40 protein-coding genes and 1 other RNA gene are annotated in these 55,045 nt (G+C 71.7%); 24 read left to right on the forward strand and 17 right to left on the reverse strand.

Annotation, left to right across the window (positions count from 1 at the left end):
- The first annotated feature begins 412 nt into the window (after window positions 1–412).
- Window positions 413–2,428, forward strand: coding sequence for a M23 family metallopeptidase (locus MFF06_RS15200; protein WP_238205389.1), 2,016 nt, complete (start codon window positions 413–415; stop codon window positions 2,426–2,428).
- Between the two features lie 130 nt (window positions 2,429–2,558).
- Here the strand turns inward: MFF06_RS15200 and gluQRS are convergent, their stop codons facing one another.
- Entirely contained in the window at window positions 2,559–3,410 is an 852-nt protein-coding gene (gene gluQRS / locus MFF06_RS15205) for a tRNA glutamyl-Q(34) synthetase GluQRS (RefSeq protein ID WP_238205391.1), read from the reverse strand.
- Between the two features lie 10 nt (window positions 3,411–3,420).
- Window positions 3,421–3,693, reverse strand: a complete 273-nt coding sequence (locus tag MFF06_RS15210; RefSeq protein WP_238205393.1) for a hypothetical protein — start codon at window positions 3,691–3,693, stop codon at window positions 3,421–3,423.
- Between the two features lie 439 nt (window positions 3,694–4,132).
- Here MFF06_RS15210 and MFF06_RS15215 point away from each other — a divergent pair, with 439 nt between their 5' ends.
- The 3 genes from MFF06_RS15215 to MFF06_RS15225 all read left to right on the forward strand — a co-directional run bounded on the left by MFF06_RS15215 (window position 4,133) and on the right by MFF06_RS15225 (window position 7,633).
- Window positions 4,133–4,600, forward strand: a complete 468-nt coding sequence (locus MFF06_RS15215) for a Ros/MucR family transcriptional regulator (RefSeq protein ID WP_238205395.1) — start codon at window positions 4,133–4,135, stop codon at window positions 4,598–4,600.
- Between the two features lie 126 nt (window positions 4,601–4,726).
- Window positions 4,727–6,184 carry a DegQ family serine endoprotease gene (locus MFF06_RS15220; protein WP_238205397.1) on the forward strand — a complete coding sequence of 486 codons (1,458 nt, stop codon included), beginning with the start codon at window positions 4,727–4,729 and terminating at the stop codon, window positions 6,182–6,184.
- A 123-nt stretch (window positions 6,185–6,307) separates the two neighbouring features.
- Window positions 6,308–7,633 (forward strand): replication-associated recombination protein A, encoded by a 1,326-nt coding sequence (locus tag MFF06_RS15225; protein ID WP_238205399.1) that lies wholly within the window; start codon window positions 6,308–6,310, stop codon window positions 7,631–7,633.
- 237 nt (window positions 7,634–7,870) lie between these two features.
- On the opposite strand, the gene MFF06_RS15230 is transcribed toward MFF06_RS15225, so the two are convergent.
- From MFF06_RS15230 to uvrA, 7 genes are all read right to left on the reverse strand, one after another.
- Window positions 7,871–8,008: a hypothetical protein gene (locus MFF06_RS15230; RefSeq protein WP_238205401.1), complete on the reverse strand. Its 138-nt coding sequence runs from the start codon at window positions 8,006–8,008 to the stop codon at window positions 7,871–7,873.
- A 68-nt stretch (window positions 8,009–8,076) separates the two neighbouring features.
- Window positions 8,077–9,492, reverse strand: coding sequence for a methylenetetrahydrofolate--tRNA-(uracil(54)-C(5))-methyltransferase (FADH(2)-oxidizing) TrmFO (gene trmFO / locus MFF06_RS15235; RefSeq protein ID WP_238205403.1), 1,416 nt, complete (start codon window positions 9,490–9,492; stop codon window positions 8,077–8,079).
- Between the two features lie 78 nt (window positions 9,493–9,570).
- Complete coding sequence (locus MFF06_RS15240) at window positions 9,571–9,717, reverse strand: DUF1127 domain-containing protein (protein WP_238205405.1); 147 nt, start codon at window positions 9,715–9,717, stop codon at window positions 9,571–9,573.
- Between the two features lie 326 nt (window positions 9,718–10,043).
- Window positions 10,044–10,328: a GCG_CRPN prefix-to-repeats domain-containing protein gene (locus MFF06_RS15245; protein WP_238205407.1), complete on the reverse strand. Its 285-nt coding sequence runs from the start codon at window positions 10,326–10,328 to the stop codon at window positions 10,044–10,046.
- 174 nt (window positions 10,329–10,502) lie between these two features.
- Entirely contained in the window at window positions 10,503–11,471 is a 969-nt protein-coding gene (locus MFF06_RS15250; RefSeq protein WP_238205409.1) for a S1C family serine protease, read from the reverse strand.
- A 348-nt stretch (window positions 11,472–11,819) separates the two neighbouring features.
- Window positions 11,820–12,851, reverse strand: a complete 1,032-nt coding sequence (locus tag MFF06_RS15255; RefSeq protein ID WP_238205411.1) for a transporter family protein — start codon at window positions 12,849–12,851, stop codon at window positions 11,820–11,822.
- A 496-nt stretch (window positions 12,852–13,347) separates the two neighbouring features.
- Complete coding sequence (gene uvrA, locus MFF06_RS15260) at window positions 13,348–16,545, reverse strand: excinuclease ABC subunit UvrA (RefSeq protein WP_238205421.1); 3,198 nt, start codon at window positions 16,543–16,545, stop codon at window positions 13,348–13,350.
- A gap of 203 nt (window positions 16,546–16,748) precedes the next feature.
- Between uvrA and MFF06_RS15265 the strand changes: the two genes are divergently transcribed.
- The gene (locus MFF06_RS15265) at window positions 16,749–18,002 is read left to right on the forward strand and encodes an MFS transporter (protein WP_238205423.1); all 1,254 of its coding nucleotides are present in this window, start codon (window positions 16,749–16,751) and stop codon (window positions 18,000–18,002) included.
- Between the two features lie 3 nt (window positions 18,003–18,005).
- Here the strand turns inward: MFF06_RS15265 and MFF06_RS15270 are convergent, their stop codons facing one another.
- Window positions 18,006–18,434 (reverse strand): cupin domain-containing protein, encoded by a 429-nt coding sequence (locus MFF06_RS15270; RefSeq protein ID WP_238205425.1) that lies wholly within the window; start codon window positions 18,432–18,434, stop codon window positions 18,006–18,008.
- Between the two features lie 456 nt (window positions 18,435–18,890).
- Between MFF06_RS15270 and MFF06_RS15275 the strand changes: the two genes are divergently transcribed.
- From MFF06_RS15275 to MFF06_RS15285, 3 genes are all read left to right on the forward strand, one after another.
- On the forward strand, window positions 18,891–20,840 hold the full coding sequence (locus tag MFF06_RS15275) for an autotransporter assembly complex protein TamA (protein ID WP_238205427.1): 1,950 nt from the start codon (window positions 18,891–18,893) through the stop codon (window positions 20,838–20,840).
- Window positions 20,841–20,896: 56 nt separating this feature from the next.
- Window positions 20,897–25,285: a translocation/assembly module TamB domain-containing protein gene (locus MFF06_RS15280; RefSeq protein ID WP_238205429.1), complete on the forward strand. Its 4,389-nt coding sequence runs from the start codon at window positions 20,897–20,899 to the stop codon at window positions 25,283–25,285.
- 124 nt (window positions 25,286–25,409) lie between these two features.
- Entirely contained in the window at window positions 25,410–25,727 is a 318-nt protein-coding gene (locus tag MFF06_RS15285; RefSeq protein WP_238205431.1) for an HPr family phosphocarrier protein, read from the forward strand.
- Between the two features lie 188 nt (window positions 25,728–25,915).
- On the opposite strand, the gene MFF06_RS15290 is transcribed toward MFF06_RS15285, so the two are convergent.
- From MFF06_RS15290 to MFF06_RS15305, 4 genes are all read right to left on the reverse strand, one after another.
- Complete coding sequence (locus MFF06_RS15290) at window positions 25,916–26,626, reverse strand: endonuclease III domain-containing protein (RefSeq protein WP_306421666.1); 711 nt, start codon at window positions 26,624–26,626, stop codon at window positions 25,916–25,918.
- A gap of 69 nt (window positions 26,627–26,695) precedes the next feature.
- Window positions 26,696–26,983 carry a hypothetical protein gene (locus MFF06_RS15295; RefSeq protein ID WP_238205433.1) on the reverse strand — a complete coding sequence of 96 codons (288 nt, stop codon included), beginning with the start codon at window positions 26,981–26,983 and terminating at the stop codon, window positions 26,696–26,698.
- 242 nt (window positions 26,984–27,225) lie between these two features.
- A complete protein-coding gene (locus MFF06_RS15300) occupies window positions 27,226–28,317 on the reverse strand; it encodes a CobW family GTP-binding protein (RefSeq protein ID WP_238205435.1) in 1,092 nt (363 codons plus the stop codon).
- 152 nt (window positions 28,318–28,469) lie between these two features.
- The gene (locus MFF06_RS15305) at window positions 28,470–30,008 is read right to left on the reverse strand and encodes a D-alanyl-D-alanine carboxypeptidase family protein (protein WP_238205437.1); all 1,539 of its coding nucleotides are present in this window, start codon (window positions 30,006–30,008) and stop codon (window positions 28,470–28,472) included.
- Between the two features lie 286 nt (window positions 30,009–30,294).
- Between MFF06_RS15305 and queE the strand changes: the two genes are divergently transcribed.
- From queE to rfbA, 5 genes are all read left to right on the forward strand, one after another.
- Window positions 30,295–30,927, forward strand: a complete 633-nt coding sequence (gene queE / locus MFF06_RS15310) for a 7-carboxy-7-deazaguanine synthase (RefSeq protein ID WP_238205439.1) — start codon at window positions 30,295–30,297, stop codon at window positions 30,925–30,927.
- 128 nt (window positions 30,928–31,055) lie between these two features.
- Window positions 31,056–31,607 (forward strand): dTDP-4-dehydrorhamnose 3,5-epimerase, encoded by a 552-nt coding sequence (gene rfbC / locus MFF06_RS15315; RefSeq protein ID WP_238205442.1) that lies wholly within the window; start codon window positions 31,056–31,058, stop codon window positions 31,605–31,607.
- A 172-nt stretch (window positions 31,608–31,779) separates the two neighbouring features.
- A complete protein-coding gene (rfbB, locus tag MFF06_RS15320; protein ID WP_238205444.1) occupies window positions 31,780–32,859 on the forward strand; it encodes a dTDP-glucose 4,6-dehydratase in 1,080 nt (359 codons plus the stop codon).
- Entirely contained in the window at window positions 32,856–33,746 is an 891-nt protein-coding gene (gene rfbD, locus MFF06_RS15325) for a dTDP-4-dehydrorhamnose reductase (protein WP_238205448.1), read from the forward strand. Before rfbB ends, rfbD begins: the two co-directional genes overlap by 4 nt.
- 25 nt (window positions 33,747–33,771) lie before the next feature.
- On the forward strand, window positions 33,772–34,662 hold the full coding sequence (gene rfbA / locus MFF06_RS15330; protein WP_238205451.1) for a glucose-1-phosphate thymidylyltransferase RfbA: 891 nt from the start codon (window positions 33,772–33,774) through the stop codon (window positions 34,660–34,662).
- A gap of 37 nt (window positions 34,663–34,699) precedes the next feature.
- Here rfbA and MFF06_RS15335 read toward each other — a convergent pair whose 3' ends face one another.
- The gene (locus tag MFF06_RS15335; protein WP_238205460.1) at window positions 34,700–34,975 is read right to left on the reverse strand and encodes a hypothetical protein; all 276 of its coding nucleotides are present in this window, start codon (window positions 34,973–34,975) and stop codon (window positions 34,700–34,702) included.
- Window positions 34,976–35,223: 248 nt separating this feature from the next.
- Here MFF06_RS15335 and MFF06_RS15340 point away from each other — a divergent pair, with 248 nt between their 5' ends.
- Window positions 35,224–36,318 (forward strand): OpgC family protein, encoded by a 1,095-nt coding sequence (locus MFF06_RS15340; protein ID WP_238205462.1) that lies wholly within the window; start codon window positions 35,224–35,226, stop codon window positions 36,316–36,318.
- On the forward strand, window positions 36,282–37,118 hold the full coding sequence (locus tag MFF06_RS15345; protein ID WP_238205464.1) for an SGNH/GDSL hydrolase family protein: 837 nt from the start codon (window positions 36,282–36,284) through the stop codon (window positions 37,116–37,118). Before MFF06_RS15340 ends, MFF06_RS15345 begins: the two co-directional genes overlap by 37 nt.
- Window positions 37,119–37,260: 142 nt before the next feature.
- Here the strand turns inward: MFF06_RS15345 and MFF06_RS15350 are convergent, their stop codons facing one another.
- Window positions 37,261–39,600 carry a PAS domain-containing sensor histidine kinase gene (locus tag MFF06_RS15350; RefSeq protein ID WP_238205466.1) on the reverse strand — a complete coding sequence of 780 codons (2,340 nt, stop codon included), beginning with the start codon at window positions 39,598–39,600 and terminating at the stop codon, window positions 37,261–37,263.
- Between the two features lie 176 nt (window positions 39,601–39,776).
- Window positions 39,777–42,386, reverse strand: a complete 2,610-nt coding sequence (pepN, locus tag MFF06_RS15355) for an aminopeptidase N (protein WP_238205468.1) — start codon at window positions 42,384–42,386, stop codon at window positions 39,777–39,779.
- A 162-nt stretch (window positions 42,387–42,548) separates the two neighbouring features.
- Between pepN and MFF06_RS15360 the strand changes: the two genes are divergently transcribed.
- From MFF06_RS15360 to mraY, 9 genes are all read left to right on the forward strand, one after another.
- On the forward strand, window positions 42,549–45,836 hold the full coding sequence (locus MFF06_RS15360) for a DEAD/DEAH box helicase (RefSeq protein WP_238205470.1): 3,288 nt from the start codon (window positions 42,549–42,551) through the stop codon (window positions 45,834–45,836).
- Between the two features lie 434 nt (window positions 45,837–46,270).
- The gene (locus tag MFF06_RS15365) at window positions 46,271–46,711 is read left to right on the forward strand and encodes a VOC family protein (protein ID WP_238205473.1); all 441 of its coding nucleotides are present in this window, start codon (window positions 46,271–46,273) and stop codon (window positions 46,709–46,711) included.
- A gap of 47 nt (window positions 46,712–46,758) precedes the next feature.
- Window positions 46,759–47,155: RNase P RNA component class A (gene rnpB / locus MFF06_RS15370), an RNA gene on the forward strand.
- 400 nt (window positions 47,156–47,555) lie between these two features.
- Window positions 47,556–48,590 (forward strand): 16S rRNA (cytosine(1402)-N(4))-methyltransferase RsmH, encoded by a 1,035-nt coding sequence (gene rsmH, locus MFF06_RS15375; protein WP_238205475.1) that lies wholly within the window; start codon window positions 47,556–47,558, stop codon window positions 48,588–48,590.
- Window positions 48,587–49,009, forward strand: a complete 423-nt coding sequence (ftsL, locus tag MFF06_RS15380) for a cell division protein FtsL (RefSeq protein ID WP_238205477.1) — start codon at window positions 48,587–48,589, stop codon at window positions 49,007–49,009. The genes rsmH and ftsL overlap by 4 nt, the downstream gene beginning before the upstream one ends.
- 134 nt (window positions 49,010–49,143) lie before the next feature.
- Window positions 49,144–50,931 carry a peptidoglycan D,D-transpeptidase FtsI family protein gene (locus MFF06_RS15385; protein WP_370876739.1) on the forward strand — a complete coding sequence of 596 codons (1,788 nt, stop codon included), beginning with the start codon at window positions 49,144–49,146 and terminating at the stop codon, window positions 50,929–50,931.
- Window positions 50,928–52,397: a UDP-N-acetylmuramoyl-L-alanyl-D-glutamate--2,6-diaminopimelate ligase gene (locus tag MFF06_RS15390; RefSeq protein WP_370876737.1), complete on the forward strand. Its 1,470-nt coding sequence runs from the start codon at window positions 50,928–50,930 to the stop codon at window positions 52,395–52,397. The genes MFF06_RS15385 and MFF06_RS15390 overlap by 4 nt, the downstream gene beginning before the upstream one ends.
- 27 nt (window positions 52,398–52,424) lie before the next feature.
- Window positions 52,425–53,891 (forward strand): UDP-N-acetylmuramoylalanyl-D-glutamyl-2,6-diaminopimelate--D-alanyl-D-alanine ligase, encoded by a 1,467-nt coding sequence (locus MFF06_RS15395; protein WP_238205479.1) that lies wholly within the window; start codon window positions 52,425–52,427, stop codon window positions 53,889–53,891.
- 47 nt (window positions 53,892–53,938) lie between these two features.
- The gene (gene mraY / locus MFF06_RS15400; protein WP_238205482.1) at window positions 53,939–55,024 is read left to right on the forward strand and encodes a phospho-N-acetylmuramoyl-pentapeptide-transferase; all 1,086 of its coding nucleotides are present in this window, start codon (window positions 53,939–53,941) and stop codon (window positions 55,022–55,024) included.
- Window positions 55,025–55,045 lie beyond the last annotated feature (21 nt).

Consider the following 55,045-nt stretch of genomic DNA (forward strand, 5'->3'; position numbering starts at 1 on the left):
TCCCACCAAACCCAACGAACTGACACACCAGGCTTAAACCACCGCCAGGCACGTCCCACTCGATTGTCCGGTAGAGCCGCCCGCCTCATCGCCGCCAAAACGACACCAGAGACAGACAAGCCAGCGTCCGGTCCACTTCCGCGGCCGGCGCCGATGAACAGGGGTATACGGACCCCAACCCCACCCGTCAACCGCAAAAATCGAGAAAGTTGGCCGGGGGGCCGGGCGGGGCGCATCGCCGTCGCCCCCACGGTTGCCCTCTTAAGAAGCCCCCCCGTCGTCACGCCTCAATCTCGACATCCTGCCCCATGACATGGTCTCTCGGCGGGGACGGCCTTCCGGTCCGTGCCCGAGCCTCTCTCGACGCCGACGCGATGCCGATGGCGGCGGGTGTTCAGCAGGACCTGCTCTAGTGAAGCGCGAGCGATACAAGATCGGCGGTCCGGCGCCGGCGTCGCACGGCGGACCGGCGCCCCTCGATCTCTTCGCCGCCGATGCGGGGCAGATCGACCGTCGCGCCGTCAATCTGCGATGGCTGTGCGCCAGTTCCCTCACCGGATTGACCGGCGCGGGTCTCATCGCGGCGGCGCTCCACGTCTCCCTCCAGGGCGACGTCTCCTTCGCCGCCGTGTCGGACCGGGCCGTCGTCGTGCAGCGCCTCCAGTCCAGCGAGGGCAGCGCCAACGTCGCACACAAGGGCGACAAGCTCGTCCGCAACCCGATGATCGCCTCCGCGCGCCAGAGCTTCCGCGCCCCGGTGACGGTGCGGCTCGGCGACCGCGAGATCATCAAGGCGAAGCCCTTCGTCCGGATCTCGACGCCGCTCTCCCTCACGGTCGGCACCTACACCACCGACCTGCCCAAATTCGATCCGATGAAGTTCACCTCGGACGAGCCCCTGGAGCGCGCCTCGGACGCGGGCGCCGACGCACCGGGCGCCGAGGTCACGGTGGTGAAGCGCGACCTCCTCGGGACGCCCGTCGGCCCGACCGCCCCGGCCCTCACCGACGACGACGTCATCGCCCAGGTCGAGGAGGAGCGCCGCCTCGCCGCGGAGGCCGGGCGCCGGACCTCGATCCCCGTCGCCCCCCAGATCATGCTGTCGCGGACCCTGCAGCAGGCCGCGGGCGCCCTCGACGGCAGCCCGAAGGAGAACAATCCGTTCAAGGCGATCGAAGTGCTCGTCGTGCCCGAGAACGTGACGAGGCTCGCCAAGACGGAATTGAAGCCGAACGAGGCGCCTCTGGTCGAGGAGCGCGACATCGCCCTGGCCCGCAACGAGACCCTGGAGGGGGTCCTGCGCGGGACGGGCCTCGCGACCGACGAGCAGATCCGGGGCATCGTGGCGGCCCTCGGCGGCAAGGCCCGCGTCGGTGCCCTCGCGGAAGGCCAGCAGATGCGGGTGCAGATCGCCCCCGGTCCCCGGCCCGGCGATCCGCGCCAGGTCACGCGGGTGGTGCTCTACGGCGAGACCGGGATCGAGGGCATCGCGGCGATCACCGATCGGGGCGCCTTCGTCCCGGTGGCGCCGCCCAAGGACGATGCGCCGCCCAAGGCACCGCAGCCCACCGAGGCGTCGGAGGACGAGGACGACGAGGATTCGGGTTCGGGTCCGCGTCTCTACCAGAGCCTCTACGAGACCGCCGGGCGCCACGACATCCCCCGGGCCACCGTCGAGGACATGGTCCGGATCTTCAGCTACGACATCGACTTCCAGCGCCGCGTGTCGAGCGGCGACGGGCTCGATCTCTTCTATACCTACGACGAGGAAGGCTCAGGCGCGGATCGCCCCGACCTGCTCTACGCCGCGCTGACCCTCGGCGGGGAGACCCGCAAGGTCTACCGCTTCCAATCCCCCGACGACGGCTCGATCGACTATCTCGACGAGCAGGGGCGCTCCCTGAAGAAGTTCCTGCTGCGCAAGCCGATCGCCGACGGCATCATGCGCTCGGGGTTCGGCTACCGCCGCCACCCGGTGCTCGGCTATGCCAAGCTCCACACCGGCGTCGATTGGTCGAACCCGATCGGCACGCCGATCATGGCGGCGGGCAACGGCCTCGTGATCCGCGCGGAGATGACCTCCGGCTACGGCCGCCGCGTGGAGTTGCAGCACATCAACGGCTACGTCACCACCTACAACCACATGTCTCGTTTCGGCCGCGGCATCACGGAAGGCGCGCGGGTGCGGCAGGGCCAGATCATCGGCTATGTCGGCTCCACCGGCCTCTCCACCGGCGCGCACCTCCACTACGAGGTGATCATCAACGGCCACTTCGTCGATCCGATGAAGATCCGCGTCCCCCGGGGCAAGGAACTCGACGGTCGCCTGCTCGCCGACTTCAAGCGGCAGCGCGAGCAGATCGAGGGGACGATGGCCAAGGCCAAGACCGCCACGGCCCTGGCCCAGCGGGACGCGGCGGTGCGCTGAGCGGGGCCGCCTTATCCGGTCGTTACGGTCGAACTCGGGTCCAGTCCGCCCCCCTCGTCCTTGCGTGCGCAGCGAAGCAGGGACGAAGAAGCGGGGGGCGATCCGGGCATCCCGGACAGCGCTCTCGCCATCAGAGCCCGAGCCTCGCGCGGATCGCCTCCGGCGTGACGCCGAGGTCGCGGAGCGTCGCGAGGCCCGGCGATTCCCGCGACTTGGCGAGCTTGCGCCCCTCCTCGTCCTGGACGAGGCGGTGGTGGTGGTAGCGCGGCGACGGCAGGCCCAGCAGGCGCTGGAGCAGGACGTGGAGGCTCGTCGCCGCCTCCAGGTCCTTCCCGCGCACGACATGAGTCACGCCCTCGACGGCGTCGTCGTGCACGACGGACAGGTGATAGCTGGTGGGGACGTCCCGGCGGGACACCACGGCGTCGCCCCAGAGGGCGGGCTCGGCCTCGACCCACCGCTCGCCCGCGCCGTCGCCGTCGAAGGCCCAGTAGCCGAAGGGGTCGCGGGTCCGGGCGCGGCCCATGTCCAGCCGCCACGTGTGCGGCTCGCCCCGGGCACACCGCTCCGCCGCCTCGGCGGGATCGAGGCCGCGGCAGGTCCCCGGGTAGAGCGGCGCCCCGTCGGGATCCCGCCCCGGCGCTTCGGCCGCCGCCGCCCGGATCGCGCCCCGGGAGCAGAAGCACGGATAGAGAAGTCCCCGCGCCGCCAAGCCGTCCCGCGCTGACCGATATTCGGCCATATGCCGGGATTGCACGCGGACCGGCTCCGGGTAGCGCAGCCCGAGCCAGGCGAGGTCCGCCACGATGGCCGCCGTGAAGGCGGGCTTCGAGCGGACGGGGTCGATATCCTCGATTCGCAGCCGGCAGAGCCCACCGAGCCGCCCGGCGAGGTCCGCGTTGATCAACGCGGAATAGGCGTGGCCGAGATGCAGGCGCCCGTTCGGACTCGGGGCGAAACGCAGGACGGGCCGACCACCCACGCCGTCGCCCTCACCCCCTCGCGGGACGCAGGCAGCGTTGCGGGCCGGGCTCGCAGGCGATGCCGGGCAGTGAGCAGGCCTGCCCCTCGGGAAGTCGCTGACAGACGCTGCACCCGTCCGACCATTCGAGGCAGGACGGATCGTCGGCCACGGCGCGGGCGCCGTCGGGCGCGCGGTTCGGCAGCAGCACGCCCGCCAGAACGGTGGCCACGACGACGGCCACAATGCCGCCGGCGGCCACGCGCTCGCCGGATGAGGAGGGTCGGTGAGAAGTCTCGGGCATGGGGTCCTGTTCGCGCGCAGGGCTCGCACCTGTCAACGCACGAGACCGATGAAAAGCCTTGGGCCGGGGCGTGACCGGCGCAGCTTGGCCCAAGGCAGCTTGGCCCAAGAGGGGTGCGCGGGTGGCCCGAGGAAGGCGCCCTTGCTGCAATAATAAACTATTTCAATTCTTTTTATATGCCCAAGCCTGGAGCAGCGACATTGATCACACCCCGGAAACCGAATTTAGTACATCCCTGTATTATATGGATTGGGCACAATCCAAAACTCTTGACTTGCTGGAAACTTCACCTTGTAGCAGATCAAAAATACCAAACCGGATAGTAAATTTTAGATTGTAAAGCGGTATAGGACGCATGTATGGATTGAGCGCCCCATAACGTCGTCCTGAACGCTCGTCGAGGGGAGCTTTAGGGATCATTTCGGGATTTCCCGCGCTCATGACAGCACCTTCTCTGCCCGATCCGCGACTTTTGCCCCTCGCGGTGAGAATCACCACGGCCTACGTGAGCCACAATCACGTTCAAGCCAGTGATCTCTCTGAGGTATTATCGGGCACGTTCCGCGCGCTCGTGGACATCACCACGGTGCCGCCGGTTCCCGACGGACCGCCGAAGCCGACCGCGCGCCAGATCGATCAATCGATCACCCACGAGCACATCGTCTCGTTCGAGGACGGCAAGCCCTACAAGACGCTGCGGCGGCATCTGGCGCTGTTCGGCCTGACGCCGGACGAGTACCGGGCCAAATGGGGGCTGCCGGCGAGCTACCCCATGACCGCGCCCTCGTACTCGGAGCGTCGCTCCGCGCTGGCGCGGGCCCTCGGGCTGGGGCTGCGTCATCGGCCGAACTATTCGCCCACGAACCCGTCCCGGCCCAAGCGCCCCCGGAGCACCAAGCCGGAGTGAGGCCGAGGCGACCATGCGGCCTCCGGTGAAGGTGTCGCGCGGTCGCCGCAATCGGCTCCGATAGGCTTGGAGCGAATGGCCCGCTTCCTCTAGGGGAGGGTGGGCCAGACTGTCCCGGAGCCTTGCATGACGACCCGCCTTCCCCTCGCAGCGCTCTTCGCCGCCCTCGCCGCGGCGCCCCTGGCCGCAGGCCCGGCCGCCGCGCAGATGGCGCGGACGGAGCCGCAGGAGCCTCCGGTCAAGCAGGTGCCGACGGCCCGCAGCGAGGTGCAACTCTCCTTCGCCCCGGTGGTGAAGCGCGCCGCGCCCTCGGTGGTGAACGTCTACGCCTCGCACGTCGACAAGCGGTCCAACGCGCGCACCAGCGCGATGGAGGAGTTCATGCGGCGCTTCTTCGGCGAGCCGGACGGAGGCCGCGGCCCCCGGGGCGAGCGGGCCCAGAAGTCCCTCGGGTCGGGCGTGCTGGTGGACGGTACGGGCCTCGTCATCACCAACGCCCACGTCATCGACAACATGAACGAGGTGCGCGTCGCCCTGGCCGACCGCCGGGAGTTCGAAGCCTCGATCGTCCTGCGCGACAGCCGGACGGACCTCGCCGTCATCCGCATCAAGGAGCCGCCCGCCGGCCTGAACCCGATGCCCTTCGGCGATGCCGACCGGCTGGAGGTCGGCGATTTCGTGATGGCGATCGGCAACCCCTTCGGCGTGGGCCAGACGGTGACGCAGGGCATCGTGTCGGCGCTGGCGCGCACGCAGGTCGGCTCGGCCGACTACCAGTACTTCATCCAGACGGATGCCGCGATCAACCCGGGCAACTCAGGCGGCGCCCTCGTCGATCTCCAGGGCCGTCTCGTCGGAATCAACACCGCGATCTACTCGCAATCCGGCGGCAGCCACGGCATCGGATTCGCGATCCCCGTGAGCATGGTCAAGGCGGTGGTGATGGCCGCCAAGGAGGGCCTGAGCGTCGTCCGGCGGCCGTGGCTCGGCGCGCGGATCCAGAATGTCAGCCCGGACATCGCCGACAGCATGGGCCTCGACCATCCGACCGGCGTGCTGGTGGCGAGCCTCCAGCCCAAGAGCCCGGCCGAGGAGGCGGGGCTGAAGCGCGGCGACCTGATTCTCTCCGTCGACGGGCAGCCGGTCGACGATCCCGAGGCTTTCGGCTACCGCTTCGCCCTCAAGGGCATCCAGGGGCAGGCCAAGCTCGGCATCCTCCGGGGCACGGCAAAGCAGACCGTGGCGGTGAAGCTCGCCCAGGCGCCGGAGACCCGGCCCCGCGACACGCTGAAGGTGCGCACGCGCTCGCCTTTCCTCGGCGCGACCCTCGTGAACACCTCGCCCGCCGTCTCCGAGGACATTCAGGTGGATTTCCCCGTCGAGGGCGTGGCGGTGGAGTCCGTCGAGGACAGCTCCTTCGCCGCCCGGGCCGGGCTGCAGAAGGGCGACGTGGTGGTGTCCGTGAACGGGATGCCGATCGCCAACACCAAGGACCTCGCCAAGGTGATCGCGATGGCGCCGACCGCGTGGCAGATCGCCATCAACCGCGGCGGCGAGGTGATGACCTCGCTGTTCAGCGGCTGACCGCGGGTGGCCGGAGGGCGAGCCCTCCGGCGGATGCGGGGCGTCGCCCGCCAAGGGACTTGTCCTTCGGGATCCTCGCTTTCCTCGCTTGCACCGACCGGACCGCGCGGTACTCATGCCCGCATGTCCGATCTCTTCGGCTCGCCCGAGCCCAGCCCCGTTCCCGAGCCTTCCGGCCTCCGGCCGCTGGCCGACCGGCTGCGGCCGCGCAGCCTCGATGAGGTCGTCGGCCAGGAGCACCTGACGGGGGAGGGCGGGGCGCTCACCCGCCTGCTCCGCGGGCGCAGCCTCGGCTCGCTGATCTTCTGGGGGCCTCCCGGCACGGGCAAGACCACCGTGGCGCGGCTGCTCGCCGGGGCCACCGACCTGCATTTCGAGCAGATCTCGGCGATCTTTTCCGGCGTGCCCGATCTGCGCAAGGTGTTCGAGGCCGCCCGCAAGCGCCGGGGCCAGGGACAGGCGACCCTGCTCTTCGTGGACGAGATCCATCGCTTCAACCGGGCGCAGCTCGATGCCTTCCTGCCGGTGATGGAGGACGGCACCGTCACCCTCATCGGCGCGACGACGGAGAACCCTTCCTTCGAGCTGAACGCGGCGCTCCTTTCGCGGGCTCGCGTCCTGCTGTTCCGCGCCCTCGATCCCGGCGCCATCGCCCGGCTGCTGGCCCGCGCCGAGGACCTCACCGGGCAAGCCCTGCCCCTCGACGAGGAGGCGAGGGCGGTGCTGGTCCGCATGGCAGACGGCGACGGCCGCGCGGCGCTCACGCTGGCTGAGGAGGTCTGGCGCTCGGCGACGCCCGGCGAGACCTTCGACGCCGAGGGCCTCCAGCGCATCGTGCAGCGCCGCGCCCCCGTCTACGACAAGGCGCAGGAGGGCCACTACAACCTCATCTCCGCCCTGCATAAGACCGTGCGCGGCTCGGATCCCGACGCCGCCCTGTACTACCTGTGCCGGATGCTGGACGCCGGAGAGGACCGGCTTTTCATCGCCCGGCGCCTCGTGCGGATGGCGGTGGAGGATATCGGCCTCGCCGACCCCCAGGCCCTAGTCGTCGCCAACGCGGCCAAGGACGCCTTCGATTTCCTCGGCAGCCCGGAGGGGGAACTCGCCCTGGCCCAGGCGGCGATCTACCTCGCCTGCGCCCCCAAATCGAACGCGGTGTACACCGCCTACAAGGCCGCGACGCGGCTCGCCAAGGAGGCGGGGTCCCTGCCGCCGCCGCGGGTGATCCTCAACGCGCCGACGAAGCTGATGAAGCGGGTGGGCTACGGCGAGGGCTACCGTTACGACCACGACGAGCCGGACGCCTTTTCCGGCCAGGATTACTGGCCGGAAAAACTCGGACGGCAGACCCTCTACGAGCCGACCGACCGGGGCTTCGAGATTCGCCTCAACGAGCGCCTCGCACGCTGGGAGGAGTTGCGCCGGGCGCGGCGACAGGCGCGTTAGCGATCATTCCGACACTCCTCCACGTCCTGAGAGACTGTCCGTAAAGCCCCTCAACCCCCCACATCCTGAGGTGCGGCGAAGCCGCCTCGAAGGAGGGCTCCAGGGATCGCCCTGCAGAGGGATCGCCTTGCAGTCTGGAAGTCTCCTTCGAGGCCTCCGCTGCGCTCCGGCACCTCAGTGTCTGCCCGGAAAGGTCGCTTCGCCCCCGTCTTTGCGAGCGCACCGCCGGGGTGCCGATCACCCCGCCTTGTCGAGGGATGCGAAGGCGGCGGCCAGGGCATCGGCTTCGGCGGCGCTCAGGTCGCTGAAGCAGAGATGCTCGCCGACGAACACCGTCCAGACACCGTCGTAGGTCGCTTCCTTGCGGATCTGCATGACCGGATCTCCGAACCGCGACCACGGTTAACGCGCCGCCGCTCCGGTCGTTGCACCGCTGCCGCCGGCTACTCCGCCGCCGCCGGAACCGCGATGTCGCCGGCCATCCAGGCGGCGAGGTCGGCCCGCGCCCGGTCGGTGAGGGCGCGCTTCTTCAAGGCGGCCTTCTCCGGCCCGCGCAGACGGCGCCCGGCCTCCCCGCGCGGCATCCGGTCGAGGGGCGGAAATAGCCCGAAATTCACGTTCATCGGCTGGAACGAGCGCGGACCGCCCCCCTCCTCGGCGGAGACGTGTCCGCCGGTGATGTGGGCGATGAGGGCGCCGAGCGCCGTCGTCTGGGGCAGCGGCTGCAAGGGCGCGTCCATCGCCTCGGCCACGGCGAAGCGCCCGGCCATGAGGCCCACCGCCGCGCTCTCGACATAGCCCTCGCACCCCGTGATCTGGCCGGCGAAGCGCAGGGCGGGACGGGCCTTCAGCCGCAGGGTGGCGTCGAGGAGGCGCGGGCTGTCGAGATAGGTGTTCCGGTGCAGGCCGCCGAGCCGGGCGAACTCGGCGTTCTCCAGGCCGGGGATGGTGCGGAAGATCCGTACCTGCTCCGAATAGGTGAGCTTCGTCTGGAAGCCGACCATGTTGTAGAGGGTGCCAAGGGCGTTGTCCTGCCGGAGCTGGACGATGGCGCAGGGCTTCCGGTCGGGCGCACGGGGGTTGGTGAGGCCCACAGGCTTCATCGGGCCGTGCCGCAGGGTCTCGGGGCCGCGCTCGGCCATCACCTCGATCGGCAGGCAACCGTCGAAGTAGGGCGTGCCCTCCCACTCCTTGAAGCCGATCTTCTCGCCCGCGCACAGGGCCGCGACGAAGGCGTCGTACTGCTCCCGGTCCATCGGGCAGTTCAGATAGTCGGCCCCCGTGCCGCCCGGCCCAGGCTTGTCGTAGCGCGACTGGAACCACGCCACCTCCATGTCGATGGAGTCCCGGTGGACGATGGGGGCGATGGCATCGAAGAAGGCGAGCGAGTCGCGCCCCGTGAGGCCGCGGATGCCCTCCGCGAGGGCCGGCGCGGTCAGCGGGCCGGTGGCGACGATGCAGGGCCCCCACTCCTCCGGCGGCAGACCCTCCACCTCCTCCCGCACCACCGTGACGTTCGGATGCCCGGCCAGGGCGGCGGTGACGGCGGCGGAGAAGCCGTCCCGGTCAACCGCCAGCGCCCCGCCGGCCGGGACTTGGTGGGCGTCGGCCGCCCGCATGATCAGGGAGCCGAGGCTGCGCATCTCCTGGTGGAGCAGGCCGACGGCGTTGCCGTGGGCGTCGTCCGAGCGGAAGGAGTTGGAGCAGACGAGTTCCGCAAGGCCCTCGCCCCGGTGCGCTTCGGTCCCCCGCCTCGGGCGCATCTCGTGGAGCACGGCGCGATGCCCGGCCTCGGCGATCTGCCACGCGGCCTCGGAACCGGCGAGCCCGCCGCCGACGATATGGATGGTCTGCGTCATACCTGAAAATAGCGGAGGGCCGCCGCCCGGATCAACGGGTGACGGCCCTCACGGATCGACGCGGCCTGCGGCGTCACCTCAGTGGCGGGCGATGCCCTGGATGTCGCTGCGGGTGATGCCGAGATCGGCGAGGTCGCGATCCGACAGGCGCGACAGCTGGGCGACCGTATCGCGGTAACGGAGGTAGGCGCGGACCCGGGAGAAAACGCTACGAGCGGCGGACATCGGTGTACTTGAGCCTCTTTCGAGGCAGACGGTGGCGGAAGAAACGGCACCGCTGCCTGTTGTTGATGCAACACACATATAGGCGCGCCGCGTCGCAACAGAACCCGAAAGCTCAAGCATCAGACCTGCGTCGTTCGCATGGGTAGGCCAGGAATGCGGCACTGTTAACCGCTGATTATTCTTTGAGCGCATGGAGCACGCCCGTCCCGAAACGAAAGAGGGCGCCGCCGCTTGAGCGGGGCGCCCTCTTGTCCAAAGCATCCGGCGCCCGGTTCCGAGCTCGGCGCCGCGATGCAACATATCTGGGCGGCGATGGCCCGATCCGGTCAGTACCAGGGGCGCGGACCGTAATATCCGTAGGCGCGGTAGGGGCGGTAATACGGGCGGCCGTAGCCGCCATAGACCACCCGCGGACCTCCCCAATACGGGCGCGGCCCGTAGTTCGGGCGGCACACGCCCCAGGGGTTCGGGTGCCAGCCGGGTCCGCAGCCGCCGGCCGCTTCGGCCGTCCCCGCCAGCCCCAGCCCCCCGGCGAGGGCCGCCGCCAGAATCACCGGCTTTGCCAGGTGCTTGACGAGGGTGCTGGCGCGCAATGCGCTCACAATCGCCATGACATGACCTCCTTCGTCGCCCGGCGGGGAAGACCACCGGACCTGTTCAGGATCGCCCCGGCGACCTGAACGGACGCTGAGACGCGCGTTGTAGAAGGTGCAGCCTTCAGGCTGTTTCAAGGCAGCATTGAATGCGGCCCCGCGAGGAAGCCGGATTTTCCGCGCGGGCTGGGCTCAGTGAACCGAGGGACCGCGCAAGTACGCGTCCCGGTTGCCGGAGACGACGGCGAGCTGGATCGAGCGGTCGTCCCGGCGGATCGTCAGGGGGACGCGGGCCCCCGCCTCCCCGAGGGCCCAGATCGCCCGGAAGAAGGCCGCGAGGTCCGAGACCGGCTCGCCCGCCACGCCGGCGATCACGTCGCCGCCCTGGAGGCCCGCGCTTTCCGCCGGCCCGCCATCGGCGATCCCCATGATGACGATGCCCTCCTCGCTCTCGGTGGCGTACAGCCCGAGCCACGGGCGCGGCGGACGATTCGCCCGGCCCCGCGTGAGGATGTCGTCGAGGATCGGCCGGAGCAGGTCGATGGGCACCACCATGTTGATCGGCCGGGCCGAGCCCGATCCGCCCTGCTGCAACTGGAGCGAGCCGATCCCGAGGAGGTCTCCGTTCGGGCCGATCAGGGCCGTGCCGCCCCAATGGGGGTGGGACGGTGCGGTGAACAGGGCCTCGTCGAGGACGTATTCCCAGTAGCCCGCGAATTCCTGCCGGGCGATCACCTCCACGGCGACGCTGTGCGACCGCCCCCCGGCCCCCGCGAGGACCGCCCGGTCCCCGACCCCGAGGGAGGAGGAGCGGCCGAGCCGCAGGAAGGGCGTGCCGAGGTCGCCCAGCGCCTGGACGAGGCCGAAGCCGGTGACCGAATCGAAGCCGAGGACATGGCCGGGCACCGAGCGTCCTTCGCGGGTGGTCAGCCAGACGCTCTCGGCCTCGGTCACGAGGTAGCCGATGGTGGCGACGAGGCCCGTCTCGTTGATCACCACGCCGTTGCCGGCGCGCTCGGTGCCGAGGGTCTCGGCGGTGAAGGCGTCCTCGGGAACACGGCTGCTGAGGGCGAGAACTGCCCCCACCGCCCGGTCGAGATCGTAGGCGTAGTCGGCGGCCTTCGGCTGGATCTGGGTGGGGATCTTGCGTTCGCCCTGCATCTCGTCGGCGTCCCTTCGTCGGCGCCCTTCCGATGGCGCCCTCGGAGCTCCTCACGAGACTCCCGATCACCGGGAACTCGCCCGTTGGCCTCGACGGCGCAGCGGGACTGTCGTGAGAGGCTCTCGGCCTCGCCCGACGGGCGGTCTTCCTTGGGACCGCGGAAGGACCCGCCCGCTCGTGGTCAAGGGCGTAAGTAGGCACTCGAAGCGTACCCGACACCCGGTGCGGCCGAGAAGGTCGCAGCGGCGGGGCCGGAAAACGAGAAACGCCCGGCCTCCAAGGGAGACCGGGCGAACCGTCCGAGCCGGGGAGACGACGCCCGGGGGCGCCGTCGTCCTCGGGGTCGATCAGTACTTGCGGACCAGCGGAGCCGGGATCGGCGAGGCCGCCGGGGCCGGGCTGTAGAGCGGGACGATGAAGCGGATCCAGCCGTCCGTGGAGTAGTTGTCGCGGACACGGCCACCGGCCGACACGTACTGAGCGCCGGTCACGACGTCGCGGGCGACGTAGGCCTGAACCTTGAACACCTTGAAGTCGTAGCCGACGAGGCCGCCGAGGGCGAAGCGGCCCCGGTTGCCGGCAGCGGCGCTGAACTGGCTGATGTCGAAGTTGTAAGTGCCGTAACCGACGGCGCCGATCTCGAAGTTGCCGAAGGTCTTCGTGGCCGTGAGGTCGAAGTTCAGGGCGTCCGAGAGGCGGATCGGGCCGATGGCGGCGCCGACGGTGCCACCGAAGCGGCCGGGGGAGTCGTAGAAGTTGGCGGTGATGTTGCCGGTGATGTTCCAGCCGTCACCCGTGTAGCTGCCGGCGACGCCCATGCGGTAGGTGTTGGACGAGAGCTGCGGCAGGACCGGGGTGCAGCCGCCACCGAGGCCAGCGGCCACGCGGCCGTTGAAGTTGAGGGTCGAGTTGACCGGGCCGTTGAGGCCGCAGACCGAACCACGATCGCCGTTGAGCTCGTTCAGGTACACGCCGCCGAGCAAGCTGACGCCGAAGTTGCCGCCGAGGTCGAAGGCCCAGATGCCGCCGACGAAGGTGCCGACGTTGATCGAGATGTCCTTGTTGTTCTGGCCGGCCGCGTTGCGGGTGAAGGCGAACACGGTCGGGGGAGCGACGAGGAGCTCGATGCGGCCGCCGAGCGGAACCAGCGGGGTCGACCACACCAGGACCGGGATGTTGACGGCCGTGTCGGGCGAGTTCGGCGCGTCGGTCCGGCGGTAGGTGAAGGTGTTGAGGGCGTAGATGCCCTCCGGCAGCGGAGCGCCGATGGCGAGGCCGACCTGCTCACCGGGGACGGTGGTGGTCTGCGCCTGAGCGATCGTCGAAGTCATGCCGACCGTGAGCGCCGCAGCGCCGGCGGCGAGCCAGTTCTTCATCATTATTTCTTTCCTTCCCAAGGTCTCAGGCATCCGTCCCGCATTCGGCATTACCGTGCCTGTGGGAGCCGCCGCTGATTGCGATCGTCCCGAGGCCGGTGCCGAGCGCCCCCACGGAGCCGCCCCGTCTCAACACCTATGACTATTCTACAGAGGCCGCCGGAAAGACAGTGCAATGCTTGTGTTGGCGGCAGTTCGGGTCCAACCGTTGCGCAAAAGCCGCATTTTTGACGCGTTGCAACAGACCTCCGCGAGGGTTCCTTCCGGCAGAATATCGTTGAAAGGCCAAGCTGTTGCCGGAGGCCGACACGGGACGATCCGGCAACGGCGGCGGCCAAGCGATCCTGTCTCGCAGGCGGGCGGAGGAGCCTCCGGGGGCCTCGAGGGGGAGTCGTTCCCGGCCTCACCCGGCTCTGGCCGGGCCCGAATCGTGCCGAATCCGGGCGGCCGCGGACGGGCAGGACCCGGCGACCCGGCAGAAAATGCCGGGTCGGTGGCGCTAACCGGCGGCGCGGACCTTCGTCGAGCGCCGCTCCAGCACCTCCCGCAGGAATCGGCCGGTATGGCTCGCCGTGGCGGCGGCGATCTGCTCGGGCGTGCCTTCGGCGACCACGCGCCCGCCGCCGTCGCCACCCTCGGGCCCCATGTCGACCACCCAGTCGGCGGTCTTGATGACCTCGAGGTTGTGCTCGATCACGACGACGGTGTTGCCCTGGTCCACGAGTTCGTGGAGCACCTCCATGAGCTTGGCCACGTCGTGGAAGTGCAGGCCGGTGGTGGGCTCGTCGAGGATGTAGAGGGTCCGGCCCGTGGCCCGCTTCGACAGCTCCTTGGAGAGCTTCACCCGCTGCGCCTCGCCCCCCGACAGGGTGGTCGCCTGCTGGCCGACCCGGACGTAGTGCAGTCCGACGCGCTTGAGGGTCTCGAGCTTGTCGCGGATGGCGGGCACCGCCTTGAACAGCTCCGCCGCCTCCTCGACGGTCATGTCCAGCACGTCGGCGATGGAGCGTCCGCGATACTTCACCTCCAGGGTCTCGCGGTCGTAGCGCTTGCCCTTGCACACGTCGCAGGTGACGTAGACGTCCGGCAGGAAGTGCATCTCGATCTTGATGACGCCGTCGCCGGAGCAAGCCTCGCAGCGCCCGCCCTTCACGTTGAAGGAGAAGCGCCCCGGCTGGTAGCCGCGGGCCTTCGCCTCCGGCAGTCCCGCGAACCAGTCGCGGATCGGCGTGAAGGCGCCGATATAGGTGGCGGGGTTCGAGCGCGGCGTGCGCCCGATGGGCGACTGGTCGATGTCGATGACCTTGTCGAGGTGCTCCAGCCCCTCGATCCGCCCGTAGGGAGCGGGATGCTCCACCGCCCCGTTCAGCTTCTTGGCCACCGCCTTGTAGAGCGTGTCGATCACCAGCGTCGACTTGCCCCCGCCGGAGACGCCGCTGACGCAGGTGAACGTCCCGAGCGGGATCGCGATGTCCACGTCCTTCAGGTTGTTGCCCCGGGCGCCATACACGGCGACGGTACCTTTGCGGCCCTTGCGCCGGGCCTTGGGCATCCGCACGGCGAGTTCGCCGGTGAGGTATTTCGCGGTCAGCGAGGCCGGATGCGCCAGAAGCTCGGCGGGCGTGCCCTGGGCGATGATCTCGCCGCCGTGGATGCCGGCGCCGGGGCCGACATCGACCACGTAATCCGCTTGCAAAATCGCATCCTCGTCGTGCTCCACGACGATCACCGAATTGCCGAGGTCGCGCAGGCGCTTGAGGGTGCCGAGCAAACGCTCGTTGTCCCGCTGGTGCAGGCCGATGGAGGGCTCGTCCAGCACGTAGAGCACGCCGGTGAGGCCCGAGCCGATCTGGCTCGCCAGCCGGATTCGCTGGCTCTCGCCGCCCGACAGGGAGCCCGAACCCCGGGCCAGCGTCAGGTACTCGAGGCCGACATCCATGAGGAAGCTCAGGCGGTCGCGGATCTCCTTGAGGATCCGCACCGCGATCTCGTTCTGCTTGTCCGTCAGCTTGTCCGGCAGGTCGGCGAACCACCGGTGCGCCTTGCTGACGGAGAGGGCGGTGACGTCGGCGATATCGTGCATCGCCACCTTCACCGCCAGCGCCTCCGGCTTGAGGCGCTTGCCGAGGCAGGCGGCGCAGGGCGTCTCGCTCATGAAGCGGCCGATCTCCTCGCGCACCGCGTCGGAATCGCTCTCCTTGTAGCGGCGCTCCAGGTTCGGGATCACGCCCTCGAAGGGCTTGTTGACCGAGTACCGGCGCAGGCCGTCGTCGTAATAGAAGCGCACCGCCTCGCGCCCCGAACCGTGCAGCACCACGGCCCGGTCCGCGTCCTTCAGCTTGGCCCAGGGCGTGGTGGTCTCGAACCCGAAATGGGCGGAGAGCGCATCCAGCGTCTGGCCGTAATAGGGCGAGGTCGATTTCGCCCAGGGTGCCACCGCCCCGCGCTTCAGGCTGAGGGCCGGATCGGAGATGACGAGATCGGGGTCGATCCGCATCTCGTGGCCGATGCCGCCGCAGGTCGGGCAGGCGCCGAAGGGGTTGTTGAACGAGAACAGGCGCGGCTCGATCTCGGCGATGGTGAAGCCTGAGACCGGGCAGGCGAAGCGCGACGAGTAGGTGATCGAGCGTGCGTCTTCCCCCTCGGCCGCGTCCGCGAAGACGACCTCGGCGATGCCGTCGGCGAGGTCGAGGGCGGTCTCGAAGGAATCGGCCAAGCGGGCGGCGATGTCCTCGCGCACCACGATCCGGTCCACCACTACGTCGATGTCGTGCTTGAGCTTCTTGTCGAGCTTGGGCGCGTCGTCGATGGCGTAGAACTCGCCGTCGATCCGCAGGCGCTGGAAGCCCTTCTTCTGGAACTCGGCGATTTCCTTGCGGTACTCGCCCTTCCGCCCCCGGACCACCGGCGCGAGCAGGTAGAGGCGGGTCTTCTCCGGCAGGGCGAGGACGCGATCCACCATCTGCTGGACGGTCTGGCTCTCGATCGGCAGGCCGGTGGCCGGGGAATAGGGGATGCCGACCCGCGCCCAGAGCAGGCGCATGTAATCGTAGATCTCGGTGACGGTGCCCACCGTCGAGCGCGGATTCTTCGATGTGGTCTTCTGCTCGATGGAGATGGCGGGGGAGAGCCCGTCGATCTGATCGACGTCGGGCTTCGACATCATCTCCAGGAACTGGCGGGCGTAGGCCGAGAGCGATTCGACGTAGCGGCGCTGCCCTTCGGCGTAGATCGTGTCGAAGGCGAGCGACGACTTGCCCGAGCCGGACAGGCCGGTGAACACCACGAGCCGGTCCCGGGGAATCGTCAGATCGACGTTCTTGAGGTTGTGCTCCCGGGCGCCGCGCACGGCGATGACCCGCTGGTCGCGGGCGGCGGCGGCTCCGTCGAACATCCGCTCCAGGACGGCGTCGGCCTTGGCCTCGACCCGCGCGAGGGCGGCGGGCGGTCGCTTGGCCGCCGGAGCCTGTTTCGTCGGCGCCGCCTGCTTGGCGGGGGCGGCACTCTTGCCCTGGGAAGCAGTCTTACCCGCTGCAGCACTCTTGCCCGGTGCGGCACTCTTGCCCGGTGCGGCAGTCTTGCCCGCCGGGACCGTCGCGGACGGCTCCTTCGGGGCGGGCTTGCTGCGCGGGGCCGGGGAGGGCGCGCGGGCGGGCGCGGCGGCTGGTGTTTTGGCTCCGGCTCGGGCTCTGGCCATGAGGGCGGCGGTCTTTCGAAGCGTCGGCGCGAGGGGAATGCGTCCGGGCGACCCGGCCGCGACACCGGCTCATGTCGATCCCCGCCGGCCGATGACAAGGTGCGGCGGCGCGGTCGCGGACCCGTTCCGGCGGGAGCTTGCTAGAACGAAATGAGTACGCGGGCAACCGGCGCGGCGGGCAGCAGGGACGCGGCCCGGCCCCGATGCAGGGCAGACGGGCGCCCGCCCGCCTTGCCGGGGGGCCGCCCGCCTCCCACACCAGCGCCATCCCGAATCGCCAGCCCCCGGTGCCGATGCCGTCTCTCGCCTCGACCGACGCCCTTCAGACTCACGCGCGCACCGTCTCGGCGGGCGCGTGGTCCACGCGCCTGATCTTCCTGATCGTCGGGATCGGCACCGCCGCCTGGGCCTCGCTGGTGCCCTACGTCAAGGCGCGGGCGGGCCTCGGCGAGGCCGAACTCGGCCTGCTGCTGCTGTGCCTCGGCCTCGGCTCCATCGCGGCGATGCCGCTGGCGGGCGCGGCCGTGACCCGGTTCGGCCTGCGGCCCGTCCTGTTCGCCGGAACGGCGGCGATCGGCCTGCCCCTGCCGGTGCTCGCCACCGTCGCGTCCCCGGCCGTGCTGGGCCCGGCCCTGCTCCTGTTCGGCGCGGGGATGGGCGCGGTCGATTGCGCCATGAACATCCAGGCCATCGCCATCGAGCGGGCGGCAGGGCGGCCCATGATGTCGGGCTTCCACGGGCTGTACAGCCTAGGCAGCCTCGTCGGGGCGCTGGCCGCCGGCCTGCTGTTGGGTGTCGGGCTCGGCGTGGAGGGCATGGCGCTCGCGGCCGCGGGGACGGTCGCCCTCCTCTGCGCCCTGGCGACGCCGGGCATGCTGGCCCGCGCCGGAACGGCGGGAGGGCCCGCCTTCGCGATCCCCCGGGGCGTGGTGCTGCTCATCGGCCTTTTGTGCTGCATCGTCTTCCTGACGGAAGGCTCGGTGCTCGATTGGAGCGCGGTGTTCCTCGTGCAGGACCGGGGCGTCGACCTCGCCCGGGCGACCCTCGGCTACGCGGCCTTTTCCGTGACGATGACCGCCGGCCGGCTGACGGGCGACCGGATCGTCGCGCGGCTCGGCCCGGCGCGCATCCTCGTCGTCGGCGCCCTCCTGGCGGCGGCGGGCCTCGCCCTCGCCACCCTGGTTCCCGCCTGGAGCGCGGCGCTCGCGGGCTACGCCCTGGTCGGGGCGGGCTGCGCCAACATCGTGCCGGTGCTGTTCACCGCCGCAGGACGGCAGACGGCGATGCCGACGAGCGTCGCCGTCCCGGCCGTGACCACTTTCGGCTATGCCGGCGTCCTCGCCGGCCCCGCCGTGATCGGCTTCATCGCCGAGGGAACGAGCCTGCCGACGGCCTTCCTCGTGGTGGCGGCGGCCCTTGTCGGCGTCGCGGCGGCCGGGCGGGTGCTGCGGCTGTGACGCTCAGGCTCCCGCGTTGCGGGCCATGAAGCTCGCCGGGCTGCCATCCTCGGGCTTCACGAACACGATGTCCGTCGGCGCCCGGCGCGGCGTGTCGATGGACAGGAACACCACCGGCTCGCCGGAAGCGATCTCCGGCATCGCGTGGACGGTGCCCTTCTCGAAGAACAAGAGCTGGCCGGGACCGAAGGGCGCCACCGTGGCGGCGTCGCGCATCCAGAACGTGCCCCGGCCGGACAGGCAGTAGAGGTACTCGTCGCAGGTGGCGTGATAGTGCGGCGGGGTCGGCCGGTAGACCCGGAAGACCCGCGCGCTCGCCGCCGGGCGGTCGGTCAGGTAGGTGTCGACGAGGAGCGTCGTCGCCTCGCCGGGCAGGGCGGCGGCGATGGCCGCGATATCGAAGATCCCGGTGCCGTTCTCAGCCTCGCCCATCGGTCTCTCCCTCCGGCAGGCCAGGATCGCGCCCTGTTTCCGGCCGGAAACATCGCGCGGGCCGCGCGCCGGTTCCCCTCCTGCGACACGGGGGCGATCGTCCCCGGACGGACCGGGCCTCACGGTTCGTGGGTCGCTTCACGGACCGTTCTTTACTAAAGGATGATCGCGGCCGCACGCCTGTGTAGTTGTCCCCGCTATTGATGAGTAACGGGCTCGCTGGACAGGGCTTGCCACAGAGTCGACTCATTTGGCGGGCCGACTGAACATCCGGGGCCCCGCGTGACGGAGGCCGACACGAGGTGGGAACGCGCCCGAGCGAGGCGCCGGTCGGCAGGCGTAGGGGGCGTCGGGCATGAACCATCACGACCACGATCCGTGCGTCGGCGGCCGGGATTGACGGCTGCCCCACGCGTGCGTTCGCTCCAGCGTTTCCGCCTTCATCCACCGTCCGCCGTGCGCCTGCTGTCCGCCGCGTGGCTCGCCTGCGGCGCGAGCCTCGCGCTGACGGAGCCCGCCCGCGCCTTCGATTGGTTCGGCCTGTTCGGCTCCGAGCCCGAGCCGCCGGCGCCGAGCGCGACGGCGCTGCCCTACGCGGCAAAGATCACCGGCACCGACGATTCGGACGTCCTCACCGCCGTGCAGGACGCCTCCGTCCTCTATCGCCTGCGCCAGGAAGGGCCGCCGGACGGGGAGGGGCTCGTCCGCCGGGCGGAGGCCGATCTCGGCAAGATCGCGGACGTGCTGTCGGGCTACGGCTACTACCAGGGCCGCGTCGAGATCCGCATCGACGGCGTACCCGTCGCCCCCGGCCGCACGGAGGCGGCGGTGCGCGCCGCCGAGCGCTGGCGCAACCGGGGCCTCGTGCCGGTCAAGGTCGCGGTCGATCTCGGACCGCTCTACACTCTCCGCCGGATCGCGGTGCGGGACCGGAACGGTCTGCGCCTGCCGGAGGAGACCGTTCCGCCGCGCCTCACCCGCGTGGACGACGACGTTCCCGCCCGCTCCGCGACGGTGCTCGCCCGCGAGGCCCTGATCGTCGATCACCTGCGCAGCCTCGGGCATCCCTTCGCCAAGGTGGTGTCCCGCGACCCCGTGGTGGATGACGCCGCCCACGTCATGGACGTGACCTTCACCCTCGAACCGGGACCCGTGGCCGGGCTCGGCCAAGTGAGCGTCCGCGGCGCCGAGGGCATCGACCCGGCCACGATCCGCTCCTTCATCTATGCCGAACCGGGGGACCCGTACTCGCCGCAGGCGGTGGCCGCGATCCGCCGCTCGGTGGCGCGGATCGAGGGCATCGGCTCGGTGCGGGTGCGCGAGGGCGAGACCCTCGACGCCAACGGCAACCTGCCGCTCTTCGTGGACCTGACGGAGCGCGAGCGGAACCTCGTCGGCGTCTCGGCCCGCTACTCCACCGTCGATGGGCCGGGGGTGCGCGCCTACTACGCCAACCGCAACCTGTTCGGCGGCGGCGAGACCTTCCGGCTCGATGCCGACATCTACTACCTCGGCCTCGGCTACGATCCCTTCGCACAGCAGCGCAAGCTCGCGGGCATCGGCACCAACGGGCTCGGCGGGCGCCTCTCGGCCACCTACGTGCAGCCCGCCCTCTGGGGCACCCGCAACGACTTCCTGGCCAACGTCTTCGTCGCCCGCGAGGTGCAGCAGAGCTACCTTGTGGACGGCGGCGGCGCCTCGGGATCGATCCGCCACCGGTTCTCGGACACGTTCTCGGCGCAGATCGGCCTCGACGCGCAGGTCGGCCGCTCGCAGGACGCGCTCGGGACCGTGAACTACCGGCTGATCGGCGTGCCGGCCTCCGTCACCTACGATTCGACCGACAGCCTGCTCGACCCGACCAAGGGCTTCCGGGCCATCGCCTCCCTCGCCGCCTATCCAGGCGCCGTCTCGGATCCGGGCATCCTCGTCGCGAAGGCGCAAGGCTCGACCTACTACTCCCTCGACGACGAATCCCGCTTCATCCTCGCCGGCCGCATCGGCTTCGGCTCGGTCTCGGGGGCGAAGCTCGGCGAGATCCCGGACAACTTCCGCTTCTTCGCTGGCGGCGGCGGCTCGGTGCGCGGCTACCCCTACCGGACGCTCGGCCCCATCGGCCCGTTCAACCTGCCCATCGGCGGCCGCAGCCTGCTCGAAGCCTCGATTGAGGCGCGGATCAAGGTGACGGACACGATCGGCGTGGTGCCGTTCTTCGACGCAGGCACGGCCTTCGCTTCGTCCCTGCCGAATTTCGACGAGACCATCCGCAAGTCCGTCGGCATCGGCCTGCGCTACTACACCGGCATCGGTCCGATCCGCGCCGATCTCGCCTTCCCCCTCGATGCCTACAAGGGCGGCCACGTCCGCCCCGCCGTCCTGTATCTGAGCCTCGGGCAGGCGTTCTGATGGGTTTTTGCCAAGCACGACCCGGGTCTCACCCGCGACACACCCTCGTCCCCCTTGTGGGGAGGAGTGGGAGGTGCAGGAGGGACCGCCGAGCTCCATCCGGCACCACCCTGAACCCCTCCCCACGAGGGGGAGGGGGATTTCGGCTCGCCGCCCTCCTCCTCGCCCTCTGCCTCCTCACGCTCGCCCCCTTCGCCACCCGCGCCGACGACGCGGAGAAATCCGTCCTGGGCGGGCTGCTGTCCAAGGCCCTTTCCACCCCCGCCTCGCGGGTGTCCATCGGCGCGGTGGACGGCGCGCTCTCCGCGGACGCGACGATCCGCGACGTGCAGGTGAGCGACCGGGCCGGGGTCTGGCTGAAGCTCGACAAGGCGCGGATCTCGTGGCGCCGCCTCGCCCTGCTCTCGGGACGGCTGGAGGTCGACACCCTGGAGGTCGGCCGCCTCGAAGTCCTGCGCAAGCCGCTGCCCGGACCGACGCCGGAGGAAGCCAAGCCCGACGGCAAGTTGCTGCCGGATCTTCCCGTGAAGGTCGAGGTGAAGAGCTTCACCCTCGCGGAGCTGGTGCTGGGCGAGGACATCGCCGGCCAGCCGGCCCGGCTCTCGGCCAAGGGACGGGCGAAGCTCGGCGCGGCGAGCGAGGGGCTGGACCTGCGGGCCGAGGCCAAGCGCCTCGACGCGGCCGGGTTCTTCACCCTGACGCTGGCCTACATCCCGAAGGGCGACAAGCTCGACCTGAAGGCCAATCTCCTGGAGGAGGCCGGCGGCCTGCTCTCGAAGGCCGCCTCGATCCCCGGCACGCCGCCCATCGCCTTCGACCTCGACGGCACGGGCACGCTGGACGCCTGGAACGCCCGGCTCGACTTCACCGCCGGCCCGGAGATCGGCGCCAAGGGCGGCGCCAGGATCTCCCGCATCGGCGCCGAGCGGCGCCTCTCCCTCGACCTCGCCGCCCGGATCGAGGGCCTCGTGCCCGGCCCCGCCGCCTCGATCTTCGCGGGCACCACCAAGCTCGACGGCGGACTGTCCTTCGCCGACAGCGGCGCCTTCCGCATCGACCGGCTGGAACTCGCCTCGCGCACCGCCCGCCTTGCGGCCTCGGGCGGCATCACCGCCGACCGCGTCGCCGACCTCAGCCTCCAGGCCCGCGCCCTGCCCACCGAGGGCGAGGTGACGAAGGCGGGCGAGGCGGAGATTGCCAAGCTCGTCTTCGACGGCAGCCTGAAGGGGCCGCTCACAGCGCCCACCATCCGCGGCAGCCTCGACGCCGCCGGCCTGCGCAGCCGGGATTCCGGCCTCGACAAGGTGGTGGGCACCCTCAGCGTCGTGCCGGAGGGCGATGCGAAGGCCGGGCGCTTCGCCATCGCGGCGGACGGCGACGCAGAGGGCCTGCGCCTCGCCGACCCGGCGCTGCGCCGGGCCATCGGCGGAAGCGCGAAGCTGACGCTGCGCGCCACCTCCGGCCCCGACGGGGTCATCGACGTCACCCGCCTCACCGCCGCCTCCGAGACGGCGCGGGCCTCCTATGCCGGGCGGATCGGGCAGAACGTCCTTGCCGGCACCCTCGACGCGGCGCTGCCCGACCTCGCGGTGTTCTCCGGCCTCGCCGGGCGCGGGCTGGCCGGAAGCCTCGATGCCAAGGCGCGGCTGTCGGGCGATCCGGCGCGCAAGGCGCTCGCCGCCGACCTCACCGTCACCACGGCGGGCCTCGTCACCGGCCTCGGCCCGGCGGACCGCCTGCTCGGCCGCTCCCCCGGACTCACCGGCCGCGTCTCGCGCACCTATGATGGCTACGGCTTCGACCACCTGCACCTCGACGGGGCCGGCCTCTCCGCCTCGATCCAGGGCGAGGCGACGGCGCGGGCGGCCAATGTCGGCGCCCGCGTCGACCTCAAGAGCCTGGCCGACCTCGATTCCCGCTTCACCGGCCGGGCCGCCCTCGACGCCAAGCTCACCGGCTCCCTGGAGAAGCCCGACGTCGCCCTCGCCCTCACGGCGCCCTCGGCCACCGCCGACGGCAAGCCGATCCGCAACCTCGCCGTCGAGGCGGCCCTGACGGATGCCCTCGGAGCCGCCGACGGCACGCTGAAGCTCTCCGGCGACGTGGCCGGCAAGCCGCTCTCCGGCGGCGGCCATCTCGCCCGTACGACGACCCCGGCGGGGATCGACTGGGTGCTCGACCGCCTCGCCCTCGCCCTCGGCTCCGTGGCGGTGGATGGCCGGGCGACCGTGGCCGAGGCGACCCGCCTCGCGGAGGGCTCGCTCACCATCAAGGCCGGGGACCTCGACGATCTCTCGCCACTCTCCCCCGAACCCCTCGCCGGGCGCCTCGACGCCGCCGTCACCCTGTCCCGCGCCGCCGGGCGGCAGGACGCCGCGATCCGCGCCACGGGCTCGGGCCTGCGCTACGGCAGCACCGGGTTGGGACGGCTCGATGCGGATCTGCGCGGGGGCGACCTCCTCGCCCGCCCGGTCCTCGACGGTCATCTCGACGCGGACCGGGTCGCGACCGCGGGCCAGGTGATCGACAGCCTGCGGCTCGCCGCCACCGGCACACCGGCGGCGAGCGACGTGACGCTCGTGGCCCGCGCCCGGGGTTTCGCCCTCGACGGCGCCGCCCGCCTCATCCCCGGCACGGCGACGCGGATCGAGATCGCGCGGCTCTCGGCCGCCCGGGGCGGCGACCGCTTCGCCCTCACCGGCCCGGCGGCGATCACCCTCGCGGAGGGCGGCGCCGTGATCGAGAACCTGTCCGTCGCGGCGGGCGCGGGCCGCGTCGAGGTCGCGGGCCGGGCGGGCCGGGACCTCGACCTCACGGTGAGGATCCACGCCCTGCCGCTCGCGCTCGCCCGGATCGCCGCGCCGGACCTCGCCTTATCTGGCACCCTCGAGGGCGAGGCCGTGCTCCACGGGCCCGCCACCCGGCCGGAGGGGCGCTACAGCGTGCGCGCCTCCCGCGTGGTCGCGCCCCAGACCCGCAGCGCCGGACTCCCGCCCATCGACGCCGAGGCGAAGGGCACCCTCTCGGAGGGCCAAGCGCAGATCGACGGCAAGGTGAGTGCCGGGCGCGGCGTCGCCTTGACGCTGGCGGGATCGATCCCGATCGAGCCCGGCGGCCCCCTGGGCGTCCGGGCCAAGGGCACCCTAGACGCGGCGCTCGCCAACTCGCTCCTCAGCGTCGGCGGGCAGAGCGTGACGGGCCGGGTCGCCATCGACGGCGGCGCCACGGGGACGCTCGCCGCCCCCCGCGCCGAGGGCAGCGCCACGCTCGCCGGCGGCACCTTCACCGACCCGCTGAACGGCATCCGCCTGACGGGGATCGAGGGCCGCGTGACCGGGCGGGGCGACAGCCTCGTCGTGGAGCGCCTCACCGCCGCGACCCGCAACGGCGGGCGGATCGAGGTCGCGGGCCGGGTGGCCCTGGAACCGGCCGGCGGCTTCCCCGGGCAATTCCGCGTCACCGCGCAGCGGGCGGAACTCGTCTCCAGCCCCCTCATGACGGCGGTGGCGGGGCTCGACCTGTCGCTCAGCGGTCCGCTGGCCCGCACCCCGAAGATCACCGGCCGGGTCGATGTCGCCTCGATCGACGTGGCGGTGCCGGATCGCCTGCCTGCCACCGCCCGGCCTCTGCCGGGGGTGCGCCACGTCAACACGCCGCCGGAGCTGCGCGCCCGCCTCGCCCGGCGCGCGGCCACCAAGACCGCCGCCTCGACCCGGGGCCGGAAGGCGGCGGCCCCCTTCGACGCCACCCTCGACGTGGCGGTTGACGCCCCCGGCCGCATCTTCGTGCGCGGGCGGGGCATCGATGCCGAACTCGGCGGCTCCTTGCGGATCACCGGCTCGTCGCGGGACCCGCGGGCGGTGGGCGAGTTCGCCATGCGCCGGGGCCGGTTCGACCTCGTGGGCCAGCGCCTCGACTTCGACCGGGGCCGCCTGACCTTCGCGGGCAGCCTGACGACGCCCGACCTCGACTTCTCGGCCCAGACCAAGGCCGGGGACGTGACCGCGCGGGTGCTGGTGACGGGGGCGGCCGACACGCCGCAATTCGCCCTCACCTCCGATCCCGTCCTGCCGCAGGACGAGATCCTGTCGCGCCTCCTGTTCAAGAAGGCGGCGGGCGGCCTCTCGGCCTTCCAGGCGCTGCAACTGGCCCAGGCCGTGGCGCAGCTCTCGGGCGGCTCGGCGGGACCGGACGTGTTCGAGCAGGCGCGCAAGGGGCTCGGCCTCGACAGCCTCGACGTCTCGACCGGCGCCAGCGGCGGCCCGGCGCTCGGCGCCTCGCGCTACATCTCCGACCGGGTCAGCATCGGCGTGAAGGCCGGGGCCAAGCCCTCCGACACCGCCGTGGGCGTCGACGTGGACGTGACCCGGCGGATCAAGCTGAAGGGCGAGGCCGGAAGCGACGGCCGCACCAGCCTCGGCGTGGGTGCGGAATACGAATGGTGAGGGGATCCACGGCGCTCTCTCGCCCATGGGATCGACTTGGCGCGTCCTTGATCTAGTCTTGGTCTGCGCCCGGCACCACGGGCCGGGGGAGGCGGCCGGTCACGGCCGGTGAAAAGCTCAGGCGATGGACGACCTCTACGAGACCGACGACGATCCCCCGGTGCCCGAGGGGGGCTTCCTCCGAAGGCTGCCGATCATCAACCGGCGCGGCCTCCATGCCCGCGCCTCCGCGAAATTCGTGCAGACGGTGGAGCGCTACGACGCCACTGTAACGGTGACGCGGGCGGGCGAGACCGTGGGCGGACGCTCGATCATGGGCCTGCTGACGCTGGGCGCGGCCAAGGGCACGACCATCGCCGTCACGGCCGTCGGCGCCGACGCCAGCGAAGCCCTCGACGGGATCGAGGCGCTGCTGGCGAACAAGTTCGGCGAGGACGAGTAGGGCGGCGCGCTCGGAGGGTGGCCGGAAAGGTCACGACGGAGCGTCTCATACATCGTCATTGCGAGCGGCAGCGAAGCAATCCAGGGCAGCGGGACACTTCCAACAGTGGCGGATCCCTGGATTGCTTCGCTGACGCTCGCAATGACGACCTTTGGTCGAAAGACCGTCGCGACCGTCCGGCCGGACACTCAGGCGAAGGTGCCCTTCTCCGGCCACCCGCACAGGTCGGCCACCGGGCAGCGGGGGCAGGCGGGCTTGCGGGCCGTGCAGATGTCGCGCCCGTGGCGGAAGAGCCAGACATGGGCGCCGTCCTTGTAGGCATCGGGCACCACCTCGGCGAGGCCGTCGGCCACCGCATCCACGGTGCGGCCCGGCGCGAGGGGAATGCGGTTCGAGACCCGGAAGACGTGGGTGTCGACGGCGATCACCTTCTCCCCGAAGGCGAAATTCGCCGTCACCTCCGCCGACTTCCGGCCGATGCCGGGCAGGCGCCGGAGGTCCGCCGCCGTCCGCGGCACCTCGCCCCCGAAGGCACCGATGAGGGTCTCGCACAGCCGCATGATCGCCCGCGCCTTCGACGGGCCGAGGCCCACCGGACGGATGATGGTGAGAACCCGCTCCTCGCCGAGGGACAGGAGCGCCCTCGGCGTCGCGGCAACCGCGAACAGGTCGTCCGCGATCCGCGAGACGGTCGGTCCGGTGGACTGGGCGGACAGCAGAACCGTGACGAGCAGCCGGAACGGGTCGCCCCCGCGCAGGCCCGCCTTCGGATCGGGGTCGGCCTCGGACAGCCGCGCCATCACGGCGGCGACCCGCCCGGCCCCGTCCGAGGACGGTTCGGCGCGGCGGCGCCCCCCGGTTCGCGTACGCTTCAGCCCGTGGATCGCATCGTCGGCCATGGGGAGGCAGGTAGGGCGGCCCGGACCGGCGGGGATCCTCCGGCGACGGGGCGCGGACGCCGCAGGCGATCAGGCCACGGCGCCGACGACGCGGAGGGGCGACGGGCCGGGGGACGGCGCGGAATAGGGCGTTCCCGCCTCCGGGCGGATGCCGAGGAAGGCCTGCGCCGGGATCGGCGTGCGACGGGTCGCGGCCATGCGGAGCGGCGCGGCCTCGGGGCCCGCCCGCCACAGGGCTTCGAGGCGCAGGCGCAACCGCGCCCCGACCGCCTCCAGCCGCGCCCGGCCCGGCATGGCCGTCGCCTCACCTGGCGCCGCCTCGGCCAGCCCGCCCCGGATCACGGTGAAACCTCGCATCGTCGGCGGTCCCGTCCCTGCTCATCCCATCCCGGACCGGGACGTCGCGGCGCCCGCAAGGCGCCCGGCAACACACGCAAAGATGGAAATGCGCAGGAGGCCGACCGATCCACGGTAGCCTAATGCCGGGCCGGGCGATCCTGCTCCCGGGCTCCGCACTCCTCGTGGAAGACGGGAATCCCGGGGACAAGTGTTGCCGGGGGAGACGGTGAGGCGCCGGAGGCACGGCCCGCCGGCCGGCCCTAACCGCCGGGGATGGCGAGGGGGTTGTGCGCGAGGGCGGCGGCGTCCGGCGCGTCGATGCGGGGGCGGCCGAGGAAGGCGTCCCACAATCGCTGGACGAAGGAGGGATCGAGGTCCCGCAGGATCACCACGAGGCGGGAGGTATGGTCCGGGTCCGGCCATGCCGGCAGGACGACGGGGGCGTGCACGACGTGCTGCACCCCGTGCACCACCAGGGGGCGGCCGGGATCGTCGGCCAGCGCCACGAGGCCCTTCATCCGCAGGATCTTCGCCCCGTGGCCGGAGCGCAGGAGATCGAGGAACATCTCGAAGGCCGGGCGCGGCACGGGCGCTTCGCTGGTCAGGCACACCGCCCGGATCGACGCATCGTGGATGTTCACGTCCCGTCCCGGCCCGGACGTCTCCGCCATCGCACCGGCGCCGAGCCAGGAGCGGACGTCGTCACCCTTGCCGTCGAGCCCGAACAAGCCGCCGAGCACGGCCTCGACGGGCGCCGTGACGGGCAGGATCGGCGCGGCGGGGTTCAGGGCGGTCAGGCGAGCGCGGAGGAGATCGGTTCCGGCCGCGGCTTCGGTCTTGGTCAGCACCAAGCGGTCGGCCACCGCCACCTGCCGGACCGCCTCAGCGTGGGCGTCGAGGGTCGCCGCGCCATGCACGGCATCGACCACCGTCACCACCGCCTGCAGCCGGTACCGCAGCACGAGGTAGGGGTGGTAGATCAGGGCGTGGAGGATGGGCGCCGGGTCGGCGAGGCCGGTCGTCTCGATCACGACCCGCCGGAAGGGCGTGATCCGGCCATTGTCGCGCTTGCGCAGCAGGTCTTCCAGGGCGGCGATGAGGTCGCCCCGCACCGTGCAGCAGAGGCAGCCCGCGCCGAGGAGGACCATGTCCTCGTCCACCCGCTCGATCAGCAGGTGGTCGAGGCCGATCTCGCCGAACTCGTTGACGATCACCAGCGTGTCGGCCAGCGCCGGATCCGCGAGCCAGCGGTTCAGGAGGGTGGTCTTGCCCGCGCCGAGGAAGCCGGTGAGCACCGTGAGCGGAATCGGCTCCGGCCGGCGGGGATCGGGAGGCGTGGCGGACAGGGACATCGCGCTCGGGGGGACGGATCGGGCGGGACGACCGAGGTGGGGCTCGGCGCCTCGCGATGCAACGCGTCTTCCGCGAGCCCGCGCGGCGATGCAAGGGCGGAACAGGGGTCGCGGCGGGGCCCCATGCTCCGTCGCGCGGGGCCCGGCGCGCGCTACTCGTCGGCCTTGGCGGCCTTCTTCGCGGGCTTGGCCGCATGGGGCGTCGCCTTCGCGGCCTTGGTCTGCGTGTCGGCCTTGGCCCCGTGGGGAGCCGCCTTCGCGGCGGGCTTCGCCTTGGTCAGGCCCTTGCCCGGCTTGGCCTCCGGCATCGCCGCCGAGTCGGTGGAGGTGTAGGCGGTGGCCGCGCGGGGCAGGCCGCCGGACGCTGCCTTCGAGGCCGCCTTCGCGGAGCCCGCCGGCTTGGCGGCGACCTTCGCCGCATGGGCCTGGGCAGCCGCTTCCTTGGCCGCTTCCTTGGCCGCCTGACGCTTGGCGAGGGCCGCCTCGCGCCGGGCCTTGGCGGCTTCGAGCCGGGCGGTGCGGGCGTTGGCGGCGGCGGCCTGCGCCTCGGCCACCTGCTGGTCGAGGATCCGCTGGCCCTCGGCCGGATCGCGCCCGATCCACACGGCCACCGGCTGGAGCGGCGCCCGCGGCGGGAGGGATCGCGCCCGCATGGCGGGGCTGGAGAAGGCGGCGAGCGCCAGGGACGGGGAGTTCGCCGCCGAGCCCCCGAGGAGCTGCGCCGCCGTGGTGCCCGAGGCGGTCACCGCCCCCGGCCCCTCCTCGATCGGCGGGACCTTCTTGCCGCCGCAGACGTAGGGCCGCATGTCCGGCGGCGCGCTCAGCGACGAGGCGGGCAGCGCGTCGAGGGAGGGCCCCGCGCTCTGCTGGCCGAAGCCGTAATCGAACAGGTCGGCGGTCTTCACGTCGCGCTCGCGCGGGCTCGGCTGGCCCATGACGATCGCGACGATGCGGTGGGAGTTCCGGGTGGCGGTGGCGACCACGTTGAAGCCGCCGGAGCAGATGAAGCCGGTCTTCATGCCGTCCGCGCCGGGATAGCGCCCGAGCAGGCCGTTGTGGTTGGGGATCACGGCGCCGCCGAACTGGATCGCGGAGATCGAGAACAGGTCCTGCTGGTCCGGGAATTCGCGGATCAGGGCGCGGGCGAGGATCGCCATGTCGCGGGCCGAGGTCCATTGACGGGGGTCCGGCAGGCCGTTCGCGTTGAACCAGCGGCTGTCCTGCATCCCGATGCGGTGCGCGGCATCGTTCATGAGGCCCGCGAAGCCGTCCACCGAGCCGCCGAGGCTCTCGCCGATGGCGAAGGCGACGTCGTTGGCCGACTTCACCATGATGATCTTAAGGGCGTTGCCCAGGGTGAGCTGCGTGCCCGGCTTGAAGCCCATCTTCGAGGGCGGCTCGGCCGCCGCCGCGGGGGAGATGGTGATCAGCGTGTCCATCGAGGCCCGCCCCTGGCGGACGAGATCGAGGGCGACGTAGGTCGTCATCAGCTTGGTGATCGAGGCCGGATACCAAGGGTCGGTCGCCGCCTGGGAGTAGATTACCCGCCCGGAATCCACGTCGGCCACGAGGATCGGCACCGTGACGGCCGAGGCGGCTCCCGTGAGGGCCGCGAGGACGGCCGCGGCGCCGGAGGCCCGCCGGACCGCGCCCCACAGGGACGGGATGCGTGTGAGGACGTGGTTCTGCATCGGACCTGTCTCGTGGAGAGGCGGCCGGTGCCGCCCACACCGGAAGGAAACGCGCGTCGTGCATGCCTTCAACGCAGGCTCCATGGCGATACGATGGCGGCGTCCGCCCCTGTGCAAACCGGGGGGCGCTGCGGCGCGCGAAAGAGGGAGGGCGTGTCGCGGGGGCGACGCGGTGGGGTTGCGTCCGCCCGGTGGCGTGGCGCAACAGGGATCTGGTGCCGCCGCCCGATCCGTCAAACGGAATCGGGTCCGGCGGCGGGGACGGCGAGGAAAGCGAAAACCGAAGGTGGCTTACGCGGTAAAGGAACTCTTTCACACCCTCCAGGGGGAGGGGGCGCAGGCGGGCCGCGCGGCGGTGTTCTGCCGCTTCAGCGGCTGCAATCTCTGGTCCGGCCGCGAGGAGGACAGGGCCGCCGCCGCCTGCCGCTTCTGCGACACCGATTTCGTCGGGATGGACGGGGAGGGCGGAGGCCGCTTCGCCGACGCGGCCTCGCTCGCCGACGCGATCGCCGCGACCTGGGACGGCGGCGCACACAACCGGTACGTCGTGTTCACCGGGGGCGAACCGCTGCTTCAGCTCGATCCGGCGCTGATCGCCGCGGTCCACGGGCGCGGCTTCGAGATCGCCATCGAGACCAACGGCACCCTGCCCGCCCCGCCGGGGATCGACTGGATCTGCGTCAGCCCCAAGGGGACGGCACCGCTGGCCCAGACGAGCGGCGACGAGCTGAAGCTGGTGTTCCCTCAGGTCGATGCCCGGCCCGAAGCCTTCGCGGACCTGCCGTTCCGGCACCGGTTCCTCCAGCCCATGGACGGGCCGGAGGCCGCCGCCCACACCCAGGCCGCCATCGCCTATTGCCGGGCCGATGCCCGCTGGCGCCTGTCGCTCCAGACCCACAAGATGATCGGCATCCCTTGATCGCCGGATCCGGCGGCCCGACTTGACGCGCCGCCGGGGGCTCGGCATCGGAAGCCCCGACGGGCGCCGGCCCCGGAACCGTACCGCCAAGGTCCTGTCCGGGCTTGAGATTTTTAGCGAGGTTGGTCGTGGACATCATCGAGACCGAGATCCCGGCGGTGAAGCGAATCGTCCCGAAGCGCTTCGGGGACGCCCGCGGCTGGTTCTCCGAGACCTTCCGCGCCGACGCGCTCGAGCGGGCCGGCATCGCCACCGTCTTCGTCCAGGACAACCAGTCCTTCTCCGCGCCGCAGGGCACCATCCGCGGCCTGCACTTCCAGATCCCGCCCCAGCCCCAGGCCAAGCTGATCCGCGTGCTCCAGGGCGCCATCCTCGACGTCGCCGTCGACATCCGCCCCGAGTCGCCCACCTACCGGCGGCACGTCGCCGTGCGGCTCGACGCCGAGGGCGGCGAGCAGCTACTCATCCCCCACGGCTTCGCCCACGGCTTCTGCACCCTCACCCCGGACGTGATGGTCGCCTACAAGGTCGACAGCTACTACAGCCCGGCCCACGACCGCGGCATCCGCTGGAACGATCCCGACCTCGCCATCGCGTGGCCCGTCACGGAGGCGCAGGCCGTCCTGTCCGACAAGGACCGGAACGCGCCCTGCCTCAAGGATGCCGGGTCGCTGTTCTGAGGGGCCGACCGAAGAGGCGCACTCTCGCGCGCCGCCCTCCACCGGTCAGATCGGATCGGTGGCCCCCGGGACTTCGCGCGGGCTGAATCTTGTCGTACCCAGCGAACCTCGCCGCCGTTTCGCCACGGCCTGCGGCCAGGACCACGGCCCATTCTGCTCCGAGGGAGAGTTCATGCGGATCCTCGTCACCGGCGGCTGCGGCTTCATCGGCTCCGCCCTCGTCCTGCACCTCGTGCAGGAGCTCGGCCACGAGGTCGCGACCCTCGACGCACTGACCTATGCCGCCAATCCGGTTTCCCTCGCCCCGCTGGAGGCCACCGGGCGCCACCGCCTGATCGAGGCCGACATCTGCGACCGCGAGGCCGTGCGCGCGGCCTTCCGCGAGTTCCGCCCCGAAGCGGTGATGCATCTCGCCGCCGAGAGCCACGTCGATCGCTCGATCACCGATCCGGGCGCCTTCGTGCGCACCAACGTCATCGGCACGCAGGTCATGCTCGATGCGGCCCGCGAGCGCTACGAGGGCCTGACCGGGGCCGAGCGCGAGGCGTTCCGCTTCCTCCACGTCTCCACCGACGAGGTCTACGGCTCGCTGCCGCCGGACGGCTTCTTCACCGAGGACAGCCGCTACGACCCGCGCTCGCCCTACTCGGCGTCGAAGGCCGCCTCCGACCATCTCGCGCGGGCGTGGCACGAGACCTACGGCCTGCCGGTGCTGGTGACGAACTGCTCGAACAACTACGGGCCGCGCCACTTCCCGGAAAAGCTCATCCCGCTGATGATCCTGAACGCGCTGGAGGGCAAGAACCTGCCCGTCTACGGCGACGGCCTGAACGAGCGCGATTGGATCCACGTCGAGGACCACGCCAAGGGCCTCGTCGCCGTGCTGGAGCGGGGACGGCTGGGCGAGACCTACCTGCTCGGCGGCCGCGCGGTGCGCAACAACCTCGCCGTCGTGAAGGGCCTGTGCGCCGCCTTCGACCGGCTGCGCCCCGGCGCGGGGCCGCACGAGCGGCTGATCACCTTCGTCGCCGACCGTCCGGGCCACGACCGCCGCTACGCCATCGACTGCACCAAGGCGGAGCGCGAACTCGGCTGGGCGCCGCAGAAGACCTTCGAAGCGGCCCTGGAGGAGACCGTGGCGTGGTACCTCGCCAACGAGGCGTGGTGGCGGCCGATCCGCGAGGGACGGTACAAGGGCGACCGGCTCGGCCTGAAGGCCGAGGCGGGCGACCGGCAAGGTCTCGGCCATTGAGCGACATCCTCGTCCTCGGCGGCGCCGGCCAGGTCGGCACCGAGCTGCGGGCCCATCCCTGGCCGGAGGGCGTGCGCGTGCACGCCCCCACGCGGGCCGAACTCGACATCACCGATGCCGCCGCCGTCGAGGCGGCGTTGAACGAGCGTGCCTTCGCGGCGGTGATCAACACCGCCGCCTACACCGCCGTCGACAAGGCCGAGGTCGAGGTCGAGGCCGCGTGGCGCCTCAACGCGCTCGCCCCCGCGATCCTCGCCGGGGCGACGAAAGCGCGGGACATTCCCCTCGTCCACGTCTCCACCGACTACGTCTTCGCCGGCACCAAGGCGGAGGGGGCCTACGAGCCCGGCGAGCCGGTGGATCCGCAGAACGTCTACGGCGCGAGCAAGGCGGCGGGGGAGATGGCCATGCGCGCCAACCCGCGCCACGTCATCCTGCGCACCGCCTGGGTGGTGAGCCCCCACCGGGGCAACTTCGTGAAGACGATGCTGCGGCTGGCCGGCGAGCGCGACAGGCTCACCGTGGTCGACGACCAGCACGGCTGCCCCACGAGCGCGGCCGACCTCGCCGGGGCGCTCGCCGCCGTCACCCTGCGGCTGGCCTCGGACCGCGACGCGCCGACCGGCACATTCCACTACGTCAACGACGGCGCCACCACATGGTGCGGCTTCGCCCGGGCCATCGTCGAGGGCGCGGCCCGCCGGGGCGGACGCCCCGTGCCGGTCGAGGGCATCCCGACCTCCGCCTACCCGACGCCCGCCCGGCGCCCCTCGAATTCCCGGCTCTCCACGGACAGCTTAGCGCAAGCCTACGGCCTCATCCCCCGGCCCTGGCAGGCGGCGCTGGACGAGATCCTCGACCGCCTGGTCGGGCCGTCCCGAGCCTGACCGCAGACACAGAAGGAGCAATCCGATGAAGGGCATCATCCTCGCCGGGGGCTCCGGCACGCGGCTCCACCCGGCCACGCTGTCGATCAACAAGCAGCTGCTGCCGGTCTATGACAAGCCGATGATCTACTACCCGGTCTCGGTGCTGATGCTCGCCGGCATCCGCGAGATCCTGATCATCTCGAGCCCTGAGCATCTCGACAACTACAAGCGCCTGTTCGGCACCGGCGAGCAGTTCGGCCTGTCCTTCTCCTACGCGGTGCAGCCCCGGCCGGAGGGCCTCGCCCAGGCCTTCGTGATCGGGCGCGACTTCGTCGGCGACGATCCCGTGGCGCTGATCCTCGGCGACAACCTGTTCTTCGGCGCCGGCATGGCCGACCTGCTGAAGCGGGCGGTGGCGAGGCCGGAGGGCGCGACGGTCTTCGCCTATCACGTCGAGAACCCGCAGGCCTACGGCGTGGTCAGCCTCGACGCGGCGGGCAAGGCCACCAAGATCGTCGAGAAGCCGCCCGAGCCGGAATCGACCTGGGCGGTCACCGGCCTGTATTTCTACGACAACGCGGTGCTCGACATCGCCGCCGCCGTGACGCCCTCGCCCCGGGGCGAACTCGAGATCACCAGCGTCAACGAGGCGTATCTCGAACGCGGTCAGCTCTACGTGGAGAAGATGAGCCGGGGCTACGCGTGGCTCGACACGGGCACGCACGACAGCCTGCTCGAAGCCTCCGAGTTCGTGCGCACGATCCAGCACCGCCAGGGACTGCAGGTGGCCTGCCTGGAGGAGATCGCCTACCTCCAGGGCTTCATCGACAGGAGCCAACTGATCGCCCGCGGCGAGCTCTTCGCCAAGACCGCCTACGGGCGGAACCTGCTCCGCCTCGCGGAGGAGCCGCGCTCCCGGGACGCCGCGCCCTGAGACGACGTCCTCGCGGGTGAAGCGGGGCACAAAGGCGCTATTTCGGCCCGCAGCCGATGCAGATGCCCTTCGTGATCTTGTCGTCCTGCTTCTGCTCGGGCGTGCGGACGCGACGGTTCTCGTCGGCCGTGGCAAGCCCTGCATCTCCTCCGGCGGGCGGCATGGTCCGGCCGACGGCGCTGGTGTTCGGAGCGGTGACGGTGGTCGTCGGGCCGCCCCCCGTCCCCGTCGCGGGTTGGGCCAGGGCGGACACCGGGGCCAGGATGCCCAAGACGAGGATCGCGCGGATCGGAACGGGGCGGGGGGCTGTCATGGCAGGTCTCCTTCGCTTCGGTAACGCGAAATGTGACCGGTGGTTCGCCCGCCGCCGCGCGCCGCCGATGCCGAAACCTTCACCTATGTTATTGGTCGCGCGTAAAAAATTTCCTCCCGCCGGCCGTCGCCATGCCGGGGCGGGCCTTCCCTCCGTCCATCGTGGCGGGTTTTCAGCGGGGATGCCTCGCCTTATCAGAGGCACGACTCGCCCCGCCCCGCCGCGCAAACTCCGGAGCCGCCGCCCCCATGCGGGAGCCCAACGCGATCGATTTCTGGCGCGGCTTCGCCCTGATCACGATCTTCATCAACCACATTCCCGGTAACACGTTCGAGCGTTACACCTTCTCGCAGTACGGCATCTCCGATGCGGCCGAACTGTTCGTGTTCCTGGCCGGCTGGTCGATCGGCATCGCCACCCGGCAGCGGGACGGGACGCCGGAGCCGCGCTGGCGCAGCGTGGTGCGGATGCTGGCCCGGACCGTGGAGGTCTACCGGGCGCAGATCAGCGTGATGCTTCTCGCGCTGGCGATCATCGCGGGCGCGGCCCTCATCCTCGACAACCCGCTGATCCTCGAATGGCACAACGCGGGCAACTTCTTCGCGGACCCGATCCAGTCGGTCTGCGGCATGGCCCTGCTCACCTACCAGCTCGGCTACTTCAACATCCTGCCGCTCTACGTGGTGCTGATCGGGATCGCGCCGGTGATCGTGCTGATCGGGCGGACGAGCAGGCTCGCCGCCCTCGCCCTGTCCGTGGGCCTGTACCTCGCGAGCCTCGTGGAGGAGTGGAACTTGCCCTCCTGGCCGGGCGAGGGGACGTGGTTCTTCGATCCGTTCTGCTGGCAGCTGCTGCTCACCCTCGGCTTCGTGACGCAGGACTGGAGCCGCACCTCCCCGGCCTTCCGGCTCTGGACGCGGCGGCTGGTGCCGCTGGGACTCGTCATCGTCCTCGTCGGCATCACCCTGTCGGTGCTGGAGATCCGGCCCGATCCACTCATGGTGCCCGAGCCGCGCCTGCTCTTCACCCTCGAGAAGACCTTCCTCACGCCGGGGCGGCTGCTACATTTCCTGGGCGTACTGTTGGCGTTTGCGCCGGTTTACGCATTGATCGCGCCGCGAATCGGAATGATCGTTGGTTTTCTGTCGAGTCTCGGCCGGAATTCCCTGGCCGTCTTCTCGATGGGTTCGCTGCTGAGCCTCATCGGCCAGCTCGTCCGCTTCCAGACCGGGGGCGGGGCGCTGATCGACATGGCGGTCGCCGGCAGCGGGCTCGTCGCGTTGGGAATCACCGCATGGTTCGTCGAATGGCGGTCCCGCAAAACCCCGCGCCCGCGCGCCTGATGCCGGGGCTCCGCCGCGCCGGGGCGGGCGCTCTCCTGCTCCTCCTCGCCGGGTCGCCGGCCGGGGCGCAGGACGCCGTCGGGCCGTCCCTCGAATGCCGGGTGCCCGGCTCGCAGCTCTACACCGTCGCGACCCTCCCGGCCTCGAAGGTCGCGCTGACCGAGAAGCACGCCCTGCGCATCCTCGCCGTCGGCGGCAGCGCGGCGCCGGGGGCCTCGGCCTCCTACCCGGTGAGGCTCGAATCCGCCCTCGAACACGCCCTGCCGCAGGTCGATGTGGTGATGGAGCATCGCGGCCTGCCGGGCGAGATCGCCTCGGGCGCGGCGGAGCGCCTGCGCACCCTGGTGGCCGAGGCCGATCCCGATCTGGTGGTGTGGCAGGTCGGCACCCACGATGCCATCGCGCGGGTCGATCCGGGCGCCTTCAAGGACGCCCTCGACGACGCGGTGGCGTGGCTGAAATCCCACGGGATCGACGTGGTGCTGGTCGATCCGCTCTACACGGCGAGCGTCGCGGGCGACGCCGACTACAACCGCATCGTCGATTCCGTGAAGGAGGTGGCGGCCAAGCAGGGCATCCCCCTGGTCCGCCGCTTCGAGGCCCTGCGCTACCTCGCGTCCCGGAACGAGAAGGGCGAGAGCCACATCCTCGGGCGACAGTTCCGCCTCAACGATCTCGGCCTGCGCTGCATGGCCGAACATGTGGCCCTGACGGTCGCGGCCTCGATCGGCCAGACCCCCCCGCCGGCCCCGAAGGCCACGCCGACCGCCAAGCCCGCTCCGTCGGACTCACCCGGCTAGACCCGTTTCGGTGATGTCCGAATCGCCCGCGTTGCGCCGTCCCTGCGGGCGAGCGCGGTGATGTGCGTTGCCCCGGAACGGCTCCGGCAGGCGTCACGGGACGGCCGCCGGCGGTGCGCGTGGAGGTCCGGAGCCGCCCTCGTCAGGCGGCCGTCCTGGCCCGCGCCCGGAGCGGCGGCGCGCGGCGGGCGTCCGCGCCGTCGCGGCCCGCGGCCTCGGCCACCTGTTCCAGGCGCCGCGGCGTCGGAGCGGGCAGGCGCAGCATCACGATGGTCCCGACATTCTCCTCGGACCGGATGCGCAGCGAGCCGCCGTGCAGCTCCGCCGTCGAGCGGGCGATGGCGAGGCCGAGCCCCGAACCCTTGTGGCGGCTGGTGATCTGCGTCTCGACCTTGGTGAAGGGCTGGGCGAGGCGGGGCAGGGCGGCCCGCGGGATGCCGATGCCGCTGTCGGCCACGAAGACGTGGACGTGGTCGCCCGCCCGGCGGACCCGAACGGAGACGCGCCCGCCCGTCCCCGTGAACTTGACCGCGTTCTCCAGGATTCCGAGGAGGATGCGGTGGGTGCCGCGGACGTCGGCGAGGAAGTCGATTCCCGGACTCGCCTCGACGGCGATCCGCACGTCCTTGCGCGTGGCCTCCGCCGAGACGGCGGCGACGGCATCGGCCAGCGCCTCCCAGGCGGGGAGGGGACGGGGCCGCAGGCGGACCCGCCGCGCCTCGAGGCGCGCCATGTCGAGGATGTCGTCGATCATCGTCAGGAGGTGGCCGCCGCTCTCGCGGATGTCGCGGGCGTATTCCGCGTAGCGCGGGGTGCCCATCGGCCCGAGCACCTCGTTCTCCATCACGTCGGCGAAGCCGATGATGGCGTTGAGCGGCGTGCGCAGCTCGTGACTCATGTTGGCCAGGAATTCGGATTTCGACCGGTTGGCCGATTCGGCCACCGCCTTCTGGTCGAGGTAGCGCTCGGCGAGGTCCGCGAGCTGCTGGGTCTGGACCTCGAGGGTCCGGCGGGAGCGCTTGAGGTCGGTGACCGTCTCGATCAACTCGCGCTCGGAGGCGACGAGTTGCTCCTGCTGGCGCTTGAGGCTCGTGATGTCGGTGCCCACCGAGACGTAGCCGCCGTCCCGGGTGCGCCGCTCGCTGATCTGGAGCCATCGGCCGTCGGCGAGTTCGGCCTCGAAGGTCCGGGCGGTGGCCGCGCCGATCTCCGGCGTCTCCCGGCGGATCTGGGGCAGGGCGCCCCGGCTCATCACGTCGACGTAGCGGCGGCCGGGCGTGGCGTCCTCGGCGCTGAGCGCGTGGAGGTGCCGGAACTTCGAATTGCACAGGACCATGCGGTTGCCCTGGTCCCACAGCACGAAAGCCTCCGAGATCGCCTCGACCGCATCGCGCAGGCGCATGTCGGCGGCGGCGTTGGTCTCCTCGAGGGCCCGCTGCTGGGTGATGTCGACGGCGATGCCCACGAGGTGACGGCCACCGCCGAACCCGTCCGACACCACCTCCGCCCGGGCACGCAACCAGACATAGCCGCCGTCGGCGCCCCGCACGCGGAAGGCGTGGTCCACATGGGTCTGGTTGGCGGCCACGGCGCGGGCGAGGCTGTAGAGGTCGCCGTCGTCGGGGTGGACGAGGGCGTTCACCGTGCCGAAGGCGAGGTAGGCCTGCTCCCGGCGGTAGCCGAGGAGGGCATACATCGAATCGGACCAGTAGATTCGGCCCCGGGCGATGTCCCAGTCCCAGAGGCCGCAATCGCTGCGCCGGAGCGCCGTCTCCAGCCGCAGGCGGATCTGCTCGCAGGCCCTGTCGGCCAGGGTCGCCTGCCGGGTCTGCAGGCCGTAGGCGACGCCGACGCCGAGGATCGTGAGAATCGCGGCGCCGACGAGGACGATCTGGTCCCGCGCCCGCGTCCCCCAGCCCGCCAGCAGCGGTTCGATGGGCTGGAGCACCGCCACCTGCCCGCCGCCCGGCAGGGAATGCATGGCGGCGATCACCCATTCGCCGCCGGGGAGGGCGAGGGTCACCGCGCCCGCGCGCTCGCCGAGGGCCGAGAGCGGCTCGCTCGGGCCGAGGACGTCCGCGAGGCCCGTCATGGCGGCGGGAAGCGGAGGGTGGGCCGCCGCGATCCGCGCCGCCGGGGTCACGAGGAGGATACGCCGGCCCGCGTGGCGGTGGTCCTCGGGCAGGAGGGCCGGGAGATCGAGCCGGGCCTGCGCCGAGGCACCGAGGGCGTGGGCGGCAAGACGGGTGAAGCTCTCGACCTCCGCCTCGGCCCCGCTCAGGATCTCGGCCCGCTGGCCGCGGATATGCAGGGCGGCGAGACCGACGAGGCAGGCCAGGAAGACGGACAGGACGCCCGGCACGACGAAGCGCAGCCAGCGCTCGGCCCGCTGCACGCGGGGATCCCGGCTGCGGACCGGCCACGCCGCCGACAGTGCCGTATCCGCGCGCGCGGAGAGGGAAGCGGAAACCGCCTCCGGCATGACCGAACCTCATCCCTCGGAATCGATCCGGTCCGGGCGGCGACCGCCCTGCGAATCTCGGTGGATAGAACCACCTCGGCGCGGGCCTTGTCCACCGTTTTTTAACCATACGACCTTGACCGAAACCGACTTCTCGAGTCCCGCGGGAATCGGTTTCGGTCAATTCAATCAGTCATTTAGCCGTCTTGCAGCGTGCGCCCGAGGATGTCGGCCACGTCCCGGGACAAACCTGGAACGCCCTTGATCCCATTCAGCATTTCCGATGCTGCCGCACGGCGTGTCTTTTCGTATCGGCGCCAGGAACCGAAAGCCGTCAGGAGCCGGGCGGCGACCTGCGGATTGGCCGGATCGAGGGCGCGCACGAACCGGCCCACCAGGGCGAACCCGGCGCCGTCGGCGCGGGCGAACTGGGTCGGGTTCGCCATGGCGAAGCTTGCGACCAGCGCCCGCACCCGATTCGGGTTGGTCATCGAGAAGGCCGGGTGGCGGGTCAGGCGCTCGATCCGGTCGAGGGTTTCGGGCTCGGGGATCGTGGCCTGGATCGCGAACCACTTGTCGAGCACCAGGGGCTCGGCGGCGAATCGCTCGCCGAAGGCCGCCAGAGCCTCCTCGCGCGCCTCGCCGGGGATCTGGGCGAGGGTGGCCAGGGCCGCGAGGCGGTCGGTCATGTTGGTGGCGCACGAGAGCCGGCGGGTCGCCAGGGCGGCGCCGGCCTCGGGATCGCCGGCGGCGATCAGATCGAGGGCCGCGTTGCGCAGCGACCGTCGTCCGGCCGACGCCGCATCCGGGCTGTAGGCGCCCTCCGTGGCCGGGGCGAGGGCGGCGTCGATGCCCTCGAGCCGGGCCCGCAACACCCGGCCGAGGCGCGCCCGCAGGCTGCGCCGGGCGGCGTGGATCGCGTCGGGATCGACGTCGCGCGCCAGCGCGTCGGCCGCCTCTCCCTCGGTCGGCAGGGCCAGCACCAGGGCGGCGAAGGCCGGATCGGCCAGCGCCTCGCCGTCGAGGAAGGTGCCGAGCGCCTGCGCGAAGGCATCGGCGCGGACGGGATCGAAAGCGAGGATCAGGCTCAGGGCCACGTCCTGGGCCGCCTGCCAGCGGTTGAAGGGATCGCTGTCGCGGGCCAGCAGCCGCAGGCGGTGGTCGTCGGACAGGGCGAGGTCGAGGCGGACCGGCGCGGAGAAATCCCGCAGGAGCGAGGGCACGGGCTCCTCCGCCACACCCTCGAAGACCAGTTCCGCCCCCGGCCGGTCGAGCACGAAGACGCCGCCGTCGAGGGCGGGGCAGGTCACGCCCGTCAGCGGCCCCCCGGCTCCCACGAGGCCCAGCGCCACGGGGATGACCAGCGGCGGCCCCTCAACCGGCAGGGTCTGGGCGAGCTTCAGGGTGTAGCGCCGCGCGGCGGGATCGTAGCGGCCCTCGGCCGTGAGCCGGGGCGTTCCCGGTCGCTCGTACCAGCGGGCGAAAGCGGAGAGGTCGCGTCCCGTCACCGCCGCGAAGGCGGCGAGGAAGTCCTCCACCGTGGCGGCACGGCCGTCATTCTCCGCGAAGTAGCGGTCCATCCCGGCGCGGAACGCCTCAGCCCCGATCAGGGTCTTCAGCATCCGCACGATCTCGGCGCCCTTGTCGTAGACGGTCGCCGTGTAGAAGTTGTTGATCTCGGCATAGGCGGTGGGCCGCACCGGGTGCTTCAGCGGTCCGGCATCCTCCGGGAACTGCCGGGCGCGGAGGCTGCGCACCTCACCGATCCGGTGCACAGGGCGCGAGCGCATGTCCGAGGAGAATTCCTGGTCGCGGAAGACGGTCAGGCCCTCCTTCAGGCAGAGCTGGAACCAGTCCCGGCAGGTGACGCGGTTGCCCGACCAGTTGTGGAAGTACTCGTGGGCGATGATCGCCTCGATGGCGGCGTAGTCCGCGTCGGTCGCCGTCTCGGGGGCGGCGAGCACATATTTGTCGTTGAAGATGTTGAGGCCCTTGTTCTCCATCGCGCCCATGTTGAAGGCGGCGACGGCGACGACGTTGAACACGTCGAGGTCGTAAGGGCGGCCGAAGGCGCGCTCGTCCCATTCCATGGAGCGCACCACCGCGTCGAGGGCATAGCCCGCGCGGTCCTCCTTGCCCGGCTCCACGTAGACGGCGCAGGTCACGTCCCGCCCCTCCATGGTGCGGAAGCTCGTCTCGACCTTGCCGAGCCGCCCGCCGACGACGGCGAAGAGATAGGCGGGCTTCGGGTGCGGGTCGTGCCAGACCGCGTAGTGCCTGTCGGTGCCCACCGGCCCCGACTCCACCGGGTTGCCGTTGCCGAGCAGCACCGGCGCCTCGTCGCGCCGGGCCTCGATCCGCGTGGTGTAGACCGCCATCACGTCCGGCCGGTCGAGGAAGTAGGTGATGCGGCGGAAGCCGTCCGCCTCGCACTGGGTGCAGTAGACGCCGTCCGTCCGGTAGAGCCCCATCAGCTTGGTGTTGGCGGTGGGATCGACCTGCGTCACGAGGCGCAGGGTGAAGGGCCGCCGGGGCGGCCGGTGCAGGGTCAGCCCGCCGGGCCCGGCCGCGAAGTCCTCCGCCGGCAGGGCCGCCCCGTCGAGGTCGATGGCCACGAGGATGAGGTCGTCGCCGTCGAGGTGGAGCGGCGCGGCGGGGTCGCCGTCGGGATTCGGCCGCAGGGCCAGATCCGCCGTGATCCGCGTAGCGTGGGGGTCGAGGCGGATGTCGAGGTCGACGCGGTCGATCAGGAAGGCGCTGGGGCGGTAGTCCTCCAGGCGGATCAGCGGCGGCGTCTCGGTGCGCATGCGGGGTCTCTCCGGGAACGAGGCCCTTGTTCTGGTCCCTCCGGCCGCCGGGCGCAACGCGCGGATCGCTCCCTCGCCCAACCCTGTGGACCGGCGCCGCGCCGCGGGGACCAACAGGCCCCATCCGGCGTTGCCGGGCACAAGGGTCGAGATGGATCGGGTATGGCACGGACACAGGTGCAGCGCGCGACGGATGCGGGGCAGGTGGAGGACGCGCCCCTCGTCCCGACGGGGGCCCTGGCCGTCGCCCTCCTGGGGCTCGTGGACAAGGCCGATCCGCTGATCCACGTCGCCCGCGACGGGCGCCGTCTGGAGGAGATCGCGGCCACGCTGCGGGCGCTCCAACCGGACCTCGCCGTGGCGATCTTCCCCGAATGGGATTGCCTGCCCTTCGACCACGCCTCGCCGTCGCGGGCGACGATGGGTGCCCGCACCGCCCTCCTGCGCTGGCTCACCGATACGGCGGCGCGGCCGAGCATCGTCCTCACCACCGCCCCCGCCCTGGTCCAGCGGGTGCCGCCGCCGGAAACCTGGGCGGACGCGCGGGTGACCTTCGCGGTGGGCGACACGATCGACGTCGCCGCCATCACCGCCGCCCTGCAGCGCCTGGGCTACGTCCTCGACGAGCGCGTGGACGAGCCGGGCGAGGTCGCCGTCCGGGGCCGGACCCTCGAAGTGTTCCCCGCCGCCGCCCCGCTCCCCTGCCGGGTGGAGCACGAGAAGGGCCGCGTCACCGCGATCCGCTCCTACGACCCGATCTCGCAGCGCTCCGTCGCCGACAGCGGGCATCTCCTCGTCGATCCGGCCACCGAGATCATCCTCGCGCCCGGCTCGCAGGACCGCCTCGCCCCCTTCACCGGCCAGGAGCACGGGCTCGCCCGGTACTATCCGGGCCTCGTCACGCTCCTCGACTACGCGAAGGGCGCCCGCCTCGTCATCGAGGACGGCTCCGAGAGCCGCCTCGCCGCCTTCTTCGAGCAGGTGGAGGAGGGCCGCGAGGCCGCCGCGGGCGGGCGCCGCCGCGCCTCCGGCCGCACGGCGGAGGGCCTCTACCTGACACCCGCGGAGTGGAAGAGGCTCGCCAAGTCCCGCACCCTCGCGGGTGCCACGGAGGGGGCGGCCGAGGGCGTCGGCGGCCCGGTCTTCGTCGGGGAACGGCGTGCCAAGGCGGCCCTGGCGAAATTCCTGAAGGCCCGCCTGAAGGATGGCGACCGGATCGTCCTCACGGGGCCGAAGGCGGCCCTGCGCCGCCTCGTCCGCCCCGCCTCCGAGGCGGTGGAGCGCACCATCGGCCTGATCGACGCCTGGGACGAGGTGGCATCGGCCAAGCCGGGCACGGTGATGGCGCTTGTGGCGCCGCTCGCGGCGGGGTTCCGCACGGACGGCGTCACCGTCGTCGCGGCGGCGGACCTCCTCGGCCCCACCGCCGCCCCGGTGGGGCATTCCGGCCCGGCCCTGCCGCTGGGCGAGGTCGAGTTGCGCCCCGGCGACGTGGCGGTGGACCGGGACCGGGGCCTGTGCCTCTTCGAGGGCCTGGAGAGCCTGCCGGCCCGGGAGGCCGAGGGGCCGACCGAAGCCCTGCGCCTGCGCTTCGCCGACGACGCCGTGCTGATGGTGCCGGTCGAGCAGGCGGAACGGATCTGGCGCTACGGGTCGGAGCCGGAGGCCGTCACCCTCGACAAGCTCGACGGCGGCACCTGGGCCCGCCGCCGCCTCGAAGCCGAGGCCACCCTCGCCCGGACCGCCCGCACCCTGCTGGCGACGGCGAAGGCCCGGCGGGAGGCCGGGGCGGCCAAGATCGTGCCGCCGGCCCGCGAGATCGAGCGGTTCGCCGCCGGCTTCGGCTTCCCGCCGACACCGGATCAGGCCCAGGCCGTCGAGGCGATCATGGCCGACCTCGCCTCGGGCGAGCCCATGGACCGGCTGGTCTGCGGCGATGTCGGCTTCGGCAAGACCGAGGTGGCGCTGCGGGCGCTGGCGGCGGCGGTGTTCGCCGGGCGGCAGGCGGTGCTGATCGCCCCCACCACGGTGCTGGCACGCCAGCACGCCACGACCCTCCAGCGCCGGTTCGCGCGGTTCGGGATCGAGGTCGGCCACCTGTCCCGCCTCGTCTCGCCGCAGGAGGCCAAGCGGGTGAAGAAGGGCTTGGCCGACGGCACGCTCCGCCTCGCCGTCGGCACCCATGCGCTCGCCTGCAAGGGTGTGGCCTACGCCGACCTCGGCCTCACCGTGATCGACGAGGAGCAGCGCTTCGGCGCCAAGATGAAGGCGGACCTGCGCCGCCTCGCCGATGGCGGCCACGTCCTCACGCTGACGGCGACGCCGATCCCGCGGACGCTGCAATCCGCCCTCGTCGGCCTCCAGAGCCTCAGCGTGCTCGCGACGCCCCCGGCGCTCCGCCAGCCGGTGCGCACCGTCGTCACCGACGTCGAGGACGAGACGATCCGGGAGGCGCTGATCCGCGAGCAGCGGCGCGGCGGCCAGAGCTTCGTCGTCTGCCCGCGGATCGAGGACATCGAACCGCTCAGGGCGCGCCTGAAGCGCCTCGTGCCGAAGCTCGATGTCGTCGTCGCCCACGGCGGCCTCAAGGCCGCCGCGATGGACGAGGCGATGGTCGGCTTCGCCGATGGGGCGGGGGACGTGCTGCTCGCCACGGCGATCATCGAGAGCGGCCTCGACGTGCCCCGCGCCAACACGATGCTGATCTGGGACGCGGCCCGGTTCGGCCTTGCCCAGCTCCATCAGCTACGGGGCCGCGTCGGGCGCGGTCAGCGGCGCGGCGCGGTCTACCTCCTGTCGGAGCCCGACGCGCCGCCGAGCGCGGCCGCGATGCAGCGCCTGCGCGCCCTGGAGGCCATGGACCGCCTCGGCGCGGGCTTCGCGATCAGCGCCCGCGACCTCGACCTGCGCGGCGCCGGCGACCTTGTGGGCGAGGATCAGGCGGGCCATGCCAAGCTCGTCGGGCTCGGCCTCTACCGGCATCTCCTGGAACTCGCGATCCTCCAGGCCAAGGGCGAGCCGGCCGAGGACTGGACCCCGGAGATCGCGCTGGGCCTCGGGGCGACGATTCCCGATTCGTACATCCCCGAGCCCGAGATCCGTCTCAGCCTCTACACCCGCGTGCTGCGCCTGCGGGACGCGGAGGCGATCGAGGCTTTGGCGGCGGAAGTCGAGGACCGGTTCGGCGCCCCGCCGCCCTCCGTCGTCGCCCTCTTCGCCCTCGGGCGCCTCCGGGCCGCGTGCCGACGGCTGGGCGTCGCGCGGCTGAGCGGAGGACCGCAGGGGATCGCCGCCGACTTCCGCCCCGGCCGGAGGCCCGGTCCGGTGGCGACGGCCGACGACCTGATCCTCAAGGAGAACCGCATTGTGCTCCGCCGGGCGACGCAGGACGCCGCCGCCCGGGCGGACATGGCCGCCGACCTGCTGGAGCGGATCGGCGCGGGGCGGTGACGGCAGTAGCCGTTGCGGGCGGAAGCGACGCAATGCAGGGCGCGACCTCAAGAAGCGTCCGGCCGCCACGGGTCGCTTCACCGCGTTCGCGATGTCGTCGAGGGTTCCGAACGCTCGCTCCGTCCTTGCGAGCGAAGCGAAGCAATCCAGGGAAGCTCGACCTCTCGGAGCGTCCCGCCGCCCTGGGTCGCTTCACTGCGTTCGCCATGACGTCGAGGGTTCCGAACGCCCGCTCAGTCCTTGCGAGCGAAGCGAAGCCATCCAGGGAAGCCCGACCTCTCGGAGCGGCCCGCCGCCCTGGGTCGCTTCACTGCGTCCGCGATGACGGGGTGGTTCCATCGGGCCTTCTCTCAGCCGGTCGCCAGCCCAGATAAGGGGCAACCCGGCGGCCCGCCGCCGGGACCCCACACAGCCTCACCAGGGACACCCGCCCGATGGAATACCTGCACACGATGGTGCGCGTCGCCGACCTCGAGAAGGCCCTCGACTTCTACGTGACGAAGTTCGGCCTCACCGAGGTCCGGCGCATGGACAACGAGAAGGGCCGATACACCCTGGTCTTCCTCGCCGCGCCGGGGGACGAGGCACGGGCGAAGGAGAGCAAGTCGCCCCTCGTCGAGCTGACCTACAACTGGGACCCGGAGACCTATTCCGGCGGACGCAACTTCGGCCACCTCGCCTATCAGGTCGATGACATCTACGCCTTCTGCGACAGGCTCCACAAAGCCGGCGTGACCATCAACCGGCCCCCGCGCGACGGCCGCATGGCCTTCGTGAAGTCGCCGGACGGCATCTCCATCGAGATCCTCCAGAAGGGCGAGGCCAAGCCGCCGCAGGAGCCGTGGACCTCCATGGAGAACACCGGCTCCTGGTGAGGCCCACCTTGACCGGCCGCCCGGTGCCGGCGCATGTCGCGGCCGGATCAGTCGGCCGGGCGGCCGCTCCGGGGTTCGCGCCCCGGGGAGGAAAGTCCGGGCTCCATGGAGAGACGGTGCCGGATAACGTCCGGCGGGGGCGACCCCAGGGACAGTGCCACAGAGAGCAGACCGCCCCGGATCCGTCCGGGGTCAGGGTGAAAGGGTGCGGTAAGAGCGCACCGCGGACGCGGTAACGCGGACGGCACGGCAAACCCCACCGGGAGCAAAACCGAATAGGGGCGGCGCGCTCCTCGCGAGAGGGGCAGGCCCGTTCTCCAGGCCAGTCGCCCGGGTTGGTTGCTCGAGGCGGTCGGCGACGACCGTCCCAGAGGAATGGCCGCCACGTCGGAGGGCTCACCCCCTCCGGCCCTACAGAACCCGGCTTATAGGCCGGCTGATCCAGCCTTCCCGAAACCCTCGCACGCTCAAGGGCTTGCGCCGGTTTCCACCTGGCCCGGCCACGCGGGAAAACTGCGAAAAACACACGAACGGTTAACCTTGCCGGGTTCAGATCCCGGAACGGCGCACGCGCCCCGACCGCGTTGACGACCTTCCGAGGCCCATGATACCCGCCCACCTCCCGTCAGCGGCGTCTATCGGATCGCCGGGCGTCACCTGCGGAGCCGCAGGCGGCGGCCGCGCGCGGGCCATGGCGCCCGGGTACTCCGTCGCCGCTCCCGTCACGCGAGCCGCCTCCGGGCGGTCCGGACCAGGGCGAGATGAGAGTGAGCGCACGTATTCCCGCCGCCGGAGCATCCGGCCGTCCGTCCGCTTCCGCTGCACCGTGCGGCGGGGTTCGGGCATGAGCGGTTCCCCGGTTCGCGGCGCCGGCGCGCCCCACATCCCCGTCCTCCTCGACGAGGTGATCGAGGCGCTGGCGCCCTCGGGCGAGGCCGTGGTCATCGACGGCACCTTCGGCGCGGGCGGCTACACGCGCGCGCTCCTCGCGGCCGGGCCGGACCTGCGGGTGCTCGCCATCGACCGCGACCCCACCGCCATCGCCGGGGGCCAGGGCCTCGTGGCCGAATCCGTCGGGCGCCTGACCCTGGTGCCGGGCCGCTTCGGCGACCTCGACACCCTCGCCGAGGAGGCCGGCGCCCCACAGGTGCAGGCCGTCGTCCTCGACATCGGCGTCTCCTCGATGCAGCTCGACACGCCCGGACGCGGCTTCTCCTTCCGCCACGACGGCCCCCTCGACATGCGCATGGGCGACACGGGTCCGAGCGCGGCCGACCTCGTGAACGAGGCGGAGGAGGGCGAACTCGCCGACATCATCTACCATTACGGCGAGGAGCGCCGGTCGCGCGCCGTGGCGCGGGCGATCCACGAGGCGCGGCGGCGCGGGCGTATCGAGACCACGGCTGAGCTCGCGGAGATCGTGGCGAGCGTGGTCCGCGCCGAACCCGGCAGCCACATCCACCCGGCGACCCGGACCTTCCAGGGCCTGCGCATCGCCGTGAACGACGAGCTCGGCGAGCTGGTGCGGGCGCTGCACGCCGCCGAGCGGGTGCTCGCCCCCGGCGGGCGACTCGCCGTCGTGACCTTCCATTCGCTGGAAGACCGCATCGTGAAGCAGTTCTTCGCGGCCCGCAGCGGACGCGCCGCCCAGGGCTCCCGGCACCTGCCCGGCGCGACCACGGCCGAGATCCGCAGCCTCAGCCCCGTGACCAAGGGTCCCGTCCTGCCCGGCGAGGCCGAACTCGCGCGCAACCCGCGCTCGCGGTCGGCCAAGCTCCGGGCGATGGCGCGGACCGACTCGGCCGTGCCGCCGCCCCTGTCCGCCATCGAGACCCTGGCGAGCCTGCCCGAGGCCCGCCGCGGAGGCCCACGCCGATGATCCGCCTCCTCAACCTGCTGGCCATCGCCGGCCTCGTCGCCTCGGCGGTCTACGCCTACTCGATCAAGTACGACACGCTCTATCAGGCGGGGCAGGTCTCCAAGATCCAGACCGCCCTGCACAAGGAGCGGCAGGCCATCGCCGTGCTGCGCGCCGAGTGGCAGCTGCTGACCCGGCCCGACCGCCTCCAGGCGGCGGTGGAGAAGCACCTCGCCCTGGAGCCGATCGGCATCGCCCATCTCGGCCGGATCGCCGACCTCCCCGCCCGCTCCGAGCGCGGCGACGAGATCGGGCGCCTGCTCGCGGCCACCGCGACGCCCAAGGAGAAGGGCACGCCCGAGCCGCGCACCACGGGCGCGATCACCCGCACCGTGACGACGACCCGTACTCCGACCGCCGCCCCGACCGCCGCGAGGTAGCCTTGTCCGACGCGCAGAATCATCCGGAGCGCCGGGAGCCGGTGTTCGACGCGCCCGGCGGCGACGCGCCGGCCGCCCGAGACGCCATCGCGCCCGCCGCCACGGCCCCCGTGCCGGAGGCCGACGCCGCCCGCCTGATCCAGGCGGTGGAGGAGGTGCTGGCGCCCCGCGAGTCGCGGGCCGTGCGGATGCGGCGGCTCGCCGGCGACATGTTCCGCCTCGCCATCGAGCGCTCGCACATGCGCGTCGCCCTGGTGAGCCTCGTGTTCCTCGGGGTGTTCGGCGCGATCTCCACCCGCCTGCTGATGATGGCGATCTTCGGCGAGCCGCCGAGCCAGGAGCACCGGGCCGCCGCCTCCTCCTCGACCGCCTTCCGTCCCGACATCGTGGACCGCAACGGCGAGATCCTGGCGACAGACATCCGCACGGTCTCGGTCTTCGCCGAACCCGGCAACATCTACGACAAGGACGAGGCGGTGGAACTCCTCACCGCCGTCCTGCCCTCCCTCAACGCCTCGGAACTCCGGGCCAAGCTCGCGTCGCGCAAGGACCGCAAGGGCGCGGGCTTCGTCTGGGTGAAGCGCGAGCTCACCCCGAAGCAGCAGGCCGAGGTGCATCGCCTCGGCATCCCCGGCATCGGGTTCCTGCCCGACCACAAGCGCGTCTACCCGAACGGCACCGCCGCCGCGCACATCCTCGGCGCGACGAACCTCGACGGCGTCGGCATCGCGGGGATGGAGAAGTACATCGACTCCACCGGGCTGCAGGCCCTCAACAGCTTCGGCCTCGTCAGCAAGCAGACCGACCTGAAGCCGATCCAGCTCTCCCTCGACCTGCGGGCGCAGTTCGCCGTGCGCGACGAACTCGCCAAGGGCATCGAGCACTTCAAGGCCAAGGCCGGCGCCTCGATGATCCTCGACGTGAAGACCGGCGAGATCATCGCGCTGGTCTCCATGCCCGACTTCGACCCGAACGACCCGAAGGACGCGCTGGCGCCCGACCGGATCAACCGCATGAACGTCGGCGTCTACGAGATGGGCTCGACCTTCAAGGCGATGACGCTCGCCATGGCGCTCGAATCCGGCAAGTACAACGTCAACTCGACGTTCGACACCCGCGGCGGCGTGCTCAACTGGGGCCGCCAGAAGATCCACGAATACCACGGCACCAACCGGGTCATCACCATGCCGGAGGTGTTCACCCACTCCTCCAACATCGGCTCGGCCAAGATGGCGCTGGGCGTCGGCGTGCCCGGCCACAAGGCCTTCCTGAAGAAGATGGGCCTGACCGACCGGCTGCGCACGGAACTGCCGGAAAGCGCGGCGCCGATCGTCCCCTCGCGGTGGACCGAGATCAACACCATCACCATCGCCTTCGGCCACGGCATCGCGGTGGCGCCCCTCCAGGCGGCCATGGCGGTGGGGGCCATCGTCAACGGGGGCGACCTCATCACGCCGACCTTCCTGAAGGCCGACCCGGATTCGGTGAAGGCGCGCTCGGCGCACGTCCTCTCGGCCCAGACCTCCGAGGCCATGCGCTACATCATGCGCCTCAACGCCTCCGAGGGGTCGGCCAAGAAGGCGTCCGTCCCGCTCTACTTCGTAGGCGGCAAGACCGGCACGGCGGAGAAGGTGATCGGCGGGCGCTACAACAAGAACCGCCTGTTCACGACCTTCATGGCGGCGGCGCCCATGAACGACCCGAAGTACCTGTTCGTCACCATCATGGACGAGCCGCAGGGCCTGCCGGAATCCGGCGGCTACGCCACCGCCGCCTGGAACTCCGGCGTCGTCACCGGCAAGGTCATCGAGCGCGTGGCCCCGATCCTCGGCCTGCCGCCGCAATTCGAGCCTCCCGTCCGGCCCTTCCCGCAGATGGTCAAGCTCAACGCCTACCACATCAACCAGTTGGGCGGACCGTGACCCTGCCCCCGCCCTCCCTCCGCGACCTCTTCCCCGAGACTCCCGCGGCGGCCGCCGACCGGCCCGTCGCGGGGCTGACGGCCGACAGCCGGCGCGTCGTGCCGGGCGGCGTGTTCGTCGCGGTGCCCGGCACCAAGGCCGACGGGCGCCTCTTCGCCGCCAAGGCGTCGGAGGCCGGGGCGCTCGCCGTGGCGGGGGAGGGCGACCGGCCCGCCGACTTGGCCCCCGGCACCGCCTGGATCGCCGTCCCCGATGCCCGGCGCGCCCTGGCGCTCGCGGCCGCGCGCCTTTCCGGGCGACAGCCGGAGACGGTGCTGGCCGTCACCGGCACCGCCGGCAAGAGCTCCGTGGCCGACTTCGTCCGCCAGATCTTTTCGAGGATGGGCCGCGAATCCGCGAGCCTCGGCACGGTCGGCATCGTCACCAACGCGGGCGCACAATACGGTTCGCTGACCACGCCCGATCCGGTGACCCTGCACGAGACCCTGGCCCGGCTGGCGAGCGAGGGCATCACCGAACTCGCCATGGAAGCCTCCTCCCACGGGATCGAGCAGCGCCGCCTCGACGGGGTGCGGCTGACGGCGGCGGGCTTCACCAATCTCGGCCGCGACCACCTCGACTACCACGCGAGCATCGAGGAGTATCTCGCGGCGAAACTTCGGCTTTTCACCGATCTCCTGCCCGCCGGCTGTCCGGCGGTCGTCAACGCCGACGGGGCTTTCGCCGAAAGGGTGATCGCCGCCGCCCACGGCGCCGGGCGACCGGTGCGCACCACCGGCCGGGCGGGGCGGGACATCCGCCTCACGGAGGCCCGCACCGAGGGCTTCGCCCAGGCCCTGTCCCTGGAGGCGGGGGGCCGGCGCTACCGGGTCAACCTTCCCCTCGTCGGCGGCTTCCAGGTGGAGAACGCCCTCGTCGCGGCGGGCCTCGCCCTGGCGGCGCCCGCGGGCGCAGCCGACCCGGACGGGGTCTTCGCGGCGCTGGACCATCTCACCGGCGTGCCGGGCCGCATGGAGCGGATCGGCCTCGCCGGGGGAGGGCTCTGCCTCGTGGACTACGCGCACAAGCCGGAGGCGCTGGAGCAGGTGCTCACGGCCCTGCGCCCCTTCGCGACCGGGCGGCTCGTCGTGGTGTTCGGCTGCGGCGGCGACCGGGACCGGGGCAAGCGCCCGCTCATGGGCGCCATCGCCCGGCGGCTGGCCGACACGGTGATCGTCACCGACGACAACCCCCGCACGGAGGCGCCCGCCGCGATCCGCCGGGCGATCCTCGACGCAGCTCCCGACGCCGAGGAAATCGGCGATCGCGAGGAGGCGATCCGCACGGCCGTCGGCCGCCTGGGACAGGGCGACGTGCTGGTCGTGGCCGGCAAGGGTCACGAAACCGGCCAGATCGTGGGAGATCGGGTGCTGCCGTTCTCGGACCACGAGGTTCTCCGTGCCGCGATTCGCGAGGCGGGGGCGTGACACTCCTTCCTTTCGACAGGACCTGAGATGACCGCATCGCAGGGCAACAGCCCCCTCTGGACCCCCGACGCGCTGGAAGCGGCGACCGGCGGGCGCTGGATCGGCGAGCGCCGTCCGGTATCGGGCGCCTCCATCGACACCCGCACGCTCCAACCCGGCGACCTGTTCTTCGCCATTCGCGGCGAGGCCCGCGACGGGCACGATTTCGTCGCCCAGGCCCTCGGCAAGGGCGCCGCCGCCGCCGTGGTGAGCGAGGGCCATGCGGCCAAGGCCGAAGGTCCCGTGCTGGCCGTGCCGGGGGAGGGGCCCGACCCGGTTCTCGCCGCGATGGAGCGGATCGGCCGGGCCGCCCGCGCCCGCACGCAGGCGCAGGTCGTCGCCGTCACCGGCTCGGTGGGCAAGACCGGGACCAAGGAGGCGCTCCGCCACGTCCTGTCCGCGCAGGGGCCGACGCACGCCTCGGCCGCCTCCTACAACAACCACTGGGGCGTGCCTCTGACGCTCGCCCGGATGCCGGAGGATGCCCGCTACGGCGTGTTCGAGATCGGCATGAACCATCCGTTCGAGATCCTGCCGCTGACCGGCATGGTCCGGCCGCAGGTGGCGATGATCGTCACCGTGGAGCCGGTGCATATCGAGCACTTCCCGTCGCTGTCGGCCATCGCCGACGCCAAGGGCGAGATCTTCGCCGGCCTGGAGCCCGGCGGCGTCGCGGTGATCAACCGCGACAACCCCCATTACGAGCGCCTCGCCGCCCATGCCATGGCCTCGGGGGCGGGTCGGATCGTGAGCTTCGGCGAGCACGCGCAGGCCGACGTCCGCGCGCACCGGATCGTGCTGCGGCCGGACCTGTCGGTGGTGGACGCGAGCGTGATGGGCCAGCCTGTCACCTACAAGCTCGGCACGGCCGGGCGGCACACGGCCCTCAACTCGCTCGGCGTGATGGCGGTGGTGCATTCGCTCGGCGCCGACCTCGCCGCCGCCGCCCTGTCGCTGGCCGCCCTGTCGCCCCCCGTGGGACGGGGCGAGCGCACGGCGCTGGAGATGCCCGGCGGCACCGCGTGGCTGGTGGACGAGAGCTACAACGCCAACCCGGCCTCGGTCCGCGCGGCGCTGGCGACCCTCAGCGGGATCGAGACCGGCCCGCGGGGACGGCGCATCGCCGTCCTCGGCGACATGCTGGAACTCGGCCCCACCGGCGCCGACCTGCATCGCGGCCTCGCGGAGGCGGTGGAGGCGGCCGGGATCGACCTCGTGTTCGCGGCCGGTCCGCTGACCCGCAACCTCTACGAGGCCCTGCCCGTCAGCCGCCGGGGCGGCGTCGCCGAGACCTCCGCCGAGTTGATCGAACCGCTGACTCGCGCCCTGCGCCCCGGAGACGCCGTGATGGTCAAGGGCTCCAACGGTAGCCGGATGGGCCGGATTGTCGAGGCGCTCAAAGGTCGGTACCCCGCGCCCCAGACCCGCCGCGACTCCGCGCTCGCCCTTTCCTGAGCGGCCCCGCCGCCACCCGCGCCTGAACAGAGGGGCCCCGCGCCCGGATGCTGTACTTTCTCTCCGACCTGAGCGGTGTCTTCACGCCGCTCAACATCTTCCGCTACGTCACCCTGCGGACCGGCGGCGCGCTGTTCACGGCGGGCCTGTTCGTGTTCTGGTTCGGGCCGTGGATCATCTCCCTGCTGCGCCTGCGCCAGGGCAAGGGCCAGCCGATCCGCGAGGACGGGCCGCAGACCCACCTGCTCACCAAGCGCGGCACGCCGACCATGGGCGGGCTGATGATCCTCGCCGGGTTCATCGTCTCGGTGCTGCTCTGGGCGCGCCTCGACAACCGCTACGTCTGGGTGACGCTGGCCGTGACCCTCGGCTTCGGCGCCATCGGCTTCTACGATGACTACCTCAAGGTCACGAAGCAGTCGCACAAGGGGTTTTCGGGCAAGTTCCGCCTCGGGCTCGAAGGGCTGATCGCGCTCGCCGCCTGCATCGCCATCTCGACCTATTCGCCCCCGGCCCTGCAGAACCAGCTGGCCTTCCCGGTCTTCAAGGACGCGCTCCTGAACCTCGGCTGGTTCTACGCCCTGTTCGGCGCCTTCGTGATCGTCGGGGCGGGCAACTCCGTGAACATGACCGACGGGCTCGACGGGCTCGCCATCGTGCCGGTGATGATCGCCTGCGGCACCTTCGGCTTCATCGCCTACCTCGTCGGCAACGCCTTCACCGCGAGCTACCTGCAGGTGAACTACGTCCGCGATTCGGGCGAACTCGCCGTGGTCTGCGGCGCGGTGATCGGGGCGGGACTCGGCTTCCTGTGGTTCAACGCGCCGCCGGCCCAGATCTTCATGGGCGATACCGGCTCGCTGGCGCTGGGCGGCCTGCTCGGCGTGATCGCCGTCGCCACCAAGCACGAGATCGTGCTCGCCATCGTCGGCGGCCTGTTCGTGCTGGAGATGATGTCGGTCATCATCCAGGTCGCCTCGTTCAAGCTCACGGGCAAACGCGTCTTCCGCATGGCGCCGATCCACCACCACTTCGAGCAGAAGGGCTGGAAGGAGCCGCAGGTGGTCATCCGCTTCTGGATCATCGCGGTGATCCTGGCGCTCGCCGGCCTCGCGACGCTCAAGCTGCGGTAATCGTGCGGCTATTCCCTCCCC

This window comes from Methylobacterium aerolatum (assembly GCF_022179085.1).
In the GTDB taxonomy this organism is placed as follows: domain Bacteria; phylum Pseudomonadota; class Alphaproteobacteria; order Rhizobiales; family Beijerinckiaceae; genus Methylobacterium; species Methylobacterium aerolatum.

Coding starts and splice junctions, on each gene's coding strand:
- MFF06_RS15210 (WP_238205393.1), bottom strand. CDS start 3,693: ATGCCCGAGACTTCTCACCGACCCTCCTCATCCGGCGAGCGCGTGGCC.
- MFF06_RS15215 (WP_238205395.1), top strand. CDS start 4,133: ATGACAGCACCTTCTCTGCCCGATCCGCGACTTTTGCCCCTCGCGGTG.
- MFF06_RS15220 (WP_238205397.1), top strand. CDS start 4,727: ATGACGACCCGCCTTCCCCTCGCAGCGCTCTTCGCCGCCCTCGCCGCG.
- MFF06_RS15225 (WP_238205399.1), top strand. CDS start 6,308: ATGTCCGATCTCTTCGGCTCGCCCGAGCCCAGCCCCGTTCCCGAGCCT.
- MFF06_RS15230 (WP_238205401.1), bottom strand. CDS start 8,008: ATGCAGATCCGCAAGGAAGCGACCTACGACGGTGTCTGGACGGTGTTC.
- trmFO (WP_238205403.1), bottom strand. CDS start 9,492: ATGACGCAGACCATCCATATCGTCGGCGGCGGGCTCGCCGGTTCCGAG.
- MFF06_RS15240 (WP_238205405.1), bottom strand. CDS start 9,717: ATGTCCGCCGCTCGTAGCGTTTTCTCCCGGGTCCGCGCCTACCTCCGT.
- MFF06_RS15245 (WP_238205407.1), bottom strand. CDS start 10,328: ATGGCGATTGTGAGCGCATTGCGCGCCAGCACCCTCGTCAAGCACCTG.
- MFF06_RS15250 (WP_238205409.1), bottom strand. CDS start 11,471: ATGCAGGGCGAACGCAAGATCCCCACCCAGATCCAGCCGAAGGCCGCC.
- MFF06_RS15255 (WP_238205411.1), bottom strand. CDS start 12,851: ATGATGAAGAACTGGCTCGCCGCCGGCGCTGCGGCGCTCACGGTCGGC.
- uvrA (WP_238205421.1), bottom strand. CDS start 16,545: ATGGCCAGAGCCCGAGCCGGAGCCAAAACACCAGCCGCCGCGCCCGCC.
- MFF06_RS15265 (WP_238205423.1), top strand. CDS start 16,749: ATGCAGGGCAGACGGGCGCCCGCCCGCCTTGCCGGGGGGCCGCCCGCC.
- MFF06_RS15270 (WP_238205425.1), bottom strand. CDS start 18,434: ATGGGCGAGGCTGAGAACGGCACCGGGATCTTCGATATCGCGGCCATC.
- MFF06_RS15285 (WP_238205431.1), top strand. CDS start 25,410: ATGGACGACCTCTACGAGACCGACGACGATCCCCCGGTGCCCGAGGGG.
- MFF06_RS15290 (WP_306421666.1), bottom strand. CDS start 26,626: ATGGCCGACGATGCGATCCACGGGCTGAAGCGTACGCGAACCGGGGGG.
- MFF06_RS15295 (WP_238205433.1), bottom strand. CDS start 26,983: ATGCGAGGTTTCACCGTGATCCGGGGCGGGCTGGCCGAGGCGGCGCCA.
- MFF06_RS15300 (WP_238205435.1), bottom strand. CDS start 28,317: ATGTCCCTGTCCGCCACGCCTCCCGATCCCCGCCGGCCGGAGCCGATT.
- MFF06_RS15305 (WP_238205437.1), bottom strand. CDS start 30,008: ATGCAGAACCACGTCCTCACACGCATCCCGTCCCTGTGGGGCGCGGTC.
- rfbB (WP_238205444.1), top strand. CDS start 31,780: ATGCGGATCCTCGTCACCGGCGGCTGCGGCTTCATCGGCTCCGCCCTC.
- rfbA (WP_238205451.1), top strand. CDS start 33,772: ATGAAGGGCATCATCCTCGCCGGGGGCTCCGGCACGCGGCTCCACCCG.
- MFF06_RS15335 (WP_238205460.1), bottom strand. CDS start 34,975: ATGACAGCCCCCCGCCCCGTTCCGATCCGCGCGATCCTCGTCTTGGGC.
- MFF06_RS15340 (WP_238205462.1), top strand. CDS start 35,224: ATGCGGGAGCCCAACGCGATCGATTTCTGGCGCGGCTTCGCCCTGATC.
- MFF06_RS15345 (WP_238205464.1), top strand. CDS start 36,282: ATGGCGGTCCCGCAAAACCCCGCGCCCGCGCGCCTGATGCCGGGGCTC.
- MFF06_RS15350 (WP_238205466.1), bottom strand. CDS start 39,600: ATGCCGGAGGCGGTTTCCGCTTCCCTCTCCGCGCGCGCGGATACGGCA.
- pepN (WP_238205468.1), bottom strand. CDS start 42,386: ATGCGCACCGAGACGCCGCCGCTGATCCGCCTGGAGGACTACCGCCCC.
- MFF06_RS15360 (WP_238205470.1), top strand. CDS start 42,549: ATGGCACGGACACAGGTGCAGCGCGCGACGGATGCGGGGCAGGTGGAG.
- MFF06_RS15365 (WP_238205473.1), top strand. CDS start 46,271: ATGGAATACCTGCACACGATGGTGCGCGTCGCCGACCTCGAGAAGGCC.
- rsmH (WP_238205475.1), top strand. CDS start 47,556: ATGAGCGGTTCCCCGGTTCGCGGCGCCGGCGCGCCCCACATCCCCGTC.
- ftsL (WP_238205477.1), top strand. CDS start 48,587: ATGATCCGCCTCCTCAACCTGCTGGCCATCGCCGGCCTCGTCGCCTCG.
- MFF06_RS15395 (WP_238205479.1), top strand. CDS start 52,425: ATGACCGCATCGCAGGGCAACAGCCCCCTCTGGACCCCCGACGCGCTG.
- mraY (WP_238205482.1), top strand. CDS start 53,939: ATGCTGTACTTTCTCTCCGACCTGAGCGGTGTCTTCACGCCGCTCAAC.